This is a genomic window from Kitasatospora sp. NPDC004745 (assembly GCF_042873275.1).
Taxonomy (GTDB): Bacteria; Actinomycetota; Actinomycetes; order Streptomycetales; family Streptomycetaceae; genus Kitasatospora.
In genome coordinates this window covers 167,193-222,301 of the sequence record NZ_JBIALK010000005.1, presented here as the reverse complement: position 1 = coordinate 222,301, position 55,109 = coordinate 167,193, and the positions used below count along the sequence as shown (strand labels likewise).

The 55,109-nt window shown below is 74.1% G+C and carries 55 protein-coding genes (1 of these 55 only partly in view); 26 read left to right on the top strand and 29 right to left on the bottom strand.

Features of this window, described 5'->3' with window-relative positions; genetic code table 11:
* Positions 1-313 carry the beginning of a class I SAM-dependent methyltransferase gene (locus ACFYUY_RS12285; protein WP_387900279.1) on the bottom strand. Its footprint begins 491 nt before the window's first position, so the window shows 313 of its 804 coding nt (coding positions 1-313); it begins with the start codon at positions 311-313; its stop codon lies off the left edge, out of view.
* 127 nt (positions 314-440) lie between these two features.
* On the opposite strand from ACFYUY_RS12285, the gene ACFYUY_RS12280 reads away from it, so the two are divergent.
* Positions 441-1,241: a HEAT repeat domain-containing protein gene (locus ACFYUY_RS12280; RefSeq protein WP_387900277.1), complete on the top strand. Its 801-nt coding sequence runs from the start codon at positions 441-443 to the stop codon at positions 1,239-1,241.
* A gap of 64 nt (positions 1,242-1,305) precedes the next feature.
* On the opposite strand, the gene ACFYUY_RS12275 is transcribed toward ACFYUY_RS12280, so the two are convergent.
* Positions 1,306-1,671, bottom strand: a complete 366-nt coding sequence (locus tag ACFYUY_RS12275) for a hypothetical protein (protein ID WP_360206173.1) — start codon at positions 1,669-1,671, stop codon at positions 1,306-1,308.
* A 276-nt stretch (positions 1,672-1,947) separates the two neighbouring features.
* Between ACFYUY_RS12275 and ACFYUY_RS12270 the strand changes: the two genes are divergently transcribed.
* Complete coding sequence (locus ACFYUY_RS12270) at positions 1,948-2,217, top strand: GlsB/YeaQ/YmgE family stress response membrane protein (RefSeq protein WP_387900275.1); 270 nt, start codon at positions 1,948-1,950, stop codon at positions 2,215-2,217.
* Positions 2,218-2,280: 63 nt separating this feature from the next.
* Here ACFYUY_RS12270 and ACFYUY_RS12265 read toward each other — a convergent pair whose 3' ends face one another.
* On the bottom strand, positions 2,281-4,161 hold the full coding sequence (locus tag ACFYUY_RS12265; RefSeq protein ID WP_387900274.1) for an amino acid transporter: 1,881 nt from the start codon (positions 4,159-4,161) through the stop codon (positions 2,281-2,283).
* A gap of 526 nt (positions 4,162-4,687) precedes the next feature.
* Here ACFYUY_RS12265 and ACFYUY_RS12260 point away from each other — a divergent pair.
* The 3 genes from ACFYUY_RS12260 (at position 4,688) to ACFYUY_RS12250 (ending at position 8,762) form a co-directional block, all read left to right on the top strand.
* The gene (locus ACFYUY_RS12260) at positions 4,688-6,241 is read left to right on the top strand and encodes a N,N-dimethylformamidase beta subunit family domain-containing protein (protein ID WP_387900273.1); all 1,554 of its coding nucleotides are present in this window, start codon (positions 4,688-4,690) and stop codon (positions 6,239-6,241) included.
* Between the two features lie 297 nt (positions 6,242-6,538).
* The gene (locus ACFYUY_RS12255) at positions 6,539-7,267 is read left to right on the top strand and encodes a polyprenol monophosphomannose synthase (protein ID WP_360206184.1); all 729 of its coding nucleotides are present in this window, start codon (positions 6,539-6,541) and stop codon (positions 7,265-7,267) included.
* A 196-nt stretch (positions 7,268-7,463) separates the two neighbouring features.
* Entirely contained in the window at positions 7,464-8,762 is a 1,299-nt protein-coding gene (locus tag ACFYUY_RS12250; protein WP_387900271.1) for an aromatic acid exporter family protein, read from the top strand.
* A gap of 44 nt (positions 8,763-8,806) precedes the next feature.
* Here ACFYUY_RS12250 and ACFYUY_RS12245 read toward each other — a convergent pair whose 3' ends face one another.
* The 3 genes from ACFYUY_RS12245 to ACFYUY_RS12235 form a co-directional block, all read right to left on the bottom strand.
* Positions 8,807-9,280: a VOC family protein gene (locus ACFYUY_RS12245; RefSeq protein ID WP_360206190.1), complete on the bottom strand. Its 474-nt coding sequence runs from the start codon at positions 9,278-9,280 to the stop codon at positions 8,807-8,809.
* Between the two features lie 230 nt (positions 9,281-9,510).
* Complete coding sequence (locus tag ACFYUY_RS12240; RefSeq protein ID WP_360206193.1) at positions 9,511-11,496, bottom strand: phosphocholine-specific phospholipase C; 1,986 nt, start codon at positions 11,494-11,496, stop codon at positions 9,511-9,513.
* A 14-nt stretch (positions 11,497-11,510) separates the two neighbouring features.
* Positions 11,511-12,977, bottom strand: a complete 1,467-nt coding sequence (locus ACFYUY_RS12235; RefSeq protein ID WP_387900269.1) for an endonuclease/exonuclease/phosphatase family protein — start codon at positions 12,975-12,977, stop codon at positions 11,511-11,513.
* Positions 12,978-13,257: 280 nt separating this feature from the next.
* Here ACFYUY_RS12235 and ACFYUY_RS12230 point away from each other — a divergent pair, with 280 nt between their 5' ends.
* Positions 13,258-13,752, top strand: a complete 495-nt coding sequence (locus tag ACFYUY_RS12230) for an NUDIX hydrolase (RefSeq protein ID WP_387900478.1) — start codon at positions 13,258-13,260, stop codon at positions 13,750-13,752.
* Positions 13,753-13,812: 60 nt separating this feature from the next.
* Here the strand turns inward: ACFYUY_RS12230 and ACFYUY_RS12225 are convergent, their stop codons facing one another.
* From ACFYUY_RS12225 to ACFYUY_RS12215, 3 genes are all read right to left on the bottom strand, one after another.
* Entirely contained in the window at positions 13,813-14,316 is a 504-nt protein-coding gene (locus ACFYUY_RS12225) for a GNAT family N-acetyltransferase (RefSeq protein WP_387900267.1), read from the bottom strand.
* 272 nt (positions 14,317-14,588) lie between these two features.
* Positions 14,589-14,855 (bottom strand): metal-sensitive transcriptional regulator, encoded by a 267-nt coding sequence (locus ACFYUY_RS12220; protein ID WP_387900266.1) that lies wholly within the window; start codon positions 14,853-14,855, stop codon positions 14,589-14,591.
* Positions 14,856-15,034: 179 nt separating this feature from the next.
* Entirely contained in the window at positions 15,035-15,382 is a 348-nt protein-coding gene (locus ACFYUY_RS12215) for a PRC-barrel domain-containing protein (RefSeq protein WP_360206573.1), read from the bottom strand.
* Positions 15,383-15,683: 301 nt separating this feature from the next.
* Between ACFYUY_RS12215 and ACFYUY_RS12210 the strand changes: the two genes are divergently transcribed.
* On the top strand, positions 15,684-16,499 hold the full coding sequence (locus ACFYUY_RS12210) for an SAM-dependent methyltransferase (RefSeq protein ID WP_387900476.1): 816 nt from the start codon (positions 15,684-15,686) through the stop codon (positions 16,497-16,499).
* 265 nt (positions 16,500-16,764) lie between these two features.
* On the opposite strand, the gene ACFYUY_RS12205 is transcribed toward ACFYUY_RS12210, so the two are convergent.
* Positions 16,765-17,256, bottom strand: a complete 492-nt coding sequence (locus tag ACFYUY_RS12205) for an FBP domain-containing protein (RefSeq protein WP_360206207.1) — start codon at positions 17,254-17,256, stop codon at positions 16,765-16,767.
* A gap of 631 nt (positions 17,257-17,887) precedes the next feature.
* Here ACFYUY_RS12205 and ACFYUY_RS12200 point away from each other — a divergent pair.
* From ACFYUY_RS12200 to ACFYUY_RS12190, 3 genes are all read left to right on the top strand, one after another.
* Positions 17,888-18,730 carry an ABC transporter ATP-binding protein gene (locus ACFYUY_RS12200; RefSeq protein ID WP_387900264.1) on the top strand — a complete coding sequence of 281 codons (843 nt, stop codon included), beginning with the start codon at positions 17,888-17,890 and terminating at the stop codon, positions 18,728-18,730.
* Positions 18,724-21,303, top strand: coding sequence for an FtsX-like permease family protein (locus ACFYUY_RS12195; protein WP_387900262.1), 2,580 nt, complete (start codon positions 18,724-18,726; stop codon positions 21,301-21,303). The genes ACFYUY_RS12200 and ACFYUY_RS12195 overlap by 7 nt, the downstream gene beginning before the upstream one ends.
* A gap of 190 nt (positions 21,304-21,493) precedes the next feature.
* Positions 21,494-22,225 (top strand): hypothetical protein, encoded by a 732-nt coding sequence (locus ACFYUY_RS12190; RefSeq protein WP_360206216.1) that lies wholly within the window; start codon positions 21,494-21,496, stop codon positions 22,223-22,225.
* 556 nt (positions 22,226-22,781) lie between these two features.
* Here the strand turns inward: ACFYUY_RS12190 and ACFYUY_RS12185 are convergent.
* Positions 22,782-23,492 (bottom strand): CHAP domain-containing protein, encoded by a 711-nt coding sequence (locus ACFYUY_RS12185; protein WP_387900260.1) that lies wholly within the window; start codon positions 23,490-23,492, stop codon positions 22,782-22,784.
* Between the two features lie 251 nt (positions 23,493-23,743).
* On the opposite strand from ACFYUY_RS12185, the gene ACFYUY_RS12180 reads away from it, so the two are divergent.
* Both ACFYUY_RS12180 and ACFYUY_RS12175 read left to right on the top strand, forming a co-directional pair.
* Complete coding sequence (locus tag ACFYUY_RS12180) at positions 23,744-24,937, top strand: hypothetical protein (RefSeq protein ID WP_387900258.1); 1,194 nt, start codon at positions 23,744-23,746, stop codon at positions 24,935-24,937.
* A gap of 287 nt (positions 24,938-25,224) precedes the next feature.
* A complete protein-coding gene (locus tag ACFYUY_RS12175) occupies positions 25,225-25,629 on the top strand; it encodes a hypothetical protein (protein WP_387900256.1) in 405 nt (134 codons plus the stop codon).
* 43 nt (positions 25,630-25,672) lie between these two features.
* Here the strand turns inward: ACFYUY_RS12175 and ACFYUY_RS12170 are convergent, their stop codons facing one another.
* Both ACFYUY_RS12170 and ACFYUY_RS12165 read right to left on the bottom strand, forming a co-directional pair.
* Entirely contained in the window at positions 25,673-26,029 is a 357-nt protein-coding gene (locus ACFYUY_RS12170) for a hypothetical protein (protein ID WP_387900254.1), read from the bottom strand.
* Between the two features lie 64 nt (positions 26,030-26,093).
* Positions 26,094-26,819, bottom strand: coding sequence for a TetR/AcrR family transcriptional regulator C-terminal domain-containing protein (locus tag ACFYUY_RS12165; RefSeq protein WP_360206230.1), 726 nt, complete (start codon positions 26,817-26,819; stop codon positions 26,094-26,096).
* A 193-nt stretch (positions 26,820-27,012) separates the two neighbouring features.
* Between ACFYUY_RS12165 and ACFYUY_RS12160 the strand changes: the two genes are divergently transcribed.
* The 3 genes from ACFYUY_RS12160 to ACFYUY_RS12150 all read left to right on the top strand — a co-directional run bounded on the left by ACFYUY_RS12160 (position 27,013) and on the right by ACFYUY_RS12150 (position 30,879).
* Positions 27,013-28,596, top strand: coding sequence for an FAD-dependent oxidoreductase (locus tag ACFYUY_RS12160; protein ID WP_387900252.1), 1,584 nt, complete (start codon positions 27,013-27,015; stop codon positions 28,594-28,596).
* A 207-nt stretch (positions 28,597-28,803) separates the two neighbouring features.
* Positions 28,804-29,514 carry a DUF6368 family protein gene (locus ACFYUY_RS12155; protein WP_387900250.1) on the top strand — a complete coding sequence of 237 codons (711 nt, stop codon included), beginning with the start codon at positions 28,804-28,806 and terminating at the stop codon, positions 29,512-29,514.
* 483 nt (positions 29,515-29,997) lie between these two features.
* The gene (locus ACFYUY_RS12150) at positions 29,998-30,879 is read left to right on the top strand and encodes a DUF1906 domain-containing protein (protein WP_387900248.1); all 882 of its coding nucleotides are present in this window, start codon (positions 29,998-30,000) and stop codon (positions 30,877-30,879) included.
* Positions 30,880-31,062: 183 nt separating this feature from the next.
* Here ACFYUY_RS12150 and ACFYUY_RS12145 read toward each other — a convergent pair whose 3' ends face one another.
* Positions 31,063-31,734, bottom strand: a complete 672-nt coding sequence (locus ACFYUY_RS12145; RefSeq protein ID WP_387900247.1) for a DUF4097 family beta strand repeat-containing protein — start codon at positions 31,732-31,734, stop codon at positions 31,063-31,065.
* A 348-nt stretch (positions 31,735-32,082) separates the two neighbouring features.
* Between ACFYUY_RS12145 and ACFYUY_RS12140 the strand changes: the two genes are divergently transcribed.
* From ACFYUY_RS12140 to ACFYUY_RS12130, 3 genes are all read left to right on the top strand, one after another.
* A complete protein-coding gene (locus ACFYUY_RS12140; protein WP_360206247.1) occupies positions 32,083-32,640 on the top strand; it encodes a GNAT family N-acetyltransferase in 558 nt (185 codons plus the stop codon).
* 285 nt (positions 32,641-32,925) lie between these two features.
* Positions 32,926-33,531, top strand: coding sequence for a hypothetical protein (locus ACFYUY_RS12135; protein WP_387900245.1), 606 nt, complete (start codon positions 32,926-32,928; stop codon positions 33,529-33,531).
* 140 nt (positions 33,532-33,671) lie between these two features.
* Positions 33,672-34,244, top strand: a complete 573-nt coding sequence (locus tag ACFYUY_RS12130) for an SMI1/KNR4 family protein (RefSeq protein ID WP_387900243.1) — start codon at positions 33,672-33,674, stop codon at positions 34,242-34,244.
* 98 nt (positions 34,245-34,342) lie between these two features.
* On the opposite strand, the gene ACFYUY_RS12125 is transcribed toward ACFYUY_RS12130, so the two are convergent.
* Complete coding sequence (locus ACFYUY_RS12125) at positions 34,343-34,657, bottom strand: hypothetical protein (protein ID WP_387900241.1); 315 nt, start codon at positions 34,655-34,657, stop codon at positions 34,343-34,345.
* A complete protein-coding gene (locus ACFYUY_RS12120) occupies positions 34,654-34,971 on the bottom strand; it encodes a hypothetical protein (protein WP_387900239.1) in 318 nt (105 codons plus the stop codon). Before ACFYUY_RS12120 ends, ACFYUY_RS12125 begins: the two co-directional genes overlap by 4 nt.
* Positions 34,972-35,112: 141 nt before the next feature.
* Between ACFYUY_RS12120 and ACFYUY_RS12115 the strand changes: the two genes are divergently transcribed.
* Positions 35,113-35,406 (top strand): hypothetical protein, encoded by a 294-nt coding sequence (locus ACFYUY_RS12115; protein ID WP_360206259.1) that lies wholly within the window; start codon positions 35,113-35,115, stop codon positions 35,404-35,406.
* A 66-nt stretch (positions 35,407-35,472) separates the two neighbouring features.
* On the opposite strand, the gene ACFYUY_RS12110 is transcribed toward ACFYUY_RS12115, so the two are convergent.
* The 3 genes from ACFYUY_RS12110 to ACFYUY_RS12100 all read right to left on the bottom strand — a co-directional run bounded on the left by ACFYUY_RS12110 (position 35,473) and on the right by ACFYUY_RS12100 (position 36,814).
* Positions 35,473-35,820: a DoxX family protein gene (locus tag ACFYUY_RS12110; protein ID WP_360206262.1), complete on the bottom strand. Its 348-nt coding sequence runs from the start codon at positions 35,818-35,820 to the stop codon at positions 35,473-35,475.
* A gap of 149 nt (positions 35,821-35,969) precedes the next feature.
* Complete coding sequence (locus tag ACFYUY_RS12105; RefSeq protein WP_387900474.1) at positions 35,970-36,221, bottom strand: UBP-type zinc finger domain-containing protein; 252 nt, start codon at positions 36,219-36,221, stop codon at positions 35,970-35,972.
* A 197-nt stretch (positions 36,222-36,418) separates the two neighbouring features.
* On the bottom strand, positions 36,419-36,814 hold the full coding sequence (locus ACFYUY_RS12100; protein ID WP_387900236.1) for a hypothetical protein: 396 nt from the start codon (positions 36,812-36,814) through the stop codon (positions 36,419-36,421).
* Between the two features lie 141 nt (positions 36,815-36,955).
* Between ACFYUY_RS12100 and ACFYUY_RS12095 the strand changes: the two genes are divergently transcribed.
* Positions 36,956-37,333 (top strand): hypothetical protein, encoded by a 378-nt coding sequence (locus ACFYUY_RS12095; protein WP_387900234.1) that lies wholly within the window; start codon positions 36,956-36,958, stop codon positions 37,331-37,333.
* Positions 37,334-37,353: 20 nt separating this feature from the next.
* Here ACFYUY_RS12095 and ACFYUY_RS12090 read toward each other — a convergent pair whose 3' ends face one another.
* A complete protein-coding gene (locus ACFYUY_RS12090; protein ID WP_387900233.1) occupies positions 37,354-37,767 on the bottom strand; it encodes a hypothetical protein in 414 nt (137 codons plus the stop codon).
* A 296-nt stretch (positions 37,768-38,063) separates the two neighbouring features.
* Here ACFYUY_RS12090 and ACFYUY_RS12085 point away from each other — a divergent pair, with 296 nt between their 5' ends.
* Together ACFYUY_RS12085 and ACFYUY_RS12080 are read left to right on the top strand one after the other, a co-directional pair.
* Entirely contained in the window at positions 38,064-39,602 is a 1,539-nt protein-coding gene (locus ACFYUY_RS12085; protein WP_360206273.1) for a PTS transporter subunit EIIC, read from the top strand.
* A gap of 258 nt (positions 39,603-39,860) precedes the next feature.
* Positions 39,861-40,115, top strand: a complete 255-nt coding sequence (locus ACFYUY_RS12080; RefSeq protein ID WP_387900231.1) for a hypothetical protein — start codon at positions 39,861-39,863, stop codon at positions 40,113-40,115.
* Positions 40,116-40,641: 526 nt separating this feature from the next.
* On the opposite strand, the gene ACFYUY_RS12075 is transcribed toward ACFYUY_RS12080, so the two are convergent.
* Both ACFYUY_RS12075 and ACFYUY_RS12070 read right to left on the bottom strand, forming a co-directional pair.
* Positions 40,642-40,989 carry a hypothetical protein gene (locus ACFYUY_RS12075; protein ID WP_387900229.1) on the bottom strand — a complete coding sequence of 116 codons (348 nt, stop codon included), beginning with the start codon at positions 40,987-40,989 and terminating at the stop codon, positions 40,642-40,644.
* Positions 40,990-41,015: 26 nt separating this feature from the next.
* Positions 41,016-42,737: a high frequency lysogenization protein HflD gene (locus tag ACFYUY_RS12070; RefSeq protein ID WP_387900227.1), complete on the bottom strand. Its 1,722-nt coding sequence runs from the start codon at positions 42,735-42,737 to the stop codon at positions 41,016-41,018.
* 551 nt (positions 42,738-43,288) lie between these two features.
* On the opposite strand from ACFYUY_RS12070, the gene ACFYUY_RS12065 reads away from it, so the two are divergent.
* Together ACFYUY_RS12065 and ACFYUY_RS12060 are read left to right on the top strand one after the other, a co-directional pair.
* Positions 43,289-44,737 (top strand): DUF4331 domain-containing protein, encoded by a 1,449-nt coding sequence (locus ACFYUY_RS12065; RefSeq protein ID WP_387900225.1) that lies wholly within the window; start codon positions 43,289-43,291, stop codon positions 44,735-44,737.
* An 85-nt stretch (positions 44,738-44,822) separates the two neighbouring features.
* Positions 44,823-46,139, top strand: coding sequence for a tetratricopeptide repeat protein (locus ACFYUY_RS12060; protein ID WP_387900223.1), 1,317 nt, complete (start codon positions 44,823-44,825; stop codon positions 46,137-46,139).
* A gap of 313 nt (positions 46,140-46,452) precedes the next feature.
* Here the strand turns inward: ACFYUY_RS12060 and ACFYUY_RS12055 are convergent, their stop codons facing one another.
* Entirely contained in the window at positions 46,453-48,186 is a 1,734-nt protein-coding gene (locus ACFYUY_RS12055; RefSeq protein WP_387900221.1) for a hypothetical protein, read from the bottom strand.
* Positions 48,187-48,449: 263 nt separating this feature from the next.
* Here ACFYUY_RS12055 and ACFYUY_RS12050 point away from each other — a divergent pair, with 263 nt between their 5' ends.
* Entirely contained in the window at positions 48,450-48,662 is a 213-nt protein-coding gene (locus ACFYUY_RS12050) for a hypothetical protein (RefSeq protein ID WP_360206292.1), read from the top strand.
* A gap of 70 nt (positions 48,663-48,732) precedes the next feature.
* Positions 48,733-49,578, top strand: a complete 846-nt coding sequence (locus ACFYUY_RS12045) for a hypothetical protein (RefSeq protein WP_360206295.1) — start codon at positions 48,733-48,735, stop codon at positions 49,576-49,578.
* A 26-nt stretch (positions 49,579-49,604) separates the two neighbouring features.
* Here the strand turns inward: ACFYUY_RS12045 and ACFYUY_RS12040 are convergent, their stop codons facing one another.
* The 6 genes from ACFYUY_RS12040 to ACFYUY_RS12015 all read right to left on the bottom strand — a co-directional run bounded on the left by ACFYUY_RS12040 (position 49,605) and on the right by ACFYUY_RS12015 (position 55,021).
* Positions 49,605-50,180 carry a hypothetical protein gene (locus ACFYUY_RS12040; protein WP_387900219.1) on the bottom strand — a complete coding sequence of 192 codons (576 nt, stop codon included), beginning with the start codon at positions 50,178-50,180 and terminating at the stop codon, positions 49,605-49,607.
* On the bottom strand, positions 50,177-51,568 hold the full coding sequence (locus ACFYUY_RS12035) for a hypothetical protein (RefSeq protein ID WP_387900218.1): 1,392 nt from the start codon (positions 51,566-51,568) through the stop codon (positions 50,177-50,179). Before ACFYUY_RS12035 ends, ACFYUY_RS12040 begins: the two co-directional genes overlap by 4 nt.
* Positions 51,565-52,374 carry an ABC transporter ATP-binding protein gene (locus ACFYUY_RS12030; protein WP_387900216.1) on the bottom strand — a complete coding sequence of 270 codons (810 nt, stop codon included), beginning with the start codon at positions 52,372-52,374 and terminating at the stop codon, positions 51,565-51,567. Before ACFYUY_RS12030 ends, ACFYUY_RS12035 begins: the two co-directional genes overlap by 4 nt.
* Positions 52,375-52,406: 32 nt before the next feature.
* Positions 52,407-53,258 (bottom strand): zf-HC2 domain-containing protein, encoded by an 852-nt coding sequence (locus ACFYUY_RS12025; RefSeq protein WP_387900214.1) that lies wholly within the window; start codon positions 53,256-53,258, stop codon positions 52,407-52,409.
* Positions 53,255-53,815 carry an RNA polymerase sigma factor gene (locus ACFYUY_RS12020; protein WP_360206308.1) on the bottom strand — a complete coding sequence of 187 codons (561 nt, stop codon included), beginning with the start codon at positions 53,813-53,815 and terminating at the stop codon, positions 53,255-53,257. Before ACFYUY_RS12020 ends, ACFYUY_RS12025 begins: the two co-directional genes overlap by 4 nt.
* 138 nt (positions 53,816-53,953) lie before the next feature.
* Positions 53,954-55,021: a helix-turn-helix transcriptional regulator gene (locus tag ACFYUY_RS12015; protein WP_387900212.1), complete on the bottom strand. Its 1,068-nt coding sequence runs from the start codon at positions 55,019-55,021 to the stop codon at positions 53,954-53,956.
* Positions 55,022-55,109: the final 88 nt, after the last annotated feature.

Below are 55,109 nucleotides of genomic sequence, written 5' to 3'. Positions count from 1 at the left end.
GCGGCGGCGGGTCGGCCGCCACGTCGTGGGCCAGCACCCGGATCACGCCGCCGGCCGCACCGGCGGTCCAGGACACGTCGATGTCGGTCGCGACGACCTCACCGGTGGGGCCGACGCGCTCGGCGAGTCCGAGCGGGACGGAGGGGCCGCCGGCACCGACCTCCCAGCAGCGCATGCCGGGGCCGATCCCGAGCCGGTCGACGTGCCGGAAGGTCACCGGGTCGAACAGCTCGGCGAGGGCGCCGAAGCGGGCGCCGGCCTCCGACTGCCGGTTGTCCAGCAGGTAGCCGTCCTCGCCGCGATGCTCAGCCATGCGGCGATTCTGGCAGACGGCCACGGCCCGGGCCCGGCCCGCCCGTACCGGAAGGCACCTGGCGATACCGGGAGGTATCCGAAATCCCCTCGCGCCCCGCCCGGGCGAGGCCCTAACGTCCCCCTCCATGGCGATGTTCGTGCACCTGACCGCCGCGGCGAACGCGCCGCGGATCCGCCGCGCCGGGATCCGGGCCGACAGCCGCGGGCAGGGCGGCGCACGCGGGCTGTACTGCTTCCCCGTGCTGCCGTCCTACCCGCTGACCCACCAGTGGCTGCGCGAGCTGGCCCGGTTCGGCGCCCGGGGCCCGCTGGTCGCCGTGCACCTCCGGCTGGACGACGCGCAGCCGGTACTGGCCGGGCACTACCGGGACCGCGCGCAGGCCGCCCAGCAGCGGCTGCCGGCCGCCGAGGCGGTGCGCCGGATCGGTGCACTGGCCGATCCGCGCGGCTGGGAGGTGTTCGTGCCGCGGGCGGCGGGCCCCCGCGAGGTGCACCGGATCCGCCCGGTGCCCCAGGTCGCCGGCTGGCGCTACCGGCCGGACGCCCACGGCACCCGGCCCTGCACCTGCTACGGCTGCCGGATCCGCGGCGAGTACGGCGGCCGCCGGCTGCGCGAGCGCCTTCCGCACCCGCTGGACGGCCCGCCGCCGCCCGTGCCGGTGCTGCTGGCACGGCTGGACGCCGCCGGCGAGCCGGGGGACGCCGCCGAACTGCGGGCCGCCCTGCACTGGTTCGGGATGCGCCGCCGCGGGCCGGTGGACCGGCTCGCCCGGCTCGCCGCCCATCCGGACCCGGGGGTGCGCACCGAGCTGGTGTGGGCCGTCGGCGGCTGGTCCACCCCCGGGGTCGCGGCGCTGCTGGCCGGCCTCGCCGGGGACCCGCATCCGGACGTCCGCGAGGCCGTCGAGGCGGTGCTGGACCGCTGAGACCTGCGGGTGTCCGGGCCTGCAGCGGTCGGGCCGGCGGGAGCCCGCCGCCTCCCGACGGGCGTCAGGAGACGCGCTTGAGCTGCCAGGAGTTGTCGTTCAGGCTCGGCACCGCGGAGTACTTGCAGCCGGCGCTGTAGAAGCTGCTGACGATGGTCCAGCCGGCCGGCGGCCAGGTGGAGCCGCAGGCGTTGACGACGGTGCCGACGGGGTAGCCGGTGAGCTGCATGATCTTCTTGGTGTTCGGGTTGAAGCCGGAGCCGCAGCCGCCGCTGTTCCACCACTGGACGTCCACGAAGCCGCTGGGGGTCAGCGAGGATCCGCACATGGTGGTGGTGTCGCCGGGCGCGGCCTGTGCGGTGCCCATGGTCAGGGTGAGGGCGGCGGCGGTACAGCCGAGGGTCATGACGGCAGCGCGGAGTCGACTCACGGGGGGCTCCTCTCGGTGACGCGGCGGGTCCGCGCCAGGCACATTCCTATCGGCGCCCGCCCCTGACGGACAGTGGGTTTCCGGCCCGCTCATCGGCGCGTTTTCGCTCCCCACACGTCACCGCCACATGATGTTTACCGTGGCACACCTCGCTGACCTGCGGGTCTTCGCGCCGACATGCCCGGCGGGCGGAACCGGGCGATCATGGGACGAACCGTGTCTTCGGCGATGCGGCGCACCGGTACCCCTCCGGCCGCGCCCGGAAGGTGGACCGCGATGTTCCAGCTCCTGTGGATCCTGATGATCGGCTTCGTGCTGGGCCTGCTCGCCAAGCTGCTGCTGCGCGGCCCGCAGTCGATCCCCTGGTGGCTGACCATGCTGCTCGGCGCGGCCGGAGCCTGGCTCGGCAACGCCGTCTCCGGCTGGATCGGCGTGCGCCACACCTCGGGCATCGACTGGATCCGCCACCTGCTCCAACTCGGCTTCGCCGTCGCCCTGGTGGCCTTCGTCGCACCGGCCTGGAGCCGGTCCCACCCGAGGCGCTGACCACCGGGCCGCACCGGCTGCCCCGCCGCGGGCCCCCGGGGACACCGGGCCGTGGCGACGCCGTCAGCCGACGTGCACCGCCGGCCGCCGCCCGCGCTCCGGTTCGGCCTCCCGCAGCACCTCCCGGGTCACGGGCGCGATCTCGCCCTGCCCGAACAGGAGGAACCGCAGGAACTGGGCGAAGGGGTTGCCCTCCGTCCACTCGAAGTAGATGTGCGGCTGCTGCCCGGTGAGGTCGCGCACCCGCAGCAGCAGCGCGGCCAGCGCGTTCGGCACGCTGGAGCTCTCCAGCGAGAGCACCCGGTAGCGCTCGTGCAGGACCTCCCCGCGCACCGTGAGCTCGGCCTCGAAGTCGGACGGGTCCAGCACGGTGACCTCGACGAAGACCAGGTCGTCCTCGGCCGGGATGTCGTTGTCGCGCCGGATCTGGTGGATCTTGTCCCGGTACTCGGCGAGGTCCCTGCTGTTCGGCTCGTTGGCGATCAGCCGCAGCGGGCGGTGCATGTAGTCGCGGACGAAGCGCTCCGCCACGTCGTCCAGCACCACGTCGGTGACGCGCAGTTCGAAGGCCCGCTTGAGCCGGGACAGGAAGGAGACCAGCATGATCCCGGCGATGAAGCAGGCGCCGATCTTGACGCCGTCCGGCCGCTCGGCGATGTTCACGGCAGTGGTGTAGAGGAAGACCGCGGCGATCACCGCGAAGCCGGCCGTCCAGCGGCGCTGGGCGGCCTTGTGGGCGGCGATGGTGACGGCGATGGCGGCCGAGCTGATCAGCACCAGGACACCGGTGGCGTAGGCGCCGCCCTGGGCGTCGACGTTGGCGTCGAAGAGCCAGGTGACCAGGAAGGCGATCAGGGTCAGCACGATCACCGTGGGGCGCACGGCCCGGGCCCAGTGCGGGGCCATGCCGTAGCGGGGCAGGTAGCGGGGCATCAGGTTGAGCAGTCCGGCCATCGCGGAGGCGCCGGCGAACCAGAGGATGGCGATGGTGGACAGGTCGTAGACGCTGCCGAAGGCGCTGCCCAGGTTCTCGTGCGCGAGGTAGGCGAGCGCCCGACCGTTGGCCGGGCCCCCGGTCTTGAAGTCGTCCGGGGGGATCAGCAGGGTGGTGATGAAGCTGGTGGTGATCAGGAAGCAGCTCATGATCACGGCCGCGGTGGTGAGCAGCTTGCGGGCGCCGCGGATCCGGCCGGTCGGCTTCTCCTCGGTGTCCTCCGGATCGCCCTCGATGTGCGGCATCACGGCGACGCCGGTCTCGAATCCGGACAGGCCGAGCGCGAGCTTCGGGAAGACGATCAGGGCGACGCCGATCACGGCGATCGCGTTGCCGTGCTCGGCGATGAGCGCGTCCGTCCAGTCGGCGAAGAGGTGCGGGGCCTTGAGCACGTGCCAGAGACCGTTGACCACCACCACGACGTTGAGCGCCAGGTAGATCCCGACCAGGACGACGGCCAGGCCGATCGCCTCGCCGAAACCCTTCAGGAAGACCCCGCCGAGCAGCGCGATCAGGATCAGCGTGATCAGCACCTGCTTGCCGTCCAGCGCCGTGTGCAGGTGCGGGTTCTCCACCAGGTGCGCGGTCGCGTCGGCGGCCGACAGGGTGATGGTGATCATGAAGTCGGTGCCCGCGAAGCCCAGCAGCGTCAGGACGAAGAGCTTGCCCTGCCAGAACGAGAGCAGCCGCTCCAGCATCGCGATGGAGCCCTCGCCGTGCGGGCTCTCCTGCGCCACCCGGCGGTAGACCGGCAGGGCGCCGAGCAGGGTGACGACCACCAGCACGAGGGTCGCGATCGGCGAGACCAGGCCGGCCGCGAGCGCGGCGATGCCGGGCTGGTAGCCGAGCGTGGAGAAGTAGTCCAGACCGGTCAGGCACATCACCCGCCACCAGCGCTGGCCCTTCACGTGCGGGGCCTGCGCGTGCGGGCCGGGGTGCTGCTTGGCCATGTCGGACAGGCCTTCCAGCAACCACGCCCGGAACCGCGAGCCGCGGTTCACGGGCGCCGACCCAGCTCCGACCGAACCCGACGAGACCACGCGCACCCCTGTCCACGGTCGGCCGGGCACACGGCGCCGGACCCCCTGACCGCCGGACGGCGGGCCTGGTCAGGCTAGGTGACACGGCGCCACGGCCGGGCGGCCGCGGGCCCGGACACGCCGGGGTACCCCCGGACGGCCCCGGGCGCGGTGCACGGCGAGGCGGGGCCGCCCCGCCGGCGGACGGCCACCCGGCGCGGCGGCCCGTAGACCTCACCCCCGAGGGGTAAGGATGACCGCGCGCGTTGACCCGCCGTCTTGACCACCGTCTTGACCCGCCGTCGGTACCCACCCGCCCTGACGCGGCGTCGTGACCCACCCGTCGTGACCCACCGTCTCGGCCCGCCGTCCCGGTCCGGCGTCCGGACGCGGCGCGGCGGCGCAGCGAGCCGTCGCACCCCGGCGACGGACCCGATCGGACACCAGGGAGGCCACGATGGCGGAACCGAGCCGGCGCGGCGTACTGGGCCTGGGCCTGATGGCCGCGGCCCTCTCCTCCTGCGGCACCGGACCGCCCCACCCCGCCCCCGCACCGCACCCCTCCCCCGACGCGGGCGGCCCGGGCACCGCCGAACACGTCGGCCTGCGCACCGAGCAGTCCCTCCCCGGCGACCCGGACTGGGAGATCACCGACCCCGGCCCCGCCGACGCCATCGAGGGCTTCGCCGACCGCGTCAGCGTGCTGCCCGGCGAGCAGTTCGGGCTGCACGTCTCCACCCCGGCCACCGCCTTCGCCGTCTCCGCCTACCGCGCCGGCTGGTACGGCGGCGCCCGCGCCCGCCTGGTCTGGCGCCGCGAGCACGTCCCCGGCGGCAGACAGCCGGCGCCGCACGTGGACCCGGCCACCCGCACCGTGCTCACCGGCTGGCGGCGCACCCTCGCCGTGGACACCACCGGCTGGCCCGAGGGCGCCTACCTGCTGCGGCTGGACGCCGAGGACGGCACCGGCCGGCGCTACGTCCCGCTCACCGTCCGCTCCGCCACCACCGCCGGCCGGACGGTGGTGATGAGCGCCCCGGCCACCTGGCAGGCCTACAACGAGTGGGGCGGGCACAGCCTCTACAACGGCCCCACCGGCGGGCTCGCCACCCGCTCGCTGCGGGTCGTCTTCGACCGGCCGTACGACTACGACCACGGCGCCGGGCTGTTCCTGGTCTACGAGGCCCCGCTGGTGGCGCTCGCCGAGCGGCTCGGGCTGCCACTCGCCTACACCACCGGCATCGACGTCGCCCGCGAACCCGGGCTGCTGCACGGCGCGAGCACCGTCGTGTCCCTCGGCCACGACGAGTACTGGTCCCCCGAGCAGCGCGCCCACGTCACCGCGGCCCGCGACGCCGGGACCAACCTGGCCGTCCTCGGCGCCAACTGCTGCTACCGCCGGATCCGCCTCGAACCCTCCGAGCTCGGCCCGGACCGCACGGTGGTCTGCTACAAGGGCGCCTGGGCGCAGGACCCGGGCCACCTGGCCGGCGCACCCGCCACCACCGACTTCCGGGCCGACCCCGGCGCCGACCCCGAGAGCTCCCTGCTCGGCGTCCTCTACGACGGCTACCCGGTGGACGCCCCGTACGTGGTCCGCGCGGCGGACCACTGGGCCTTCGAGGGCACCGGCGTCGCCGCCGGGGCGTCCTTCCCGCACCTCGTCGGCGTCGAGTACGACCGGGTGGACACCGCCTTCCCCACCCCGCGCCCGATCCAGGTGCTCGCCCACTCCCCGGTGGTCTGCGAGGGCCGGCCCTCGCACGCCGACACCGCCTACCACACCCTCCCCGGCGGCGCCGGGGTGTTCGCCACCGGGACGATGCGCTGGGTCGAGGCCCTGGACGCGCACGGCCCCGGCGGCACCGGCGCCGACCACGGCATCGACGCCCGCGCCGGCGCCCTCGTCCGCAAGGTCACCGAGAACGTCCTGCGCACCTTCGCCGCCGGCCCCGCCGCCCGCACCCACCCGGCCACCGACGACCTGGCCACCGTCTACGGCCCGGCGTAGGGCCCGGTCAGGTGGTCGCTCCCGGGGCCGGGGCGGCGGCGAGGAGCCGGGGGGCGACGGATCTTCACAAGAGGTCTCCATGCCGGTCGGTCGGACGGCAGCGGCAGCCTGGCATGGACACGCATCGAGGTCGAACGGTCTTCCGACGGGCCGTCAGCCGGGTCGGCCGGGACGCCCGGGGCGGGGGGAGCCCCGTGGCACGGATACACTCACACGGTCCAATCCAGCGCAGGTCGTCCAGACAGACCGACCGGTGCGGCACGGGTGCCGGCCGGCGAGGGCACGAGGGAACAGAACATGGTCGAGGCCTCCCCGAAGGTCGTTGTCGTCGTCCCCACGTACAACGAGCGGGAGAACCTCCCGGTCCTCGCGGGGCTCCTCGCGGACCTCCCGGTTCCCGACCTGCACCTGCTGGTCGTCGACGACAACTCCCCGGACGGCACCGGCGAACTGGCCGACAAGCTCGCCGCGGACTCCGGCGGCACCGTCGGCGTGCTGCACCGCACCGAGAAGAACGGCCTCGGCCGCGCCTACCTGGCCGGCATGGCCCGGGCGCTGGACGAGGGCGCGGACGTCGTGGTCCAGATGGACGCCGACCTCTCGCACCCCGCCTCGGCGATACCCGCCATGGTGGAGGCCCTGCTCGCCGACGAGACCGCCGTGGTGCTCGGCTCCCGCTACGTCCCCGGCGGCTCCACCGCCGCGGAGTGGCCCTGGCACCGCAAGGCCCTGTCCGCCTGGGCCAACCTGTACGTCAACACCATCCTCGGCCTGGGCGTCCGGGACGCCACCGCGGGCTTCAAGGCCTGGCGGGCCGCCACCCTGCGGGCGATCGACCTGCCGAGCGTGCAGAGCAGCGGGTACTCGTTCCAGGTCGAGATGAACTACCGGGTCGTCCAGCGCGGCATGACGATCCGCGAGGTGCCGATCCGCTTCGAGGAGCGGATCGAGGGCGCCTCGAAGATGAGCATCGGGGTACAGGTCGAGTCCGCGCTGGCGCCCTGGAAGCTGCGGCTGAACCGCTGAACCGCCGGGCCGCTGGGCCGCTGGGCCGCCGAACCGTCGGCCCCGACGAGTCGTCGGCCCGGCTGGAGCACGGGGACGCGCCGCGGGGTGGCTCCGGGTGGCTCCGTAGGGCGCCGGACGGCTCCGGAACGGGCATACGGGTGCCCGTCGGGCCGCCCGGCGGTGTGGACGGCGGCTGCGGGGAAAGAAGGGCCACATGTCCCTTCTCCCGGAGTCCCTGACGGCCCTCGTCCGCCGCGGCGCCCGAGAACCCTTCGTCGTGCAGACCGTGCGGGCCACGGTGGCCGCCACCCTCGCCTACGCGGTGGCGACCAGGCTCAGCAGTGAGCCGGCCCCGCTGACGGCCCCGCTCACCGCCCTGCTGGTGGTGCAGGTCACCGTCTACTCGACGCTCAAGACCAGCATCCGCCGGGTCAACTCGGTGGTGGTCGGGGTCCTGATCGCGATCGGCTTCAGCGCCGTGGTCGGGCTCTCCTGGTGGAGCCTCGGGCTGATCATCCTCGCCTCGCTGGTCGTCGGCCGGTTCGTCCGGGTCGAGGAGTTCGTCCAGGAGGTCGCGATCAGCGCGATGCTGATCCTGGGCGTCACCAAACTCGCCTCGCAGGCCTGGGACCGGGTGCTGGAGACGCTCATCGGCGCCGCCGTCGGCCTGCTGTTCAACCTGCTGTTCGCCCCTCCGGTGTGGGTGGACACCGCCGGCGAGTCGATCGAGGACCTCGCCCGGCGCGCCCGCCACCTGCTGCTGGACATCTCCGAGGAGCTGGGCCGCCCGACCCCGGTCGCCCGGGCCGCCGAGCGGCTGCACGAGGCCCGGCGGCTCGACCAGGCGATCGCCGACGTGGACGCGGCGCTGCGCCAGGCCGAGGACAGCCTGCGGCTCAACCCGCGGATCAGCGAGGGGCTGCTCTCCCGGCTGGTGCTGCGCACCGGGCTGGACACCCTGGAGATCTGCGTGGTGGTGATCCGGGTGCTGGCCCGCTCGCTGACGGACCTGGCCAAACGCCGGGCACCCGGCGAACGGCTGCTCCCCCCGGACGTGGCGGTCGGCCTGGAGGAGCTGCTCGGGCACGTCGGCGGGGCCATGGTGAGCTTCGCGGTGCTGGTGACCACGCAGGTCAGCCGCAACGCCGAGGAGGCGGAGCAGCGGCTGGCCGCCGAGCTGGCCGCGGCCTGGAGCTGCCGGGAGAACGTCGCCCAGGTGCTGCTGCGCAGGGTGCAGGAGCACCCCGAGGCGTGGCAGCTGCACGGGTCGATCCTGGCCGAGGTGGACCGGATCCTGGACGAGCTGGACCCGGAGCACCGCGGCCGGCGGCTGATGGAGGAGCTGGACCGGGCCTCGGTGGCCAACCGGGAGCGGTTCTCCCGGTTCGCCGGGCTGCGCCGCTTCCTGCGGGGCGAGCGCTGGCGGGCCCGGCGGCGGGGCCGGCCGGCCGGCTCGGGCGACGGGCCGGAGCAGGGCGGACGGGAGCGCCCGACGGTGGGGGCCGGGCGCTGACCCTGCGTCTCCCCCGGAGTCCCCGGGACCTCGGTCGCGCGCCGTCAGCCCCGGGCCGCGTCGAGCAGCGGCTGCACCTCGATCTTGCGCATCTGCAGCATCACCGCCATGACCCGGTCGGCCGCGGCCCGGTCCAGCCCGCTGATCAGCTCGTTGAGGACCCGCGGCACGATCTGCCAGGACAGTCCCCAGCGGTCCTTGAGCCAGCCGCAGGGGCCCTCCTGCCCGCCGTCGGCGGTGAGCCTGGACCAGAGGTCGTCGACCTCCTGCTGGTCCTCGCAGTCGACCTGGAGCGAGATCGCCTCGGTGAAGCGGAACTCGGGGCCCCCGTTGAGCGCCACGTACTGCTGGCCGGCGAGCTCGAAGACCACGGTCATCACCGAGCCGGGGGCGCCGGGGCCGGCCTCGCCGTAGCGGTTGACCTGGGTGATCCGGGAGTCGGGGAAGAGCGAGGTGTAGAAGGTCGCGGCCTGTTCGGCCTGGTCGTCGAACCAGAGGAAGGTGGTGATCTTCTGCATGCGCCCGACCGTAGACCCGGGCCGCGGCCGGGTGGCCGAGCCACGGCCGGGGGTCACCGGTTCGGCGCCCCGCGCGCACGGGAGCGGCCGGGAGCGCCCGGGCGAGGCGCCGCGGGGGCGGGAGGGTGTGCGGTCCCCGGGGTGCGCGGCCCCCGGGGTGTGCGGCTGGTGGTGACACCCGGCGCGCGGGGCGGGCCCGCGCGCCGGGGCCGGTCCGTGGACCCGACCGGTCAGTGCACCCAGCCCGCGTAGCGCTGGGCGAAGCGCCGCCCGCTGTGGGCGGTGACCACCACGTCGTAGCGGCCCTGCCCGTCCAGCGGCCAGGCCACGTCGACCTGCTTGCCGGGCCGCACCCACACCGTCCGCGCCGTCCCCGCGAAGTCGTTGGGCTCGGCCGTGAAGGCGAGGTCCGTCAGACCGTCGTTGACGAGCTGCAGGGTGAGCCGACGGCCGCGCAGGTCCGCGGTGACGATCGGTACGGCGACGTCGTTCTGTCCGTCCCGGCCGTCACGGACCACCGTGCCGGCGAACCGGCGCACGAAGCCGTCCGGGCCGTGGACGGTGAAGTCGTAGCGCCCGTTGGTGGCGGCCGCGTCCCAGGTGTACGTGGCGGTGGCGCCGGGCGCGACGGTGTACGGGGTGCCCGCGAACGGGAACACGATGTTGGGGTAGACGGTGTAGGGGAAGGCGACCGAGCCGTCGTTGCTCAGGGTGCAGACGACCTTGCCGCTCGTCCGGTCCACCTCCACGTCGGCCCACGGCTGGTACGGCAGCGCGCGGTGCGGCCGCTCGCCGCGCTCCTGGACCGGCATCGACTGGGCGCCGACCGCGGGCAGGACGACGCCGGGCAGCTTGGTCCCGGCGTCGGCCCTGGCCATCAGCGCGGTGGTGTCCGGCAGCTCGGGGATCGAGTGGTCCGGCGCGGCGAAGTCCAGGCAGCTGGTGAGGTCGCCGCAGACGGCCCGGCGCCAGGCGGAGATGTTCGGCTCGGCGACCCCGGTCACCAGCTCCATGAAGCGCAGCACGGACGTGTGGTCGAAGACCTGGGAGTCGACCCACCCACCGCGCGACCACGGCGAGACGACCCAGAGCGGGACGCGGTTGCCCAGACCGATCGCACGCCCGTGGGTGAACTCCTCGGGGGTGCCCGGCTCCGGGGTGGGCGGGACCATGTGGTCGAAGTAGCCGTCGTTCTCGTCGTACATCACGAGGAACACGGTGTGCCGCCAGACGTCCGGGTTGGACATCAGCGACTGCAGGGCCTGGTCGACCCAGTGCGCGCCGTACGCCGGGCCGGCCTCCGGGTGCTCGGAGAACAGGTAGGGCGCGACCAGCCAGGAGATCGTCGGCAGGGTGCCGTCCTTGCAGTGCCGGTCGAAGTCCGCCGGGTCGAACTTGGTCATCGCGTTGACGTACCGCGGGTCCGTGGGCGGGAACGCGTGGAACTGTTTGAAGTAGGAGAGCGCGTTGTCGTCGTAGTCGCCGGTGCGGTCGTCCTTGCTGGGGTTGTGGTAGACCCGCCAGCTGACGCCGGCCTGCTCCAGGCGCTCGGCGTAGGTGGTCCAGTCGGCGACGGGGTTGTCGGTGACCGGGGTGTTGTCGATCCAGGGCCCGGTGGTGCCGTCGCGGCCGGGCCCGGCCGTACCGGTCCACAGGTAGAGGCGGTTGGGGTCGGTCGGGCCGGCGAGCGAGGTGAAGTAGGCGTCGCAGAGGGTGAAGGCGTCGGCCAGCGCGTACTGGTAGGGGATGTCGTCCCGGGTGAAGTACCCCATGGTCCGCTCGCCCTTGGCCGCGATCCACTTGTTCATGGCGCCGTTGTTGATGGCCTGGTGGCCCGTCGCCCAGTCGTGCGCCAGACCGCCCGCGTTCTGCGCGTTGTACCTGGAGGTGTCCATCCGGTACGGCAGCATCGCCCCGCCGTCGCTGCGCCCGGCATCGGGCTGGCGGAACACGTCGGTGCCGTCCGGGAAGCGCAGGGCCTGGCGGTCGCCGAAGCCGCGCACGCCGGAGAGCGTGCCGAAGTAGTGGTCGAAGCTGCGGTTCTCCTGCATCAGCACCACGACGTGCTTGACGTCCTTGATGGTGCCGGTGAGCCGGTCCGGGGAGGGGGCGGGAGCAGGAGCGGCCTCGGCGGGGGCGGCCGCCAGGCCGGTCAGGGCGGTCGCGCCGACGGCCGCGGTGGCGCCGACGAAGGTGCGGCGGGAGAGCTCGGACATCACGAACTGGCCTCTCAGAGCTGGAAGGTGGCGACGGCGGCGGCGGTGTCGGAGGGCCACTCGTTGGCGGCGGTGTTCGGCTCGGGCTGCGGCCAGTCGGCGACCAGCGTGTGCGCCTCGACCAGCTTCAGCGGGCCCGCGTAGTGGACGTGGTCGGTGCGGTCCTGCGGCTCCGGCCGGTCACCGCGCTGCTTGCGGGTGGGCGACCAGGTGGCACCCGGGAAGGCCACCGGGTCGCGGTGCTCCTCCCGGAAGGCGTCGGTCAGCCCCGCGCCCTGCAGCGCCTTGCTGACCGGCCAGTCGAGCGCGCCGACCCCGTTGTGGGCGGCGGCGGTGGCGGCCGTCCAGTCCAGGTGGGACGGCGAGGACATGGCCCCGGCGAGCACCACCGGGACGTTCCGGGCCGCGTCGGCGCGCACCGCGGCGGCCAGCGCCGTCGCCTGTCGGCCGCGGAGCGAGGCGGCCTCGGCGGCGGTCACGTCGGCGGCGCTGCGCCCGTCCTGGATCGCGTACGGGCCGTAACCGGCCTCGTCCAGGTGCGCGGCCCAGAAGCGGACGGTGCGCCCGCCCGGCAGCTGGACGGTGGCCGCGGTCGCGGGGAGGTCCGCGGTCACCGGGGTGACGTCGGTGAGCGGGTGACGGCTGAGGATGCCGACACTGCCGGGGCTCTGGTAGGCGTACCAGCCGAGCGCGTCGGCGAGGGTCTTCGCGCGCTCGCCGGCGGTCTCCTGGAGGGCGAGCACGTCCAGGCCCTGGGTGAGCACGACGCGCAGCTGCTTCTCCAGCGCGTCGGTGTGACCGCGGCCCGCGTCGTGCAGGTTCCAGCTGGCGGCCTTGAGGCGCGGCGGCGCGGCCGGGTCGGCGACGGGGACGAGCACGGTGACGGTGTCGGTGGCGCCCGTGCCGTCCTTGACCGCGCTGTCCTTGACGGCGATGACCACCACCTCCGGGGTCTTGCCGGCCGCACCCGCCGCGCCGGCCGCGGGGGCGGTGCCGGTGAGCGTGCCGTCGGTGCTGACGTTCAGCCAGGACGGGCCGCTCACCTTGCGGAACGCGGCGGTGCCGGCCGCGTTGCCCGCCGGGCGGGACCAGAGGCCGCCGAGCCTGACGGTCAGCGCGGCACCGGGGGCGACCGGGGTGGCGGTGAGTGCGTCCACGGCGGCGTGCGGGCGCACGACGGCCGGCTTCGGGCGGAAGCTGAACGGCTCGGTCCGGGCGAGCACGCCGTAGCCGTCCTTGGCCAGCAGGTAGGCGGTGTACGGGCCGCCGGTGAGCGCGGAGGTGTCCAGCTGGACGTCACCGGAGGCGGCCGGGGTGTACTTCCACAGCAGGGAGGAGCCGGTGCCGGGCTGGCGGGTGCCGTCGTAGACACCGACCCAGTTCTTGGCGTCGGGGGCGTCGGTGGTCCAGTGGAAGGTGAGCCGGTCGCCTTCGGTGGGGTTGGCGGAGGAGGTGAGGGTCAGGGCGCTGCCTGCGGCCACGGTTGTCCTGTCCGCCGCCCGGGGCCGGTCCGCCGGGGGACGGCCGGGTCCGCGCGCGGCTGGTCACGGAGGTTGGGAGGGAGGCCTCGCAGTTGGCTGTACAACTGCGGGCGGCCCTCATTCATCCGAAGGCCAGCGACCGGGACGTGAACGACGCATGACGGAACATCGGGCGGTTCGGGAACTCCGGGGCGCAGGCGCCGCCGGGGTGGGGTGGGCTTGGCTGGTTCCGGCGCCGCGCGGCCGCCGGCGGGCCGGTAGGGTCGACCTCGTGGTGCCGATGAGGTGGACCTCCCGCGTCCTGCTGGTCGACGAGCGCGACCGGCTCCTCCTGCTCTGCGCGCGGGACCCCCGCAGACCGGGCGCCCGCTGGTGGTTCACCGTCGGCGGCGGGGTGGAGGACGGCGAGGACCACCGGCAGGCCGCCCTGCGCGAACTGCGCGAGGAGACGGCGCTGAGCCTGCCCGCCGAGCGGCTCGGCCCCCTCCTCTGGACGCGGCGGACCCACCTCAGCGTCGACGGCCGGGCCTTCGACCAGCACGAGGAGTACCGCCTCGTCCGCCTCAGCGCCGCGGAGGCCGCGGCCACCAGGGTCGACCCCGCGGAGGCCTCGCACGGGCACCACTGGTGGACCGTGCAGGAACTCGCCACCACCTCGGAGACGGTGCGCCCCAAACGGCTGGCCCCGCTCCTCGCCGAGGTGCTGACGGCCGGCGGGCCGGCCCGGACACCGCTGCACCTGCGGGACTTCGACGAGGACGCCGACCCGGAGTAGGCGGCTGTGCCGGGGGGTGGCGATCGGTCAGGACGGCCGACCGGTACGGGCGACGACCACTTACGCGTCGGGATGCTCCGGCAGGGCGAGCCAGTCCGACCAGGAGATCCCGCGGCCGAGGAAGCGCGGCTGCTCGAACGGCCAGTCGGTGGCGATCCACTGCGGCACCAGGGCGTCGAAGGCCTGCTCGACCTCGCTGCCCACCAGCTCGTCCACCACCCACCAGGAGATCTCGCCGTCCGCGCCGGCCCGCTCCGGCGGGTCGATGTAGACGCAGCCGAGCAGAGCCGTCTCCGCCGCGTCGAACAGCGCGTAGTTGAAGGACTGGTGTGCGGCGATCTCCTTCTCGTGCCGCAACAGGTCGGCCTGGTCGGCCTCGTAGGTCATGGTGGCCGCGGGCCAGCCCCAGGCCGGACCGAACATGGCCCACAGCCGCTCGCGCGAACCCATCACGGCCGGATAGTCGAGCGGGGCGTCCGCCTCCCGGATCGGCCGCAGGTGATGGCCACCGCCCGGCAGCGGTACCAGGACGGGGTGGACGAAGTCATCGGGAAGCCAGCTCATGGCGCCCGACCGTATCAGCGCGCGGCCGCCCGCTCCCCTGGATTTTCCCCGCCTACCGCCAGGCCCTGCCCCCATGCCGGGCAGGGCCCGCGATCACCCGGTCGAGACTCCCGTTCGACCGACGGACTCCATGATCGGTACGGCAACGGCTGCTCGGCCGAGCTCGGAGCCGGCCAGTCATTGCGGGCAGGGCCCGGCCAGGTCATTGCGGGCAGGGTCAGGCCGAGTCATTGCGGGCAAGGTGAGGCAGGGTCAGGTCAGGCAAGGGCAGGTCAGGCAAGCGCGAGGAACAGCTTCTCCAGCTCGGCCTCGCTCATCGGCGGGGTGTCGTCGTCGGCGGTGGCCATGCACTGGCGCATGCCGCTGGCCACGATCTTGAAGCCGGCCCGGTCGAGGGCGCGCGAGACCGCGGCGAGCTGGGTGACGACGTCCTTGCAGTCGCGCCCCGCCTCGATCATCGCGATGACTCCGGCCAACTGGCCCTGGGCGCGGCGCAGCCGGTTCAGCACCGCGCCGACCGACTCCTCGTCCACCTGCATGTCCGGGCCGCCTTTCACATCGACTGTCGACTGACAAGTGTACCCCGTGGGGTATCGATTCCCCGGGGGTGCGATGTGGGCCGACCGGCGGCGCGACCCCGGCCCGACCTGAGCGCGACGACCTGCCCGGGTCGGGCTCGGGGCTCAGGGCTCGGGGCTCAGGGCTCAGGGCTCAGGGCTCAGCGGCGGGCGAGGCGCCGTTCGCCGCCGGCACCCGTGGCGTAAGGGAGCTCGTAGTGCGCGAACACGGCGGGCTCGTCCTCGGCGGGCAGGACGTCGTCGGTGCCGATCGACGGGGCCTGCTTGACCTGGCCCTTCGAGAACGGGACGCGGACGTACTTCGGCCCGACCACCGCGCCGTCCAGGGGAACGAACACCAGCCGGCGCCGGGTCGCCAGGCCGATCGCGACCGTGGCGAAGAAGGGCTGGTCGGAGGCCGTCTCCACGTAGACGGCCTCCAGCGAGCCGATGCGGTGGCTCTTCTCGTCGACCACCGCGTGGCCGCGCCACTCCCGGATGTCTGCCATGTCGATCGCCACGACCCTGACCTCCCGTCTCCCGGCGCCCTCGTGTCGCAGCGCTCCGGCGCTACGGTGCCGGGACCTCCCATCCTGCGCCGGGACGGCGGACGGCGCGCGGCGAGGCGCCGGGGTCGCGCGGGGCCCACCTGCGGGCGAAACGGGCATAGAAGGGGTATTCCGGGGCGACCCGACCATCCGCCTCCACCGCCTTGACCAGGGCTTTAAGCTGTCCGCCAAGAACGCTGCAAGTAGATCGTCAGATCTTCGACAGATGGGGGCGACGGTCATGCCCGTGGGCTACGAGAGCATGTGGGATCCCGGCCGACCCGGAGTCCCCGCCGACCTGAGACCCGACATCCCGCACCCGGCCCGGATGTACGACTACTACCTCGGCGGGAAGGACAACTTCCCCGCCGACCGCGCCGCGGCCGAGAAGGCCCTCGCGGCCAACCCGGAGTTCCGCTCCACCGCGCGCGCCAACCGCGGCTTCCTCACCCGGGCCGTACGCTGCGTCGCCGACCTCGGCATCGACCAGTTCCTCGACATCGGCACCGGCATCCCCACCGCCGGCAACACCCACGAGATCGCCCAGGCCGTCAACCCGGCCGTGCGCGTCGTCTACGTCGACAACGATCCCATCGTGCTCAGCCACGCCCGCGCACTGATGTCCGGAACGGGCTCGGGACGCACCACCGTACTCCAGGCCGACCTGCGCGAACCGGCCGCGGCACTCGCCGCCGTCGAGAGCGAGGAACTCCTCGACTTCTCCCGCCCGATCGGCCTCGTCCTGGCCGCGGTGCTGCACTTCCTGCGCGACGAGGACAAGCCCTACCAGGTGGTGACCACCCTCCTGGACGCCCTGCCGTCCGGCAGCCACCTGATCCTCTCCCACGGCACGGCCGACTTCATCCCCGCCGCGGTCCGCGACCGCGTCACCGGCGTCTACGACAAGGCCACCGCACCCCTCGTCGGCCGCACCCGCGACGAGGTCCGCGCCTTCCTCGACGGCCTCGACGTCCTCACCCCGGGCGTCACCACCGTCCCCCTCTGGCGCCCCGAGACCACCCCCTCCCCCGACGCCGACCGCGTCAGCATGTACGGCGCCGTAGCCCGCAAACCCTGACCGGCTCGCACCAGCCGTCGGGAAAATATGCCGACCGGTCTACCGATTTACGCAGCAGCGCTGACCGGTGCCCGTCCACCCGCGCAGGAAGTCGACCACATCGACTTCCTGCGCACTCAGCAAGGTCAGCATCCGCCTCTCCCGGTCCGGCCCCGCAGAAAATCTGCAGACCGGTCTACAGATTCAGTGCCGGCCCTCCCCTTGCCGCACACGGGAAGTCGACCGGATCGACTTCCCGTGCAGGACCTGTCGTCGACGCTCGCCGTCAGGCCGCGACCTTGGCGACGAACGCCGCGAGGTTCACGACGGACCGCTGAATCCGCTCCTCCAGGGTGAGCGACTCGTGGAAACCCGACCCCGGGCCCGCGTCCTTCTTGCCCCGGACGTACAGCGAACAGGCGAGGTCGCTGCAGATGTAGGCACCCACGGAGTTGCCCTGCTTCCCCGCCTTGCCCGCCCTCGCGGCGACCATCAACGACACACCACCGGTGTGCACGGTCACGCAGATCGAACACATGCTGCGCCGCCCCTGCCACGCGGCGGCACCGGGACTGCGCAGCGCGACGGCCACGACGCGCCCGTCCGACTCGGCGGCGAGATAGGCCCGATCGGGAGCCTGCGGATCCCGCCAACCGAGGAAGTCCAGCTCCCCCCAGGGCCGCTCGACCAGGTCCCGGGGGACGAACAGCCGCTTGGCCTCGCCCTTGCTGCAGTTCAGGAAGGCGGCTCGGATCTCTGGTTCGGTCAGCTGCTTCATAATCGGCAGGCTAATTTACCTAAACCAATTAGGCAAATACATAACGCCCATCGCCCACGAGGCCCGCGAGGGGGCAGGCGGGTGAGTCCACCGGGGTGCGGTGTCACCCCGCTGGTGAACTCCTACTGCTCTCCCGTGCTCGGGAACCTATGACAGGAGCCACGGTTGCCGGCCGGCCGGGGGCGCGCGGCGGATCCTGTCCGAGTACCCCGCACCTGCCGAGCCTGGCCGGCGCGGCGGGCCGAAGGCGGGAAGCCCGGCGTGGCCGCAGGAGGGAGCGGGCCTGCGCTGACGTGCAGTTGGGATTCGTCCGGCCCTTCCGACCGGGGCGACGGCGCCAACACCCCTACAGGCATTCGCAGTTGCGGCACGGGCGGGAGAGCCCAGGTTCGGGGCGCACCCTGCTGCCCGTCGGCGTACGGGTCAGGGGTTCCTCAGGGTCGAGATCAGGGGCAGTCCGGAGGTGCGGGCGCCGCTGGCGGGCCTAGCGTCGGGTGCGGCGGGTGATCGTTGCCGCCCGGCCGGTCCAACCGGCCGTCGGATCCAGGGAGATGGCGAGCGAGTGTTCCGGAACAGGGCTCTACCGACGCGGGCTGCGCGTCCCGTACCCGGCACCGCGGCGGACGCGGGCGTGGCCGACACCGTCCGCCTGATCGGTGTGCACAAGGCGTACCGGCGCGGCGACAGCTCGGTGCGGGCGCTCGACGGGGTGGACGTCGCCTTCGCGGCGGGCACCTTCACCGCCATCATGGGCCCGTCGGGATCCGGCAAGTCGACGCTGCTGCAGTGCGCGGCGGGCCTCGACCGGGTCGACGCGGGCCGGGTCCTGCTGGACGGCGCGCCGTTGAACAGGCTCTCCGAGCGCGCCCTGACCGAGCTGCGTCGCGCGCACATGGGCTTCGTGTTCCAGTCCTTCAACCTCGTAACCGCTTTGACGGCTCGCCAGAACGTCGAGCTTCCCCTGCGCCTGGCGGGCCGAGCGATCGATCCGGCGGCGATCGAGCGGGGCCTGGCCGAGGTCGGTCTCACCGAGCGCGGCGAGCACCGGCCCGCCGAGCTGTCGGGTGGCCAGCAGCAGCGGGTCGCCATCGCGCGTGCGCTGGCCGCCAGGCCCAAGGTGATCTTCGCGGACGAGCCCACCGGCGCCCTGGACTCGCGCACCGCGCGCGAGGTCCTGGCCCTGCTGCGCGGGGTCGTCGAACAGCACGGCCAGACGGTGATCATGGTGACGCACGACCCGGTGGCCGCCTCCTACTCGCAGCGGGTGGTGCTGCTCGCCGACGGCCGGGTGACCGGCGAGCTGTTGGAGCCGACGGCCGAGGGCGTGGCGCTGCGCATGGCGGCCCTGGAGCCGGGCGGCGGGCCGGGATCGGGCGCCCGGGACGGAATGGACGGGCCGTCGGAAAGCGAACGGCTAAACAGCGAACGGCGAAACGAGGCAGGCCTCGGTGGGAATCGGGCGAAGCCGTGCTGAGCCTCGCCCTGGCCACGCTGCGCCACCGCCTCACGGGCTTCCTCGGCGCCTTCGTCGCCCTCGCGCTCGGCACCACGATGATCGGCATGATGGCGCTGACCCTGGCCGCCACCTTCGGCACGCCGCACCCGGGGCCGCAGCGGTTCAGGGCGGCCGCGACGGTGGTCGCCCCGCTGGGCTTCGATGGGCAGCCGATGAAGGCCCCGGCGGTGCTGTCGGCCGAGGTCGTCGCACAGGTGACCGCGGCGGGGACGACGACCGCCGACCGTAGTTTCCCGGTCCGGCTGGACGCGGGCTCCTCGGGAGCGACCAGCCAGGTGGGCCGGACCGGCCACCCCTGGTCCTCGGCCGCCTTCGCGGGCTACCGCCTGCTCGCCGGGCGTGCCCCGCAGGCGGCGGGCGAGATCGCCGTCACCGGTGGCGCGGAGTCGCTGGTCGGCCGGACGGTGGAGGTGGGCACTGCGGCCACCGGCACCGGCACCGGCACCAGCACCAGCACCAGCACCAGCACCAGCACCAGCACCAGCAAAACGTCCCACGGCGCCGCCTCCGACGGCGCCCCCGCGCCCGGCGGGCCCCGCCGCTACACGGTGGTCGGCGTCACCGACGCGCTCTGGTTCGAGAGCGCGGTCTTCTTCGGCGACGCCGAGGCGCAGCGCCTCTCCCCCGGCGTCAACGCGCTGGTCACCGACCAGGACCCGGGGCGGCTCGCGGCCGCCGTCGCCGGACGGGCCGTGGTCCTCGGGGGCGCGGACCTGACCCGGCTCGACCCCGACTCCACCGGCGGCGCGCAGGCGCTGGCCGACGCCCAGGCGATGGCCGGCAGTACGACCGGACTCGCGGTGTGCGTCGCGGTGTTCGTGGTCACCGCGACCTTCGCGTTCGCCGCCGAGCAGCGCCGCCGTGAGCTGGCGCTGCTGCGGCTGGTGGGTGCCTCGCCCCGGCAGGTGCGGCGCATGGTGCTCGGCGAGGCGCTGCTGATCGGGGTGGCGGCCGCGGCCGTCGGCTGCGTCCTGGCCCCGCTGGGGACCGTGCCGCTGCGGTCGTGGATGCTCGGCCACGGCGTGGCCCCGGACTGGTTCACCATCCCGATCGGCCTGCCGGCCCTGCTGGTCGCCTTCCTCCTCGGCGTGGCCGCGGCGCTGGCCGGCTCGGCCTCGACCCTGGTCCGGGTCTCGCTGGTCCGGCCGGTGGAGGTGCTGCGCGAGAGCGTGGTGGAGCGGCGTGCGATGACGCCGGTCCGCTGGCTGCTGGGTGCCGGGATGCTGGTCGGCGCGGTCGCCGCGGGGGTCGTCATCGCGCGCACCGAGCCGTACCTCGCGGCGAGCGCGCGCAAGTACGAGGCCGTCCCGGTGCTCTACGTCGGGGCGTTCACCCTGCTGGCACCGGTTCTTGTGCGTCCGGTCACCCGGCTGGTGGTCGGCCCGTTGCGCGGCTCCGCCAAGGCCGGCCCGCTGCTGGTGCGCGAGAACGTCCTCACCGCCCGGCGGCGGACGGCGGCCACGGTGGCGCCCATCGTGGTGGCCGTCGGGCTGGTCGGCACGCTGCTGACGATGCAGCGGTCCGGTGACGCGGCGGTGCTCGCCCGCCAGCAGCAGGAGGTCCACGCGGCGGGCGTGGTCGTGCCGGGCGGTTCCGGGATCGACGCCGGGACGCTGGAACGGCTGGCGGCGGTCCCGGGGGTCCGGGTCACCCCGGTGACCTCGATGAACGTCCGGATCGGCACCGCCGCCGGCGACCAGATCGACTCGCTGAGCACCCTCGCGGTGCCCGCCGCGGCGCTGGGCACCACCATCACCCCGCCCGTGCGCTCCGGTTCACTCGCCTCACCGCCGGCGAACTTCCTGGTCATCGACGAGCACGCGGCCGAGTCGGACGGCCTCGCGGTCGGCGACCAGGTGGTGGCCCTGCTGCCGACCGGAGTGCGGGTGCCGACCGTCATCGCGGCGGTCGTGGCCCGCGGCCTGCACGGCGACGACACCTACCTGTCCGCCGCCGTGACCGGCACACCGGCGCCGACCCAGGCCTACCTCGACTCCGAGACGGGCCGGGGGCGTCCGCTCGACGAGGGGCAGACCGCCGCGGTTCGCCGGGCGCTGACCGGCTCCAGGGCGCACCTCACGACCTACGACGCCTACCTGGAGGCGCGCCGCACGCAGGCCGCCGAGCAGACCGACACCGCGGCGGTGGTCATCCTGGGGATCGCGCTGGCCTACGCGCTGATCGCGGTCGCCAACACGCTGGTCATGGCGATGGCCGGTCGGCGGCGGGAGTTCGCGCTGCTCGGCCTGGCCGGCGCGGTGCGCGTCCAGATCGTCAGGGTGGTCGCGGCCGAGTCCGCCGTCGCCGTCCTCGTCGGCACCGCCCTCGCGGCGGCGGCGACCGTCGCCGCGGCCGCGACCCAGCACGCCTCGCTGAGCCGACTCGTGCCCGACGCACCGACCGTCGTCCCGTGGTGGCAGATCGGCGCGACCGTCGCGCTCTGCGCCGTGGTCACCGTGGCCGCCGCCTCGTCGGCGACCGTCCGCGCGACCCGCGGGCGCGCGGCCGAGGCGGCGGGCGGGCGCGAATAGCGAAGCGGAGCGCTGATCTGACGGGCCCATCGGACGAGCCGACCGGACGGGACCGATCGGTTCCGCAGGTCGGTTCGGCTGACCCGGTCGGGCGACTGAGGAGGGGCGACCGGTAGGGAACACGTGGTGAATCAGTAGGGATCAGAAATCGGGTATCGCCGATCAGTTCGATACTGATAGCTTCCTCGACGTGGCAAAGCTGAACCAGATCATCGCCGTCGAAAAAGGCGTCAAGTCGAAGTCCTTCCAGGAGCTGACGCAGGCCCATCAGGATCTGCAGAAGCCCGCTCTGCTGGCCGGGATCTCCCGTGCGTACCAGCCCAAGGACGAGGAGGGCGAGCAGCTGCCTCCCGAGTCGACCCGGGTGCAGCTGAAGGCCGAGGACGTCCTGCGCTCCACCGCGGTGACCCTCACCCGGCTGTTCGACGTGACGGCCACCAAGGACTGGGCCAACGTCGGCGCGAGTGCGGACGTGGTCGTGGACGGCCAGGTGCTGCTCGCCCGCGTCCCGGTGCCGTACCTGCTCTTCCTCGAGAAGCAGCTCACGGACCTCTTCACCTTCGTGAAGAAGCTCCCGGTGCTGGACGCCTCCGAGTCGTGGAACCTGGACGCGTCCACCGACTCCTGGAAGACCGAGCCGGTGCGCACCATCCGGACCAAGAAGGTCCCGCGCAACCACGTCAAGGCCGAGGCGACCGACAAGCACCCGGCCCAGGTCGAGGTGTACTACGAGGACATCGCCGTCGGCTACTGGACCACCGTCAAGTTCTCCGGCGCGCTGCCGGCCCGTCGGGTGAACGAGCTCGCCGAGCGGGTGGAGAAGCTCCAGCAGGCCGTCAAGTTCGCCCGCGAGGAGGCCAACGCGGTGGAGGTCACCGACCAGCGGGTGGGTGACGCCGTCTTCGGCTACCTGTTCAGGTAGCCCCATGATCGCCCGCCCGGGGAGCCGGGCGGGTGCGCCGAGCACGTCACCTCGCCCGCCGAGCCGGGCGGGTGCGTTGCACGGCGCGAAAAGCTGACACTGATGTTGAAGCTGACCAAGGGGTCACAGTGGAGGTTCGAATCCTCCCCCCGGCACCACGGGCCGGGGTAGCCCAAGCCAGGCAGAGGCAGGCCCCCTCAAACTCAGATTCTCGCTCCAGTCTCAGCATTCGCCGCCGAACGCCGGATCGACCGGGTGCGGACGAATATCGACGAATGCAGGTTCAAGTCCTGTCTGTGCCGCTCCGTGGCACGGTAGTTCAAAGGTAGAACGCGTCGGTTTCAATCTGATCCGCGACCCTTAAACGTGCCGGTGTGCGCAATTGGGCGGCAAAAAGGGGCCCGGGAGCTGGCTACGCTCCCGGGTCCTCTCGCGTTTCGTGCGGCCGTCGGGCGGCTCCTGCCGTCAGGCCCGACGAGCTGCCGTTAGGCGTTGCGTACCGTCAGGCCCTACGTGCTGCCGTCAGGCGTTGCGTACCGTCAGGCGCCTCGTGCCGTCATGCGCCGGGCGGGGTGACGTAGCCGGTGACGGGCAGGCCCTTCGCACCGCCGGTCGCGTGCTCGGGGTCGAGGTGGCTGCGCAACGTGACCTTGTCACCGTAGTTGCCGTCGACGGTGTCGATCGTCCCGTCGCCGTGCACCGCGACCACGACGGCGACGTGACCGCCGGTCTCCCGCGGGGCCGGCTTGCCGTACACCACCAGGTCGCCGGGCTCGGGCCGGGCCGCGCCGCGGTCGTGCCACAGGTGGTGCTTCTGGCCCCAGGCGCCGACTCCACGACCGGTCAGGTCGGTCGGGACCTCCTTGACCCCGGCCTTGCGCCAGGTCCACTCGGCGAAGGCCGCGCACCAGGAGGTCCTGCAGGTGTGGCTCCCGCCCGGGAAGTACTTGTCGCACTCCGCGCTGCCCTCCCGCACCCCGACCTCGCCCCGGGCGACGGAGACGATCCGGTCGCGGAGCGCGGAGCCCACCCGCGTGGCGGGGGCACTGGTGACGGCACTCGCGTCCGTGCCGCCGCCGGTGGCCGCGGCGTCCGCCGCGCCGGCACTCACGCCGAGGACGCCGCTGACGACGAGCGCAGCGACGAGCGTGCCGACGACGCGCCCCGTCCGGGCGAGGGGCACCGCGTGGGGCAGAGCACGGGACGAGGCGCGGTCCGTGCCGCGCTCCGTGGTGCGGTCCGTGGCGCGGCGGTGGTCCTGGTTCACGGGGATCACTCCTTCGGGTTCACTCCCCGCCCGGGCACGGCGAAGGAAGTCCCGGGCCGGGACGGGGATTTGGGAGGCGTCGGCGAGCGCCGACGGCAATCACCATGCCACCGGGCGGGGCGCCGTCGGTAGCCTGGGCCGGTCCCAGGTGTCCCAGAGCCCGCCCGTCCGTCCCACACGCCTGTGACCTGCACCGACGTGGTGGACTTGGGACGGCGGCGGGTCGCCGGGAAGGCGCGAGGAGGAGGCAGATGAGCGGCAGTCGGCCCACCCGGGGGCGTGCGATCCCCCTTCCGCACCCGCCGGACGTCCAGGAGTGGACCGGCCTGATCGCCACGCTGACGGCTCAGCTGGACCTGCAGGGGCGGTCACTGGAGAACCGGTCCACCAAGGCCGGCCGCCCGGTGGGCAAGAGCACCTGGCACCGCGTCCTGACCGGCCACACCCTGCCCTCGGCTCAGGTGCTCGACGTGATGCTCGGCAGCGGCCGGTTCACCGACGCGCAGCGCCGCTCGCTGCGCACCGCCTGGGAGAAGGCCGCCGACTGCCTCGACCGGACCGACAGCACCCGCCGCGCCGCCTCACCGCCCGAACCGGTCGAACCGGTCGAACCGGTCGAACCTGCCGCCGCTCCGGCCACCGATTCACTGCCCATCACAGCCCTTCCTCGCCGCCAGGCCCGCGCCCGCCGGACCGCAGGCCGACTCACCGGCGCACTCACGGCCGCGGCCGCCTGCGCCCTCTTCGGCCTCCTCTGCCTCCTCGGCCTCCACCTCCTCGGCGGCTCCGCCCCCACGCCCGTCGAGGACTCCGCCGACGCCGTCGCCCCGACCGTCGCCCCCACATCCCCCGCGTCTCCCACGTCCCCCGCGTCCCCGACGACGACCTCGGTTCCCCTGACACCCCCGGTGCCCCAGGCACCCCCCGCCACCCGCCCCGCCCCGGCCGGACGAGCCGCCCCGAGCACCCCCGCCACCGAACGGCCGCCCCTCGTCCAACCCGCGCCGGCCACCGAGCGCCCCGGCGTCGAGAAGGGCACGCTGGGCGAGGACAGCCGCTGCAGCCGCCCCTTCCAGGGCCCCGACGTCGTCACCTGGCGGGTCTGCGTCCTGGTGGAGGCCGACCGGGTCTCCTTCGCCCTCAAGGTGACGAACCGGGCCAGCGCCCCCACCCGGGCCAAGGTCCACCTCGAGTTCGCCCGCGCCGGGACCATCCACCCCTGCCCGGGCGCCGCCACCGCCCACGTCATCGACCTCGACGCCGGCACCACCGTCCTCACCCCGCCCGCCGACTGCACCTCCGAACGCCAGCCCACCGCCCTCTCCTACCAGGCCCTCGGCCGGGTCGTCGCCGCCGACGCCACCGACGCCGCCTACAACGTCTCCCCCACCGCCAGCGTCTACCCCACCAGCCCCACCATCTGGCGCCCCGACCTCCTCGACTAGCGCACGGCCAAGGGGTGTCGGCCCGTCGCGCGACGGCGTGCCCGGAGCATTCGCTGGCGAGGCCCGGCCCGCCGGGCGGCACCGCCGCGCCATCCGCGCCGAGGCCCTGCGGGTCGGCGTGCCGTCGGTGCAGCGATGAGGGCAGGACCGGCGCGAACGCGGGGAGGACCGTCACGGCGTCAGGTTCCGTTCGGTTCGGTCCCGCGGATCGTCAGCCTCTGATCGTCAGCCTCTGACGGACTTCACCTCAGTGACCCGAGGGGTTCCAGCGTGAGAGCCTCACGCTCATGGCCACTGAAACCGAGGTAGGCGAGCTGTTGCACCGACGTGGCTGGCGGACGGCGTTCACGGTCGCTGACAGGGTGAACGCGTGGGCCGCCCTGGTGAGTGCCGTCGAGCGCGGCTACGACGACGACATCTACGAGTACACCAACGACCTCTATTGCCGGAACTGGCTCCACGAGGCATGGCTCCTGCTGGACGACCACGTCGTCCAGCTCTGGACTCCTCGGATCAGAGCCCTGGACGGGCGGTACCGGGCCGCGACCGTCGATGACGACGGCCAGGCGCTCGAGCAGTTCCACCGACTGCCCGGCCCCGACCTGTGGTGGTGGCGACGGCACCCCCGCGCCCTCACCGGGGACCTGGGGCGATCACTTCGCTCGGCCGGCGCCATCGACGGCGTCCCGTGACCGGCATGGCCCTCCGGCACCTCCGGCGACGGCCTGCCGCCGGTCAGGGCCGGGGGCGTGCTGCTTCCAGGGCGTCGGCCCGGGCCTGGAGGTCTGCCGCGATGGCGTCCCAGTCCGGGCCGTGCAGGTAGAGGCTGTGGGCCGCCTCGCGCAGCAGCTCCGGGTCGTCGGGGCGCTGGAGGAGGAGCAGGCGGTAGGCGAGGTTCCGGACCCAGACCGGCAGCTCGCCGTCGACGATGTGCGGGCAGAGTTCGCGGAGCATGGCGAGGACGGAGTCCGCGTCGGCGAAGGTCAGCCGCTCGACGAAGAGGAACTCCTCGTGGTTGCCGGCGCACTCGGGCGCGGGGCGGTACTCGTCGCCGAAGACGCACCGGGCGTGTTCCGTCAGGGTGGTGTGCATGCCTCGGAGCGTACGGCGCCGTGACCGACCCGGGCGGAACCATCGGATCCGACGGACGGAGCGTTCAGCGCGGCGCGAGGCCGTTGATCATCAGGGTGAGGGTGAAGTCGAACCGGTCGTGGCCCTCTCCGGCGGTGAGTTCGGCGGCGTGGCGGGTGGTATGGGGGAAGGTCGCGGCGGGCAGGGCGGCGAAGCGGCGGAGCAGTTCGTCGCGGTCGAGGACCCAGGCGTCGTCCTCGTGCGCCGAGCGCTCGCGCACGATCGACAGTTCGAGGCAGTACGCGGCCACGTAGAGCAGGAGGGCGTCGACGGCCCAGGCGGCGGCCTGCGGGGCGATTCCCCCGGCGAGCAGGATGCCCAGCAGGCCTTCGTTGACGCGGATGGTCTCGAGGTCGGTGGGCGCCATGGCGAGGGCGGCCCGGGAGATCCCCGGGTACTTCAGGTACTGGTCGCGGATGCGGGTGCAGACGTCGCGGATCTGTTCCTGCCAGGCCGCGGGGTCGGGCCGGGGCAGGTCGAGCTCGGCGCAGAGCCGTCCGATGAGCAGGTCGTCGAGGTCGGCCTTGTTGACCACGTGGGCGTAGAGCGAGGCGGGCCCGGTGTCGAGTGCGCCGGCCAGTCGGCGCATGGTCAGCGCCTCGTAGCCCTCCGTGGCGATGACTCCGAGCGCGGTGTCGATGACCTGCTCGACGGTGATCGGGGCGGTGCGGCGCCGCCGCCTGGTGTCAGCGGGTTCGGCCTCGGGGTTGGGCGGCTGCTGTCGCGCCGCGCGTCGCTCTCTCGGGTTCACCCGACCATCATAGCTTGACACGAACGCTGTTCGTTAATAGAACGGTGTTCGTAACGAGAGACAGGAGCACGCCGTGAATCCGACCAAGGGCATCCAGCAGGACCCGAAGCACGATGCGAGCCCGGAGCCCGGCCCGGATCGGGCCGCCGCTCGGGCTACTGCGCAGGGCACGGGCCCAGGTGGCGCCGAGACCGTGGACGTGACCGTCGTCGGCGCCGGGCCGGTGGGCCTCGTCCTCGCCGCCGAGCTGGCGCTCGCCGGGGCGGCCGTGCAGGTGCTCGAGCGGCGGACCGAGCCGGACGAGTCGATGAAGGCCGGTGGGATCAACATCCCGACGGCCGAGGCGCTCGACCGCCGCGGCCTGCTGCCCGCCGCCGAACAGGTGCAGCGGGAGCTGCTCGCGCGGATGGGGCCGCCCACCCGCCCCACCGACGCTCGGCAATGGCCCGCCGACGGTCGGCACCAGCCGGCTGCCGAACGGAAGGCGGGCGAGACGCGGTTCACCGGGCACTTCGCAGGCATGGTCCTCGACCCCGACCTCGTGGACTGGTCCGACCCCGACCTCGCCGACCACACCGCCGCCGCGGGCGCCCGCCTGGTGCCGCAGCGCGAACTCGAGGCGCTCCTGGCCGACCACCTCGCGCGGCTCGGCGTACCGGTGCGACGCGGAGTCGAGGTCACCGCGTTCGAGGACACCGGCGACGGCGTCCTCGTCGACACCAACGTCGGCCCCCTGCGCACCGGCTGGCTGGTCGGATGCGACGGCGGGCGCAGCACCGTACGCCGCCTCGCGGACATCGGCTTCCCCGGCACCGACCCCGAACTCACCGGCCACCTGGCCGTCGTCGACATCGCCGACCCGGATAAGCTCGCGGACGGCTGGGCGTGGTCCGCCCAGGGCGCGTACCGCTACGGGCCCCAGCCCGGACGGGTCGTCACCGTCGAGTTCGACGGCGCCCACCACGACCGCACCGCCCCCGTCACCCTCGACGACGTCCAGGCCAGCCTCCGCCGGGTCTCGGGCACCGACGTCACACTCACCGCACTGCGCGGAGCCGCCACCCGCTGGACCGACAACGCCCGCCAGGCCGCCTCCTACCGGTCGGGCCGGGTGCTCCTCGCCGGCGACGCCGCGCACGTGCACTCGCCGTTCGGCGGCCAGGGGCTCAACCTCGGGGTCGGCGACGCCATGAACCTCGGCTGGAAGCTCGCCGCAGTGGCCACCGGACGGGCCCCCGAGGACCTCCTCGACACCTACGACGCCGAACGACGGCCCCTCGGCGCCTGGGTACTCGACTGGACCCGCGCCCAGATCGGCGTGCTGCGCGGCGACGCCAAGTCCGCGGCACTCCGCGAGGTCGTGGCCGACCTCCTCGGCACCCCGTCCGGCGCCACCCACGCGGTCAAGAAGATCTCCGGGGTCACCCAGCACATCGACCTGCCCGGCGACCACCCGCTGATCGGACGGTACGCCCCCGACCTCCGGCTGAACGACGGCACCCGCCTCGCCGACCACGGCCACACCGGCGGATTCCTGCTGCTCGACCGCACTCCGGACGGCACCTTCGCCCGCCACGCCGCCCCCTGGGCCGGACGCGTGCGCCGCGTGGCGGACGACGGCCCTGCGACGCCTGCGGGCGTGCTGGTACGCCCGGACGGCGTAGTCGCCTGGGCCTGCGACACGGCCGACCCCGACACCGTCACCCACCTCGACGCCGCCCTCCGCCGATGGGCCGGCGCACCGCACGGGGTCGCGTACGAGCCGGCGTGGGGGTGAGCAACCGAAGCGTGGGCCGGGCGGGGCCGCGCTTGGCAGGAAGGGCTGGCTCCTTGACGCCACTTCAGTCGACCGAAGCCGGCATCGGGCCCGCGACGATCGGTCAAGAAGCAGCGATGCCCCGACCACACCGCGGATCGCAGAGCCTCCTCCCCGCCCACCCGCGGGGGTCAGCCTTTGCCACCGCCCGCCCCACCGGGCCGGGCGGTGGTCACGGGCTCCGCTGCACCGCCCGGAGTTGCGCCGCCCCCGCTACCGGAAACGACCACGCGCGTACGTCCAGGACCTGGTAGAACCGGGGTGGCTCGGGGCACCGGGCCGCACGTTTCGGGAGGCATCGTGTCGGGACCGGCAGTCGGGCTGTGGCTCCACCGACCTCGCGCGTTCGAGGACGTTCTGGCCGACATGGTCCCGTGGTTGGAGACCTTCTGCGAGCCGGTGGAGATCGAGGCCGGTGGCGGTCTGGCCCTACGGGTGCGCGACGCTTCGCCCTTGGGGCTGAGGGACTTCGATCCGGGAAACGCCGGCGGGTTCTTCCTGTCAGAGGACGAGTGCCTGCCGGCGGAGGACGAGGACTACTCGGCCTTCTCGACGCCGCCGGTGAAGGGACTGATCCTCTCCGCCGGCTGCTCGGGACGGGAGAACCATCTGCTGCTCGGGCACCTCGCCCTCGCCATGGCCCGGCGCCTCGGCTCGCCGGTCGACTTCGACGGCGTTCTCGGATACCCCGTCCCGCGCGATGACACTGGCGACGGGACGGACCTGGCCAGGGCGAGGGCGCTGGTTGCCTCCCTGCCGGGGAAGGTCGCCGAGGTCTCCTACGACACGGGCGGCGCCGGCCGCTGGTTCCGGCATGTCGGTGACGTGGAGTTCCTGGCAGCTTGGCTTCGGCATCCCGACTTCCACCTGGTCACGTAGCCGACCTCCGGGGCTCTCAGCCGTCGGCCCGGGCGACGGTGTCCGCGCAGCCTCAGCATCGGTGCCGCGATCAGCACGCCGGCCCGCTGGCGGGCGGGCCACCCGCAGTCCTGGGCGGCCATCCCGAGATCGTCGCCGAGGCCCGGATGGTCGCACCATCCGCGCTCGACACCGAAGGCCTCTGGGCGGAGTCCACCGAGGACATGCAACTCCACTTCCTGATAGCCGATTTGGTGCTCACCGCCGACTGACGTCGACGGAGGCGCAGGCGCCAGGGGGGACCGCCCGTCCCGCGCCACGCCCCGGACGTGACGGTGACCACGGAGACGACCGGCACCACGAGGGCCAGACCCACCATCAGCGCGGCCCGGCGCGGGACCGGCCCGGTGCCCGGGCCCGGCGTGTGGTGATTCCGGGTGAGCGGGACGCGGCGCGTCGGCACGTTGGCGGGGCGGGCCCGCGGTCGGCGGCTAGGACGGAGGGATGCGACTTCCCTCACCGACCGCGCTCCTGGCGCTTCCGCTCGTCCTGCTCGCCGGCGCCGTCCACGGTGCCGCGCCCGTCTCGGCGGCGGCGCCCCCGACCGCCCGCCCCGCACCCTTCGCCCCGCCCGTTGCCGCACCGCCTCCCGTGGTCGCGGAACCGCTGCCGGAGTACCGGTTCACCGGCGCGGGCTTCGACGCCTGCTCGGCCCCGTCCGCGGCGGCGATGTCCGCCTGGCGCACCGCCTCACCGTACGGTGCGGTGAACATCTACAGCAGCGGTAGTCAACGTCACTGTGAGCAGAAGCAGTTGACGCCGCAGTGGGTCGCCACCGTCCGGGCGATGGGGTGGAAGCTGGTGCCCACGCACGTCGGGCTCCAGGCGCCCTGCGCCGAGCGGGACGACAAACCGCTGCGGATCGACCCGGACCGGGCCGAGGAGCAGGGCGGTGAGGAGGCGGGCGAGGCGGCGGCGGCGCTGCAGGCGCTGGGCCTGGGGCCGGGCAGCCCGGTGTACCTCGACATGGAGGCCTATCCGACGGGCGACGAGGTGTGCAGCCGGGCGGTGGTCGACTTCACCGTCGGCTGGACCGAGGCCCTGCACGCGGCCGGGTACCGCTCCGGCTTCTACTCCAGCGTGAACTCCGGCATCGCGGACGTCGTCGCGGCCGCCCGGGACGGACGTGCGCCGATGCCCGACGCGATCTGGTACGCCCGCTGGGACGGCCGCCCCACGACCACCGGGCAGGCCGGGCTGCCCGACGATCTGTGGACCCACCACCGCATCCACCAGTACCGGGGCGGCGCCGACGAGACGTACGGCGGCGTGACCCTCAACGTCGACCGCGACGCGCTGGACGGGCTGGTGGCCGGCGGCAGCTGAGCCGTACCGGGCGGGGGGCGGGACCGGCCGCCCGCGAGTGCCCCCGCCCGGTGGCCGTGATAGCCACTGCCGGACCATGATCCGCCCCCTTCGTCGGTGGGTCACGGCGTGGCATGCGCGCCCCTCGGCCGGTGGGGCCGAGGGGTTGCGCGTCGGCGTGGGCCGTCGGAAGCTCCGCCCCGCTCAGAGGCTGCGGGCGGTGACGTTGCCGTAGGTGGTGGTCGCGATGATCGTCAGACGGGCGGCGGCCCCGTCGGTGTTGTGCAGCGCGTTGTGGATGCGGCCGTAGGAGGTGCCGGCGTCCAGGGTGGCGGACACGCCGCGGGCGGCGCCGACCGAGATGTCGCCGTGCTCGGTGTGCAGCGAGACGGCGCCGCCGGCAGCCTCGGTGACGGTGAGGTCGCCCTTCTGGGTGCCGAGTCGGGCGGGCCCGCCCAGGCGGCCGAGGTGGATGTCGCCGGACTGGAGGGTGAGGCGGGCGCTCGCCGTCTCGTCGAGGTCGACCGTGGCCTGTGCGCCCTCGAAGACGACGTCGCCGAGGCGTCCGGTGCCGCGCAGCTCGGCGAGGGCGGCCTTCGCCTCGATGTGGGAGCCGGCCGGCAGCTGGACGCTCACCTCGACCTGTCCGCCGTCGCCGAGGATCCGGTTCTGCGCCGGCGCGGCCTCGATGCGCAGGACTCCGTCGGCGTAGGCGATCCGGATCCGCTCGGCCGCCTTCACGTCGCGGTTCTTCGAGGCGTCCGCCGGGCGGACCTCGACCACGGTGTCGCTGCGGTCGGCAGCGGTGAGCCGGATGAGTCCCGCCGGGATGTCCAGGACGGCGGTGACGGGGGCGGGGGTGTCGAACTTCTGCATGATGTCTCTCCTGTGCTTGCGCTCGTCGTTTCTGACGATGGAAAAGCTACGTTGCTTTCCATATTCGGGCAACACTCTCGTTGCGACCGATCAGCATTTGCGCAGGTGAAAGCGCTTAAATCGTTGCAACACTCCTGGATCTAACGCAACGACAGGCAGCTGCCCGTTGCAGTCGACTGCCGATGAACGCTACGGGGCGACGGCTGTGGCACGCGGGTGGCGGCCCTCTCCGAGCGCAGGCAACCGCCCCTCGCCGGAACGCGTCTCGATCTGCGGCGGCGTCAGAGGCCTTTGTGCGCCGCCGCCGTGCGGGCCGCACCGTGCGGCCGCGAGGATCAGGAGCCCTTCATGCCGGACCAGGACGACGTGACCGCCTCCGCCTGGCCGCCCGCCCCGATCAGGACCGAACGGCTCGTGCTCCGCGGGTCCGAGGCCCGGGACCGCGCCGCCTTCATCGAGCTGTTCGCCTCGCCGGAGGTGGGCACCCACGTCGGTGGCGCCCGGCCGCGGGACGAGCTCGAGCGCGCGATGCCCCGGGTGCCCGGGCGGCGCTTCGGCTTCTTCGCGGTCGAGCTCGGCGGCGCGATGATCGGCATGATCACGCTCGACCCGCGCGACCCGGGGCGTCCGGGTCACGTCCGGCCGGAGGGCGGGGAGACCGAGCTCGGCTACATGTTCCTGCCGCAGACCTGGGGGTACGGGTACGCCTCCGAGGCGTGCACGGCGGCGCTCGACTGGTTCACCGGCGTGTTTCCGCGCGAGCCGGTGGTGGTCTGCACCCGGACCGCCAACCGCGCCTCGATGCGCGTCGCGGCGAAGCTGGGGTTCACCGAGGTGGCACGGTTCGAGGAGTACGGCGCCGGGCAGTGGTTCGGCGTACGGTCCCCGGTCACGCCGTCGACATGACCTCACGCACACGAGGACACGGACCTCTCCCGGGCGGAGCGACCCGGCCGCCGCCCGGCTGCCGAACCGGCAGCGACCGGACGGCCCGGCCCGGTCCGCCATGACTGACGCGCCGTGGGCCGCCGCGCGACGCGCACCTCGCAGTCAGACGCGCACCTCGCAGTCAAATGACTGATGTGCGCCCGATGCGGTTCGGCGAGAGTCGGGGTCGCCGGGTGTTCCCCGGCGGCGGGCACGGGGGCGTGCCCGCGCGTTCGTCGACGTACGAGATCGAGGAGTACCAGGATGGCAACCAGTCAGCGGCCGGTCGGAACGTGGAGGACGGCCGTGGTCGCCGGGGCCGCGGCCCTCGCCGTCACCGGAGGCATCGCCGCACCGGCCGGCGCGGCGCCCGCCTCGAGCTCGGCGGCGGACCGCCTGGACATCGCGAACGAGGCCCGGTTCGGCGACGTGCAGCTGGGCGAGCCGGCGCACCCCCGGGACCACCCGGGCGGGCGCCCGCTGATCAAGCACTACTGGGTCGCCAAGCTCGGGTACGCCGCCGTGTCCGCCCTGAACCAGCGGACCAACTTCGGCTGGCAGCGCAACTACAAGGACTGGACGGTCGCCATCGTCGGCAACGACATCCAGGGCAAGCGGGTCACCGTCTACACCAAGATCACCAACCTCTACTACGGCGAGGGCGGCGTCATCGGCGCCCAGACGGCACCGACGCAGCAGGTACTGATCGCCCAGAACACCATCAAGGCCCAGAGCGTCGACGTCGTCACCGAGATCGTCAACGTCCACGTCATCAGCCCCAAGTGGGAGGACGTCTTCAGCGCCGACTGCCGCGCCCAGGAGGACCTCCGGAACGCGGTGAAGGCGCAGCTCGCCTGCACGATGGGCTGAGTCGCAGCCGAACTGCCGGGGTGGCGTGGCTCCACAGCGGGGCCACGCCACCCGGGCCGACGCGGGAGGAAGCGGCTGCCCGGTCCGGCGTCAGTGGCGGGTGCTACGTTCCGTCCGTCGTGACGACGGAGGGATTCCCGATGCAGGAGATCTGGGCGCGGATCGAGGCCGCGCTCGGGCGGATCGCCCCGGAGGTGGTGGCCGCGATGCCGCCCGGTGCCACCGAGGAGGAGATCGCGGCCGTGGAGGCCGTGATCGGGGTGGAGCTCCCGGAGGACGTCAGGGAGTCCTACCGCTGCCACGACGGCCTGCCGGGGGTCCTGATCGGCTGGCACGACGCGCTCCACTCGCTCGCCGCGATGGCGGACGACTGGCGTGAGCGGGTCGTCGACGCCGGGGACCCGCCGTGGGACGAGCGGGAGGAGGACGGCGTGATCCGCCGCGACGTCGCCTGGTCCGCCGGGTGGATCCCCGTCATCGGGATCGGCAACGGTGACGTGATCTGCATCGACCTGGATCCGCCCACGCCGGAGCGTCGCGGTCAGATCATCGACTGGTCGCACGAGGGCTGGCGGGCCCGCTACGAGAGCGCCGGCCTGCGGGAGTTCCTGGAGCGCTTCGCCGCGGACCTGGAGGCCGACCGCTACCAGGTCGACGGGACGGGCGGCGCACGGCGCGGCGGTGGCCTGCCACTGGTGATGCTCAAGGGCTGAGGACGGTCCGGCGGCCGGAGGTGGTCGGGGCTGGCCTCACGCCCTCCGACTGCGCGGGATCGGGGCGGTGGCGACCGGGCCTCGGCTCCCGGGGCGGGTCAGGGGAAGCGCAGGTTCTGGTAGGAGCAGGGTCCGCTGGTGCCGCTGCCGGTGACCGTCCAGCCGCCGGGCACGGCGTAGCCGTAGACCCGGCCGCCGGGCATCGCGCAGGCCACGTCGGCGGTGGCCGTCGCACCGTGGGGCGCGCCCTGGAGGTAGACGACCTGGGAGGTCTGGGCGTCGCCGGACACCGCCACCAGCACCCAGCCGGCCGGGACCGCGGTGTTCGCCAGGACCGCCACCCTGGCCAGGTACGGTGCGCCGCCGAGGTACTCGATGGTCTTCTGGCCGGTCGACTGGCTCTGCCCGATCACCGCCCAGCCCGCCGGGACGGGGTCGTACAGGCCGATCCGGGTCTGCGGGTCCGGGCGGCGCGCAGGGCGTACCCGCGGACCACCGGGTCGGGGTCGGTCAGCCGCTCGGCGAGGAAGCCGGTGGCGCGGCCGGCCGAGGCGGCGAGCGCGGCCAGCCGACGGCCGTACACGCCGTGGCGCTCCAGGCCGGACAGGAGGCCCGTGAGGTCGCCGAGGGCGGCACGCTCCCGGGCCGTGCGGACGACGAGCCGCTGACGCTCCGGGTGGGAGAGCGGGTCGAGGTCGGCGAGCAACTGATCGGCTTGGTGCGGCACGCGGCCATTCTGGACGGGCGCAGCGGGTGCGTCCCACCGGTTTTCCGTCGCCCCCGGCTTTCCCGCCGCATGTCGATCTCCTCCCGTGGGGATACCGCGGGTGCCTCGCCTCCTCGGTTCCCTCTGGGGAAAGGGATTTCCATGCCGCTCGGAAATGCGATCAACAAGGCGCTCTGCAATGGACACGACTGGAAGTCCTGGGAGCGGTACGACGGCAGTTTCGCGCTCTACGGGATCTTCCTGAACTACCGGGGCACCCCTCAGGCGGAGCACTGCCTCTGGTTCAGGCAATGCCGGAAATGCCGGGGCCGCGATACCGAACTGCGCCACACCTGGGGCCCCTTGGAGTTCATCGACGAGTACCTCAGCGTCGACTCCCACAACCGGTTCGACGGCTATCGCTGCGTCTGGTGCACGGCCAGCAAGTCGGCGTAGCGGCGGTCGCGCCACGACGCGCGGGCGCCGGGCGGCGGGTCGCCCCGCCGCCCGGCGCCGGGACGGTCAGGCCGCGAGGCCCAGGCCCAGGGTGACCGCCACCGGGGCCAGGTAGAGGAGCGGGAAGGGCATGGTCCTGTAGGAGCGGACCCGCAGGGTGGTGAGCACGGCGCCGAGGAAGTAGAGGATCAGGGCGACCGCCGCGGCCACGCCGACGGCCGGCACCGCGAGACCGACCAGCAGGCCCGCCGCCCCGGCGAGCTTGGCCAGCGCCAGCCAGGCCCACCACGAACGCGGCACCCCGTACTCGACCAGCGGCTGGGTCACGAACTCGGCGCGCCGCGCCAGCGAGACACCGGAGAACCCGACCCAGAGGGCGCTGACGACGGCAAGGACGACATGGGCGACAGACATGGTTGGTACCTCGGTCCCGTGCGGAGGAGGAGCCGGCGGACGGATCCCGCCGCGCTTCGTTGCGCTTGCTCGAACACTCCACTGACCCGCCGCCCCCGCCGGATGTGACAGCCCGGCCGAAGAATTTTTCGCCGACGTCCCGGGGCCGGTCAGGCGGGGCGCAGGAAGAGCTCGTCGGTGTAGCACCAGGCCCAGTCCTCGCCCGGTTGGAGCGAGCGGGCGATGTGGTGGCCGTGGTGGGCCCGGGCGTGGTGGTAGGCGTGCTGCCCGGGCGAACTGTCGCAGCAGCCGACGTGCCCGCAGCTCAGGCAGGCCCGCAGGTGGACCCAGGCGGTGCCGGCCCGCAGGCAGTCCTCGCAGCCGGCGGTCGTGTGCGCGGGGACCTCCCGGAGCCCGTCCAGGTGCCCGCAGGTCGGCTGGACGACGAGGCCCGGGTCCACCGCTACACGCCACTCATGCCGGTCGTTCACGGCAGACACCTTACGGGCCGGCCACGCGCGGCACGGCGACGGCAGGGCCGGTACGCCGGCAGACGTCCCCGGCCCGGAGCGTCGGCGGGCCGTTCGACCCGGTGACGCCGGCGGGCCGCCCGACCCGGTCACGGCCCGTCGTCGCGCCGTCCGGTGTCGTCCCGCAGCGCGGCGTCGATGGTCTTCAGGGCCCCTCTCAGCAGTTCCTGGTTGCTGCCGACCGCGTCCGCGAAATCCGGTACGAGGTTCTCGCGTCGCAGCTCGCGCGCGTCCACCCACCAGTAGAGGTCCGCCTGCGCCGGGGCCAGCGCGAGGGTCGCACGGGCTCGCAGCCGCGCCGCGACCCGGACGACGGGGTCCGGCTCCTCGGGAACGGCCTGGTCGCGGGCGCCGTCCTGTGGCTCATCAGGTACTGCTTCTCGTAGGAGGGCCGGGGCGGGGCGGCCGATTTCCCCGGACCGCCCCGCCCGTTCGGTTCCGCGGACCCGGTATTCGGAGGCGTCCGGAGGCCCGCCCTCCGCCAACGGCCCTTCCCTCACGCAGCGTTGCCCGACACCGCGCAGCGGGCGGGGCGGCCGCCCCGCCGGCCCGGGGACGAACCGGGGCCGGCCCACCGGGGTCGGGCAGGGGCCCTGCAGGCGGCAGCGGTCCAAGCCCGCGGTGACATGGACAACCTCGTCCTCGTCCTCGAACACGAACGCGGCCTGAGCCGCCGCGGTGCACTCACCGGGGGCCGCGCCGAAGTGGACCGTCGCATCGCCGACTTCCAGCGACTGGCGGCCGAGCTGCCGGACCTGTGCCGTCGGCTCGGTCTCGACCCGACGCAAGTTGGCGCCGTCGAGACGTACGTCCGCGTCATGGGCGCCTGGATCGGCGGCTACCACGCCTGGCAGACCCGGAACGGGCGATTCCGCCGCGGTCGCGGTCCTCGTGCGGTCCGCGCGAACCTTGCCCGTCCGTGGCGCGGACCGGACTGCTGCACCGCGCACGGACAGCCCGTCACCGTCCGGGACGGCGGCGGGCTGCCGGGTCGCCCGCCGTGACGGCGGGCCCGGGCCGTGGGTCAGCGCACGGTGACGGCGAAGACGGGCGAGGCGACGCTCCCGCTGACGATGCGCAGCTCGTTCTGGCCCTTGATGCCGAGCTTGACGCCGAGGGAGTAGGAGCCGTTGCGGGCGGTGTGCACGGAGGCGGGCAGGGTGACCCACGCACCGTGCTGCCTCTGCTGCAGGGTCACCGTGCTGCCGGCCGTGAGGCCGGTGGTGGTGCCGGTGACGCGGAACAGCTGCCAGGCCTGGACGGTGGTGACCGACGGCTTGGCGCTGATGGTGGCGGCGGCGGTCGGGGTGGCGGCGGTCGGGGTGGCGGCGGGGGCGGTCGGGGCGGCCGCCATGGCGGTGCCCGCCGTTCCGACGAGCAGCGCGCCGAGGGTGGCGACGGCGGCCAGGCGCATGGAGTTCCGCTGGGAGACGATCACGGGTGCACCCCTTTCAGGGGAGGTGGTCGTTCGACCCGATGGCACGGTCGGTGCGGTTCGGGTGCTGTCTGTTCGGAGGACGACTCACCCGGCGTCACCGGTTGTGTGCGAAACGTCACTGTCATGTAACAGTCGAACGATCTTCCGTCGTCGACGCACCGTCACGGCGCCGTCATCGAAACGAGGTTCGTCGTCGACGTCGGAGGCCGTCCCGGGGACGCGCCGCCCGCCGCCGCGTAACGCGCCCGTCCCCCGGGAAGCGTTCCGACACACCCCTGCGATGCAAGGCCAGGACCATGTCTGACGACAAGAACCACGTCACCGCCGCCGCGGTACTCCCTCTCGTCGGAGGCGCGGACAACATCACCTCCATCGCCCACTGCATGACCCGGCTGCGGCTCGGTCTGCGCGACCGGTCCCTCGTCGACCGCACGGCCCTGCAGGCCGTGCCGGCGGTGCTGGGCGTGGTCGAGGACGACACCTACCAGATCGTGCTCGGCCCCGGGGCGGTCGCCCGGATCACCCAGGCCTTCGAGCGACTCGTCGCCGAGCAGCGCAGCGCCACCCCGGCAGGCGCCGCCACGACCGACACGACCGCTATGACCGCCGCCACGACCGCCGAGGAGCTGGCCGTGCAGGGCGCGGCACTGCGGGCGGCACGGAAGCGGAAGAACGCCACCCCGGTGAAGCTGCTGCTGCGCCGGATCGCCGATGTCTTCGTCCCCCTGATCCCGGCCCTGATCGGGGCGGGCATCATCGCCGGCGTCAACGGACTGCTGGTCAACCTGGGCTGGCTGCCCGGGATCAGCCCGGCGCTGACGGCGATCGCCTCCGGCTTCATGTCGCTGATCGCGGTCTTCGTCGGCTACAACACCGCCAAGGAGTTCGGCGGCACGCCGGTCCTCGGCGGTGCGGCCGCCGCCGTGATCGTCTACGCGGGCGTCGCCCACGTCTCCGTCCTCGGCCAGACGCTCTCCCCCGGACAGGGCGGGGTGCTGGGCGCCCTGGCGGCGGCCGCCCTCGCCGTCCGGGTCGAGAAGCAGTGCCGCAGGTTCGTACCCGAGTCCCTGGACGTCCTGCTCACGCCGACCCTGACGCTGCTGGTCACCGGTCTGGTCACGCTGTTCGGGCTGATGTTCGTGGCCGGCGAGGTCTCCACCGGCATCGGTACCGGCGCGACCTGGCTGCTGGCCCACGGCGGCGCCTTCGCCGGGCTGCTCCTGGGCGGGCTGTTCCTGCCGCTGGTCATGCTGGGGCTGCACCAGGCGCTGATCCCGATCCACACCACGCTGATCGAGCAGCAGGGCTACACCGTGCTGCTGCCCATCCTGGCCATGGCCGGGGCCGGCCAGGTCGGCTGCGCGATCGCGGTCCTCCTCCGGCTCAGGAGGAACTCCTCGATCCGCGCCACCATCAGGTCCGCGCTGCCCGCCGGGCTCCTGGGCGTGGGCGAACCGCTGATCTACGGCGTCTCGCTGCCACTGGGACGCCCGTTCGTGACCGCCTGCGTCGGCGGCGCCGCCGGCGGCTCGTTCGTCGGCTTCTTCAACATGCTCGGCGCCACGGTCGGCGCCACCGCGATCGGCCCCTCCGGCTGGGCCCTGTTCCCCCTGCTCAAGGGCAACGAGAACCCGGGCACCACCGTCCTGATCTACGCGGGCGGCCTGGCGGTCGGCTACGCCGCGGGCTTCCTGGCCACGTACTTCTTCGGCTTCACCCGGGAGATGCTCACCGGGCTCGACACCGACCCGGCAACGCCCCCCACCGCCACGCCCACCGCCACCGCCCCGGCCGAGCCCGCCACCACTCCCGCGACCGCCCCGCCGACGGGCTGACCGACGGTCTCGAACTCCAGGGCCTCGACCGGGACGCCGTCCTGTGGCACCCGGGGCCCCGGCCCTCCTGCGCGGGAGCGGCGCGGGAGGGCCGGGGCCGAAACGACGGCGCGGGTGCGGCGCGAACCCGTGCGGGCGGGACGGATGCCCGGGACCGGCCGGCGCGTCGACCAGGCGGGGGGCGGGTCTCCGGGGCACGGTGGCGGTGGCGCCTGTCAGTCCGGGTCGGCGTCGCCCGGGAGCGACAGCGGATCCTCGGTGGTCGATCCGCGCGTCGGCCTCGGCGGCTTGGGAGGCTTCGGCGGCTTCGAGGGCACCGGGGCCGAGGTGGGCGTCGGCTTCGGGGGCTTCGGGGGCTTCGAGGGTTCCGGTGTCGCGGTGGGCTTGGGCGGCTTCGGGGGCTTCCCCGTCGAGGTGGGCTTCGGCTTCGACGGTCCCCGGGTCGAGGTGGGCGTCGGCCTCACGGCCGACAGCTCCGAGGAGTCGTCCTCGGAGCTGTCCGGGTCCGCCTGATCCAGGGAGGCCGGTGCGGCAACGGCGTTGCCGCGCGCGTCCTGCGGTGAGGAGGCGCTGGCGACGCTGACGGCCACGCATCCGGTGGCCAGGATTCCGGCTGCCGCTGCTATGGCGATTCCTGCTTTCATCATTCCCTTTCCGGGGATGGGCTGTTGGGCCATGGGACGGGTGGGCCTGGGCCCGGGGAATCCGGCCGCACCGCCGTTCTCGGAAGTGCGCACCGGTCCACGCCGCCACCTCCGGCCGCCCGGGGACGGAGGTGTTCCTCGTCCGGCCCGGCCAGTGCGGTCCTGCGTGATCTTCCCTCAGTCGGACGTCCGGCCCGGCGATCAGGTTCAGTGCCCACCACGATCTGCCTCACGGCGCCGACGCCACGCACGAACGTCCGTGCCCCGCCCCCGGCGCGCCCGGACACCGTCGAGACCGGGGCCGGTGGCCTGCTCCTCCTGGTCGACTCCCCTGCCCGATGCCTCTCACGACGTTCGCGACGCCGCCTCGCCGAGTCCGGTGACGGCACCTACGGCTACGGCCGGGGCTGCGGTACGTGGACCGGGTCACCGCCGAGCGCGGTGTACAGGTCGGTCCAGCGGCGGTCGGTGTCCGTCGGCGGCTTGCCGTCGCAGAAGGCCTTCGTCCCGTTGGCCGTGTAGAAGCGCATCATCTCCAGGACCGCCCGCGGATCGGACGCCTGGCCGCCGGTGTACCGGGTGCCCGGCGTCCGGCTCTGGTGCTGGACGCAGGTCGGGGACGGTGTCCCGGGCTGGGCGTCGAAGCTCCCGTCGGGTTCGCTCCCGCAGCCCGTGAGCAGCGGGGCCGCGGCGAGGGCGAGGCAGACCAGGAGGGACGATCGGCGTACCGGACGTGCTGTCATGGGGGCGCTCTCCGGGGGAATGCGGTTCACAGGGTGGCGGGCAGGCCGCGCAGGACCAGTCCCAGCCCCACGGCCAGGACGAGCAGCGCCGTCAGCAGGGCGCTGTACGGGGCGATGCGCCGCAGCCGGCCGACGACGGGGCCGTCGGCCGCGACGGTCAGGCGGTCGCCGAGGCGGACCAGGAGCAGGCCGACGGCGGTCAGGGTGGCGGCCATGCCGAGGCCGTAGGCGACCACGAGGGCCGCGCCGAAGAGTGTGCGGCCGAGGGCGACGGCGCCCAGCAGGACCACCAGGGCGGACGGGCTGGGGACGAGGCCGCCGGCGATGCCGAGGCCGATCAGGCTGCGGCGGCCGGGTGCGGTGTGGTCATGGTGGTGGTGATGGTGGCCGTGTCCGAACAGGCCGTGCCCATGACCGCGCGAGCGGCCGGACTTGTGGTGCATGTGATCGTGCGTGTGATCGTGCCCGTGGTCGTGCCCGTGCCCATGCCCGTGGTCGTGCCCGTGCCCATGCCCATGCCCGTGCCCGTAGTCGTGCCCGTGCCCATGCCCGTGGTCGCTGTGCACGTGCTGGTGATGGGCCACGGGGTGCGGGTGCGAATGCGGGTGCTGGTGGTCGTGGTGGCCGGTGCCTGCCGCCGAGGCGTGCGCCAGTTCCCTGGCCGGTTCGCCGTCGGTGCCCGACGTGGGTCGCGGGACGTGTCCGTGGGGTCGGAGGTCGTGGCGCCGGAGGGCGTCGCGCAGCAGGCCGGCGCCGACGGCGGCGACCAGGGCACCGCTGACGACGCCCAGCCAGCCGAGCACCGCGTCGCCGGCCAGTGAGGAGAACACCGTCAGGCCCAGGCCGATGACCAGGACGCCGGCGGTGTGGGTCACCGTGACGGTGGCTCCGACGGTGACCGCGTCGCGGATGCTGCCGCGGCGGCCCGCGAGGTAGGCCGCCATCACGGTCTTGCCGTGGCCGGGCAGCAGCGCGTGCCCGGCACCCAGCACGACCGAGAGCAGGACGGCGAGCAGGCCGAGCGGGACGGTGAGCCGCCGGGCGGCGCCGAGTTCGGCGAGGCGGGCGTCCAGTCCGGCGAGCCAGGCCGTGGGCCCGGAGCGGTCGGCCCTGGCGGCCGTTCCCGGTGCCGCGCCCGCGCCGTCGCCGGGCTGCGCGCGGAACTGCGCGTGGGTGGCGCCGCTGGGGCTGTCGAGGAGGTCGCGGGGGTAGTCGCGCAGTTCTGCGGAGACCGACCGGGCCGGGACGTCGGAGTGGTCGAGGGTGGTGCCGTCGCCGCGGGCGGTGATCTCGTTCCACCCGACCCGGCCGGGGTCGATGCCGCTGGCGACGGTGAGGGTGGTGCCGGCGGCGGGAACGTGCAGCCCGGTTCGCAGGACGCATTCGAGGCGGCTGGTGCGCAGTCCGGCCGCGCCGTCCTCGTAGCGGAACTGCGCCGATTCGGTGCTCCAGGGCAGGGGCGCGGCGGGCGCCCGGTCGGTCGTCACCCGGAGGCGCTGCGCGGTCTGCGCGCACTGTTCCCGGGCCCAGGCGGCGCGTTCGGTCTCGTCGACGGTGCCGTCACCGTCGCGGTCCAGCTTCGGCTGCTCCTGGAGGGTGGGGATCTCTGCGGCGTCGGTGACGGCGAGGACCTCGAGGGCGTCCGGGTGGACGGTGAAGCCGTAGTAGTGGTTCAGGGAGAAGTTCCCCAGGGGATGGGCGCCGGCGAGGGGTGCGGCGAGACCGAGCAGGAGCAGGGCGCCTGCCACCGCCGTGCCTGTCCGGACGAGGGATCGTGGGACCGCCACGCTGGGCCTCCGGGGACGGGGCCGCCGCCACGGCGGCGACGCCCGGACCGGCGGAAGTGGGATGCGGGCCGGTCGGCCCGACGCACACCATCCGGTTCCGGGGGCGACTCCGGATTGGCACCACTCCGTCGCGGTCGACGGCACCACCCGGCTGGGGCAACACCTTCGGACGCCCGTTCCCGCCCCCCGAACACCTGACGGATGATCGACCGCTCGGACCGGCAAGCACCGGCGACCTCTCCGAGAGCCCCGGCGCCTCGACCGGCGACCGGCCCCCAGTTGCAGTATTACTGCAACTACGAAGGCAGCGCGCCCGGTTGTGCCGCGACCGGCCGGGTGACATCGCTGGTCCGTGCGGGTGAGACGACCAGGCCGCACGCGCCCCGCTCGCGAAGGGGTGACGGGATCCGGTCCACAGTGCCCCATGCGGCCCCTCCGGCCGATCCCCCGCTCCGGCCCGACCCGGGCCCGGTGCGGTCGACGCCCGTCATGGAAGCGAGCACAGCACCTACATGAACGTCACCCGCCGCCCTGCCCGCAGAAGGTCCACCGCCCGCGCCGCGGCGCTCCTCACCACCATGAGCCTGGCGCTGGCCAGCAGCGCGCTGCTCGGCTCCGGGGCGGGCGTCAGCTCCGCCTCCAGCCACCGCGAGGCCCCGCTGATCGCCGCCGACCCCCAGGTCGACAACACCGACGTCTACGCCTTCACCAGCCCCGACGACCAGGACACCGTCACCCTCGTCGCCAACTGGCTCCCGTTCCAGGAGCCCAACGGCGGGCCGAACTTCTACCCCTGGGCCGACGGCGCGCACTACGACATCAACATCGACTCCCAGGGCACCGGCAGGCCCGACCTCACCTACCGGTGGACCTTCCACACCGAGGACCAGCGCGGCACCAACACCTTCCTCTACAACAACGGCGTCGTGAACAACCTCACCGACCCCACCCTGCTGTTCCGCCAGTACTACACGCTCCAGGAGCTGCGCCCGGGCTGCGAGCCGGTCACCCTGGTCGAGCACGGCACGGCCGCGCCGTCCGACACCGGCCGCGCGTCGATGCCCGACTACGGCCGGCTGCGCAACCAGGCCACCGTCCAACTCCCGGGCGGCGGACAGACCGTGGCGACCCAGGCCGCCGACCCGTTCTTCCTCGACCTGCGGGTCTTCGACCTGCTCTACGGCGGCAACCTCTCCGAGGTCGGCCAGAACACCCTCGCCGGGTACAACGTCAACTCCCTCTCCATCCAGGTGCCCAAGAGCCGCCTCGCGTACAAGGGCGACCCGACCCGCAACCCCGTCATCGGGGTCTGGTCCAGCACCGAGAAGCAGACCCTCAAGCTCAGCCCCGGCAAGGCCGAGCCGGCCGGCAAGTTCGTCCAGGTCTCGCGACTGGGCAACCCGGTGGTCAACGAGGTCGTCCTGCCCGCCGGACTGAAGGACGCCTTCAACTCCCTTCCGCCGTCAGAGGACCACAACCAGCCCGCCGTGGTCGCCAAGGTCCTCAACCCTGAGGTGCCGCAGCTGATCCAGTCGATCTACGGCCTCCCGGCGCCGGCCACCCCGCGCACCGACCTCCAGGAGATCTTCCTCACCGGCATCGCCAAGGCCACCGGCGGCCCCTTCCAGGTCGACCTGAACTCGCAGCTGATGAACCAGGACGTCAACCCGAAGAAGTTCGTCCCCGCCGAGGAACTCCGCCTCAACATGTCCACCCCGGTCACCGCGCACCCGGACCGCCTCGGAGTGCTGAACGGGGACTTCCAGGGCTTCCCCAACGGCCGCCGCCTGACCGACGACGTCGTCGACATCGCCCTGCAGGTGATGGAGGGCGCCACCCCGGGCCACCTGATCGGCGCCCTCGCCGCCGGCGACAAGGTCAACACCGCCGACAAGCCGTTCGGCCCCGCGTTCCCCTACGTCGCGCTGCCCTACGACAAGGCCGTCAACCAGCCCAACTGACCCTTCCCGCCCTGCGGGTGGCCCGCGCACTGCCGCCGGCCACCCGCACGGCCCCCCTTCCCCCAGCACACCACCGAGGACACCCATGCGCCGCCTGCCGCTGCTGCTCACCACCATCGCGCTGTGCGGCGGCCTGGCCGCGTTCGGGGCGCTGGACCGCGGCCACGCCGGCGACGCCCGGCCCTCGCCCGGGGCCGGACGCCGGCCGGGCAGCGCGCCGGTCGCCGGCGGTTCGCTGGCCGGGGCGATCGCCGCGGACCAGCAGCGGCTGCGGCAGCTGCCCGGCGACGCGGCCGGCTGGGCCCGGCTGGGCGCCGAGTACGTCGAACAGGCCCGGCTGACCGCGGACCCCTCGTACTACCCCAAGGCCGACGAGGCGCTGCAGCGCTCGCTCACGCTGTCCCCCGAGGGCAACGCCGACGCCCTCACCGGACTCGGCGCCCTCGCCAACGCCCGTCATCTGTTCGACCGGGCACGCGACTTCGCCGACCGGGCCATCGCCGCCTCGCCCGCGCACTGGCCCGCCTACGCCGTCCTCGCCGACGCCCGCACCCAGCTCGGCGACGACGCCGGCGCCACCGAGGCCGTCCAGCAACTCCTCGACCGCCGACCCGGCACCGCCTCCCTCACCCGCGCCGCGTACGACCTCGAACAGCACGGCCGCGGCGAAGACGCCCGTGCCGCCCTCCGACAGGCCCTCGGCGGCGCCTACGACCCCGCCGACAAGGCCTACTGCCAGTACCAGCTCGCCGAACTCGACCGGAACTCGGGCCACTTCGCCGAGGCCCTCACGGGCTACCAGCAGGCCCTGGGCACCGACCCCGCCCACACCCCCGCCCTCGCCGGCCGGGCCCGCACCGAAGCCGCCCTCGGCCGCACCGACGACGCCGTCCGCGACTACACCACCGCCATCGCCGCCGTCCCCCTCCCCCAGTACCTGCTCGAACTCGGCGAACTCCACGAGTCCCTCGGCCACGACGACCGGGCCCGGGAGCAGTACCGGCTGCTCACCGCCGAGCAGCGACTCGCCGCCGCCAACGGCGTCGTCGACGACCTCACGCTCGGCCAGTTCCAGGCCGACCACGGAGACGCCACCGAGGCCGTCCGCCTGCTGCGCGCCGAATGGGACCGCCGGCACAGCGTCCTCGTCGCCGACGCGCTGGCCTGGGCCCTGCACCGCACCGGCGCGGACACCGAGGCGATCGGCCTCGCCGAGCAGGCGGCCGCCCACGGCTGGGACGACAACGCCCTGTTCCTCTACCACCGCGGCGAGATCGAACGCGCCCTCGGCCGCACCGGTGAGGCCCGCACCCACCTGGCGAAGGCGCTCGCCACCGACCCCTCGTTCAACCCCCTGCAGGCACCGGCGGCCCGCGCGGCCCTCACCACCGTCGGCGGCTGAAGCCCGCCCCCGGGGCAGCGGCGGGAGCAACGGCCGAAGCGGCGCCGGTCGTCGCGGCGGCGCACGCGGTCGTGCCGGCGGCGGGAACGAACGGGTGGGGCCTGCGAGCGGGCGGGCCGGCCAGGGCCGCGCTGCGTCGGCGGATCGGGGGGCGGTCGGCTCCCAGCGCCCGGCGGGCGGCGGCGGTGAGGGCGGCGAGGGGGTCCGGGGCCGCGAGGGCGGTGCGCAGGCGATCACGTGGTCGGGGCGGACCAGCAGCGCGCCGTCGTGGAGGCCGGTGCCGCAGCGGAGCGGACCCGGCCCCCGGACACGCCTAAGGGCCCATGTAGGGGCGGTAGGGGGGCTCGTCGTCCGGCGGGTCGCCGGCCGTCCGGCTGCCGGCCCGCTGGTGGACCGCCGATCGGGCGGCGACGACCTCGGCGTGCTGGCGGAGTCCGGCTGCGGCGAGGTCCTGGGCGAAGGCGGTCAGCAGGTCTGCCGCGGCGGCCGCGGCGCCGGCCCCCTCGTGCAGGGCCACCGCGCGGTCGACGGCTTCCGCGGCCTCCTCCCAGCGCCCTTCGGCCGCCAGGCCCCGGCCGAGCTCGGCGAACACCACGGCGCCCCCTGCCCAGTCTCCGGCGGCCTGGCGACGCGTCACGGCCTCTTCGACGGAGTCGGCGAACACCATCGTGCTCCCCTGCCAGTCCCCGATGCGGCGCTGACGGTCCGAGGCCTGGTCCGCGGAGCCGCCGAGCCCGCCGGCCCGCCCCACCGGCTCGGCCGTCCGGTACCCCTGGTGGAGCGCGAGCCGCGCCGCGGTCTGCCGGACGGCGGCGGCGCGTTCCGCCTCCTGGCGCTCCTTGCGCCGCGACCTCCGCGCTGCAGGCCCCGCCTGCTCCGACGGCCCCGGCTGCCCCTGCTGTGGCCGAGGGGTGGCGGGCGTCCGGGCCTTGTCGCCGACCAGGACGCGGTCGAGCCACCCCCGGAAGGCGCCGCTGCCGCCTGCTGCGTTCCGGCCCTCCGACGTGCCGTCGGCAGTCCCCGGCCCTCCCGTGCCGACGGCACCGGACGCGGCACCGCTCGCGGCGGCGGGTTCCGGGTCCTGCCCGGCGCCTCGGGGCGGGGACGCCTCGGCGCCGCCCCCGCCCTGGGCCCGGATGCGTGCGAGCTCGGCCGCGCTGCGCCGCGCCCGCTGTTCGGCGGCGGTCCGGTCCTGTCGTGCCCGGTCGAGGGCCCGTCGGAGCTCGTCGGCTTCGGCCTGGCGGCGGGCGTCCTCCTGACGGCGTGCGTCGGCCCCGGCCTCCGCCTCGTCCAGGCGTCGTTCGGCGTCCGTCTGGCGGTGTTCGGCCTCGGCGGCCCGGGTCCGGGCCGCGGCCAGGGCGTGCTCGAGCTGGTCGACGTAGCCGCGCAGCCGGTCGTGCTCGGCCCTCAGGTGCTCGTTGTCCTTGCGGGCCAGGTCGAGTTCGACGCTGTGACCGGCCGTCCGGGCGTTCAGGTCCGCGATGGCGCGGCGGGTCTCCAGGGACCAGCGTCGGGCCTGCTCGTGGGCCTCCTCGAGTGCGGCCTCCAGCATGCGGACGGTGCGCGCCGCCGCCTCCGCCCTCTGGTGGGCCGTGGTGACCTCGTCCCGGAGCCCCTGCAGTTCGGCGGTCCTGGGTGCCAGGTGGCGCTGCGCCGCACGGTGGGAAGCGCGGACGGCCTCCCGACCGCCCCGGGCCATCGGCGTGCCCGACTGCCGTTCCGCGTCGTCCATCAGACGCTCGACGAAGTCCGCGCCCGGTAGTTCGATCCCGCTGAAGTAGCGCGAGAGCGTCGAGGTGCTGCGGTTCAGGCTCGCCGCGTAGGCGGTCATCGACGTCTCCAGCTGCCCGGCGAGCAGCCGCAGGGCGACGGCCAGTTCCCGTACGGCCGGTGCGAGGTCGTCGGAGAGTTCGCTGGTGAAGACGATCCGCCGGCGCCGGCGCCGCTCCGGAGGGCCGGCCTGCGGGGCGCGCGGTCGGCCCTCCACACCGGGCAGGCTCCGCCCGGCCGACTCGTCCGTCCCCCGGTCCTGTTGCTCGTCGCTCATTGCGCTTTCCCTCCCGTGCTCATTGTTGCGCCTTCCTCGCAACGTGTTCGCGCGTACCGCAACGTGTTCGCCCTTACCGCAGCGGCTCGGGCGCGGCCACAGTGAGCGGCGCAGCAGCAAGCGGTACACGGAGTCACGGTCAGCGGGAAGGGTCGACGATGCGCCGACGGTCGGCAGGTACGGGTTTCAGCGATCGGGCAGGAGGAGCCGTCTCCGCGGCCCGCCTGTTCGCCGGGGTGGGCGTGACCGGGGGCGGCTCGGCCGTGGCCGCGTTGAGCGGTGCCCCGTGGTGGGCGGTGACGCTCGGGGTGATCGCCTCGTCCGGCCAGGTTCTCGCCGCCGTCGCGCTGGGGATCGTGCAGAGCATCGCCCCGCAGGACTCGGGTGACCGGCGCCGGGTGTGGGAACTGCTCCTCGGGGACCGGCGGCCCCGGGGCTCGTCCGACGATCCGTCACCGCAGGCACCCGGGAAGTAGCCCGGCGCCGCGCCCAGGCGGGCGGCGTTGCGCCCGCCGGACGGACCGGCGGGCGGTCTAGGCTCGGCCCGTGGGACAGCCCGACCAGCGCGCCGAGGGCGCGGGACCGTTCACCACCCGGCTCACCTGGCACCCGCCCGGCGGCGGCACCGCCGTCTGGGAATCACGGCTCGCCCGGCGCCGGGGGCTCATCGCCGTGCACCCCGCCGGGGCGGCCACCGCCCGGCACGCCAGGGCCGACGGCACCTCCGTCGCGCGCCTGCGCCGGCTCAACGCGATCGCCGCCACCGCCTTCGTCATCGGCGGGGCGCTGTTCGCGGCCGGCGCCGCCGTCGCCCAGTTCGGCTCCGGCGACGCCACCACCTGCGCCTGGATCTACTTCCTCGGCGGGCTGTTCTTCAACACCGGCGGCTACGTGTCGCTGCTCCAGGTCGTCAACGCCCCGCGCCACGTGCCCGGGGGCGCGGGCGCCCTGGTGACCCGGCGCTGGCGGTGGTGGAGCTACGAGCCGATGCGGGTGGACTGGCTGAGCGCCTTCGTGCTGTTCGCCGGCACCCTGGTGTTCGCCGTCAACCTGCTCGACTCCTTCCTGCAGGGGCTGAGCGTCCAGCAGGTCAACCGGCTGATCTGGACTCCGGACGTCATCGGCTGCGTGCTCTTCCTCGTCTCCGGCCACCTCGCCTTCGTCGAGATCTGCCACGTGCACCGGCCGTGCGTCCGACGGCGCGACCTGGGCTGGTGGATCGTCGCCGTCAACCAGCTCGGCTCCGTCCTGTTCATGGTGTCGGCGCTCGCCGCCTTCACCCGCCCGGCCACCGACGCCCTGATCAGCGCCGACGTCGCCAACTGGGGCACCCTCACCGGCGCGCTCTGCTTCTCGATCGGCGGCGTCCTCCAGCACCTCGAACGCCCCTGAACCGACCCCTGGCCGGCCCCGGACCGTTAGCGGCGCGGGCCCGCCACCGCGTACAGCAGCGTGCCAACCCCCAACAGGAGCCACGGCGTCCCGGTGGACAGCGCCGTTTCGGGCTGTAGGACCATCCAGGCGGCCACCTCCCCCACGGTGCCGCCCGGCGGCGGGACGAGGAGGGTGAACGTGAGCCAGCCGGTCGGCAGGATCCATGCGAACGGGGCCCCGCAGAGCACCGCCCCGAGCGCGGCCAGGCCGGCCAGGCCCGCGCCGTCCCGGACGACGAGCGCGGTCGGGACGGTCCCGTGCCCCGCCGCCTGAACCGCCGCCAGCGCCGCCGCCCCGGCGACCGCGCCGATCAGCAGCACGTGCACCACCCGGCGGGGCAGCCACCGGATCGCGGCCGTCCGGTCGAGCGCGGTGTCCTGCCCGCCGAGCCCGGCGGAAGCGGCCGCCACGCTCGCGGTCAGCAGCATGACCGCGATGTGGAGCTCCGCGCCCTTCACACCGCCCTGTTCCAAGGCCCACGCCGCCAGCGCGGCGAGCACGACCGCAGCGGCCGAGACGGGCATCCGTCGGGAACGCGCGTACAGCACCAGCCACCTCATCGGGTCGCCTCCCCCGTCAGCGCCGCGAGCCCGTCCTCGCAGGAGAGCGCGGCGGCGTGCGCCCGGGCGATCCGGGCGCGCTGCTCGGCCGGCGGCAGGGCCGACACCTTCGCCCAGGCGGCCTCGGCCTTCTCCCAGGTGGCCTGCGCGTAGCCGTCGGGGTCGGGCAGCCGCAGCGGTTCGAGCCGTTGGTCCCCGAGGGCCAGGCTCGTGGCGATGCTCTGCGCGGGCAGGTCGATCAGCCCGCCGCCCTCCCGGGTGGTGCGCGGACGGCAGTTCGGTGCCAGGCCCTGGCCGACCAGGAGGCGGGTCAGGTCGATCCGCGCCGACGGGGCGAGCAGCGGGTCGTCGAAGTCGATCAGCACCGTGTCTCCGGAGAGCGTGCGGTCGTCGCCGACCGCGCGCAACCCGGTCTCCTCGCGCACCGCGGTCGGTGCCTGGTCCCCCAGGGCGTCGTGCAGCACGCGCAAGGCCTCCTTGCCGTGCCGCGCGACATCGGGCAGCTGTGCGCCGTGCGCCCGCGTCACGCACACCGGCCCGTCGCAGACCAGGGCGGCGGCCGCCCGGTCGACGACGTACGAGTCGCGCTCGGAGGCCGGGAGGACCAGCAGCGCCAGCGCCGCACCGACCAGCACGGGGGCCAGCGCGATCAGCCGGGCCCGGCGGGTCGCGGCGCACAGCAGGGCGAAGCCGGTGCCGAGCAGTCCGAGCAGCCAGAGTGTCTGGCCGAGGTGGACGGCACCGGACAGGGTCAGCAGCATCTCCCGCGGCATGTCGGTCGCGGGGGACAGCAGGGCGAACCGGTTCGGCACCGTGCCCGAGGGCAGCTCGCCGTCCGTGAACTGCCGCAGCAGGACGTTCGCCATGAGGAAGACCAGCACCAGGAACGGCGGGGTGAGCACGGAGGGCAGCGCCCGGGCGACGCCCATGCCGAACACGGCTCCGGCGACCAGGGCCAGCACCGCCACCAGGGAGATCGGCAGCCAGCCGAGGGTCTGGTAGGCGGTGCCGCCGCGCGCCACCTGGACCGCGCCCCAGAGCACGAGCAGGCCGAAGGCCGCCGCCAGCGAGACCGCCGTCACGCCGGCCGGCACCGCCGCCCGCCGCCAGGCCGGCCGTGGTGTGGTCGCCAGCAGTTCGGTCATCCGCGAGCGGGAGTCGCGCAGCCCGTGCAACGCCCCGAGGCCCACGGCGATCGGCCATCCGAAGGCCAGCATGACCCGGGTGGTCAGCGCCATCGTCGTCCACTGGGCCGTCCAGGCCGCGGCGCCGTACCACCAGAGACCGTTGATCAGGTGGATGAACGCCAGGCTGCCGCCCAGGATCAGGAGGCCGGCCCACGGGGCGGCGGAGCGCTTCAGTTCGATCCCCAGCACACGCCCGCTCACCAGGCACCCACCCGCGCCTCGGAGGTGTGCAGCAGCGCCGAGTAGCCGCGCTCCAGGGGGCTGTCGCCCGGGTACTCGTCGCCGCCCGCCGCGGCGAGGTCCGCCGGCGTGCCCTGGAAGACGAGGCGGCCGTCGGCGAAGAGCACCACGTCGGAGCAGGCGGCCGCGACGTCCTCGACCAGGTGGGTGGAGACGATCACGCAGGTGTCCCGACCGAGTTCCTGCAGCAGCTCGCGGAAGCGCAGCCGCTGCGCCGGGTCCAGGCCCGCGGTCGGCTCGTCCAGCAGCAGCACCGCGGGGTCGTTGACGATGGCCTGGGCGATGCCGGCGCGCCGCACCATGCCCCCGGACAGGGTCTTCATCCGGTGGTCGGCGCGGTCCGCCAGGCCCACCCGTTCGACGGCCCGCTGGACGGCCCCGGGGACGTCCGCCTTGGGCACCTCCTTCAGCCAGGCCATGTACTCGACGAACTCCCGGACGGTGAAGCGCTTGTAGTAGCCGAACTCCTGCGGCAGGTAGCCGATGCGGCGGCGCAGCGCCCGGTGGTCGCCTCTCCCGTTCACGGATTCGCCGAGCAGCTCCAGCTCGCCCTCGGCGGGGCGCAGCACGGTGGCCAGGGCCCGGATCAGGGTGGTCTTTCCCGCGCCGTTGGGCCCCAGCAGGCCGTGGGCGCCGGTGCCGAGGGCGAGGTCGAGACCGTCGACGGCCATCTTCCGGCGTCCGGCCCGGACTTTCAGGCCGGTGGCCCGGATCTCCCAGGCGTAGGTCTTCGGCGCGGTGTCGGCCGCGCTCGGTACGGGTGTCATGCGGTGGTCCCTTTCGAGGGTCGAGCGTGGAGTCACAGCGCCGAGTAGGCGTGTCTGCGGGCGATCACGGTGCCGGTGCCGAGGACGAGGAGCGTCCCCCACAGGGGCAGTCGGTCCGCTGCCAGGACGACGGGGATCTCGTCGGTGCCCCAGGCGGGTGCCGCGACGACGACCGCCCAGGCGGCCACCAGCCCGGTGGCGGCGCGGGTCACGCCGATCACGCTGCCCAGCGCCAGGGCCGTGGAGGTGAAGGCGAGCGAGGGCAGCAGCCACTGGGCGGCCGTCGTGGTTCCGGTCAGCCGGCCCTCCACCAGGAGCGCGGGCAGGACCACGGCGAGCACCGCGATGGTGCGTCGGAGCATCAGGGGCAGGCCGGCGCGGGGGGTGGAGGCGGTGAGTTCGTGCGCCGGGTCCAGGGTGCGCGACCAGGCGGCGGCGACGGCGCACAACGGCAGCACGGGCGCGAGGAGCAGCGCGGGCGAGGTGGTCCCCAGGACCGCCGGCGCCCCGACCGCGGCCAGCAGCAGCGCCAGCAGGGTCACGGTGACGGTCATGGCCAGCCACGGCGCGACGACCGGGGTCGTCCAGGCGGGCAGCCACCTCGGGCGGTACCGCCGGGAGGGCGCCCGGACGGCCGCGTCCAGGTGCGGTTGCAGTCCGACGCGGACGGTCTCGACGAGCGCGGCGACGGCGGGTGCCTCGGTGGTGACGGAGGCCGCCAGGCGGCCGCGGCACGGCGTGCACGTCTCCAGGTGGGATTCCAGCGCCCACAGCGTGTCCGCGGGGATGCCGGTGTCACCGCGGGCGTAGTCGTCGATCAGCCGTATCGACGCGTGTGACGAGTGTGTCGGGTATGACGGGTGTGACGGGTGTTCGGCGGTCATGCCAGTGCCTCCCGCATCGCGATCCGGGCCCGCCGGGCGCGGGTCTTGACGGTTCCTTCGGGCAGTCGCAGCAGGACGGCGGTCTCCCGCACGGACAGGCCGTCGAGCACCATCGCCTGCAGGACCTGGCGCAGTTCCGGTGCCAGCCGCAGCAGGGCGTCGCCCACGTCGCCGCCGACGGTCGCGGCCAGCGCCTCCTCCTCCGCCGCGGGCACCACCACCCGCTCGGCGGCGGCGAGCGGCGGCTCGGCGTGGTGGGCCCGTCTGCGGAACGCGTCGACCAGGCGGCGCGCCGCGATGGTCCACAGCCATCCGACGGCGGTGCCGCCGACGGCGCTCCCGGCGAACGCCCCGGCCGCGCGCCACACCGCCAGGAAGGTCTCCTGCATGACCTCGGCGACGATCTGCTCGTCCGCGCAGCGACGGCGCAGCCGCACCGCCAGCCACGGCGACGTGCGCCGGTACAACTCCTCGAACGCCCCGCGGTCACCCCGGGCGACCAGCCGGAGGAGGCGTTCCTCGTCCAGCTCGTCCAGTGCTCTCCTGCGTGATCTCACACCAGCCAGACGCCCGCGACCGGGCTCAGGTTCTGTACCGGCTGTGACCTGCGTCACGGCTCCGGGCGCGGGATCGGTGGTCCCCCGACACCCGGCGCCCCGGCATCCGGCCTCCCGGTGTCCCGAGGTGCCGGCCCGTCACCCGTGGTCGCGGCGCCGCCCCGGCGCGTCCGGGTGCTCCTCGTCGGCCGCGACGCGGGCGGAGGAGGCCAGGCGGTCGGCGAGGGCGGCGACGAGGGTGCGCAGTTCGTCGGGGCGTTCGATGACGAACGGACGGTCGAGTGCGGCGAGCAGCGGCGGCAGCCAGTCGAGGCGCTCCGCCCGCAGCTCGACGCGCAGCCAGCGTTCGGCCGCCCGGCCCTCCTCCGTCACGGGTGCGCACTCCTCCAGGCGGGCGATGCCCGCGGGGAGGTGCGCGCGGAGGTGGTCGACCGTCGCGTGGATCCGCAGGGTGACCTCGTGCCGGTAGGCGGCCGTGGCGAATCCCGTCAGCAGGCGCTCCGCCGGGTCGGCGTCGTCGGGTGCTTCGAACGTGCCGGGCAGGGTCCGCGCGTCGGCGATGCGGTCGAGGCGGAAGGTCCGGTCCTCGCCGAGGCCGGCGTCCTGGCCGGTGACGTACCAGCGGCCGCCGTGGGCGACGAGGCCGGTGGCGTGCAGGGTGCGTTCGCCGGTGCGTCCGTCGCGGGCGGTGTAGCGGATGGAGACCGGCCGGCGGTGGCGCACCGCGTCGGCGACGGTGAGCAGGACCCCGGTGTCCGGGGCGGCGGCATCGGGGGCCCCGGGGCCCGGGGCGTCCCGATCCGCGGGCCGGTCCGTGAAGGCGAGGGCCTCCAGGAGGGTGTCGAGGCGGTGGGCGAGGTGCCCGGGCAGGACGCGCCGGATCTTCGCCGACGCCGTCTCGCTCGCGGTGCGCTGCGCCGGCGTCAGCCCCGCCCGCCGGCTGGCGACCAGGCCGAGCAGGACTGCGAGCGCCTCGTCGTCGCCGAGCATGAGCGGGGGCAGGCGGTACCCGGGGGCGAGCCGGTATCCGCCGTAGCGGCCGCGCACCGATTCCACGGGCACGTCCAGGTCGATCAGCTGATCGACGTACCGCCGCACGGTGCGCCCGTCGACGCCGAGCCGGTCGGCGAGTTCGGCCACCGTCCGGGTGCCGCCCGACTGCAGCAGTTCCAGGAGCGTCAGGACGCGGACGGTCGGTCGGGACATGTTCGCAGACTAGTACGAATACCGGACCGGTTCTGTCCGGTATTCCTCCTAGCCTGCGACGTGCACGCCTTCCGCACGACCAAGGAGA

Coding starts and splice junctions, on each gene's coding strand:
- ACFYUY_RS12280 (WP_387900277.1), top strand. CDS start 441: ATGGCGATGTTCGTGCACCTGACCGCCGCGGCGAACGCGCCGCGGATC.
- ACFYUY_RS12270 (WP_387900275.1), top strand. CDS start 1,948: ATGTTCCAGCTCCTGTGGATCCTGATGATCGGCTTCGTGCTGGGCCTG.
- ACFYUY_RS12265 (WP_387900274.1), bottom strand. CDS start 4,161: ATGGCCAAGCAGCACCCCGGCCCGCACGCGCAGGCCCCGCACGTGAAG.
- ACFYUY_RS12260 (WP_387900273.1), top strand. CDS start 4,688: ATGGCGGAACCGAGCCGGCGCGGCGTACTGGGCCTGGGCCTGATGGCC.
- ACFYUY_RS12255 (WP_360206184.1), top strand. CDS start 6,539: ATGGTCGAGGCCTCCCCGAAGGTCGTTGTCGTCGTCCCCACGTACAAC.
- ACFYUY_RS12250 (WP_387900271.1), top strand. CDS start 7,464: ATGTCCCTTCTCCCGGAGTCCCTGACGGCCCTCGTCCGCCGCGGCGCC.
- ACFYUY_RS12245 (WP_360206190.1), bottom strand. CDS start 9,280: ATGCAGAAGATCACCACCTTCCTCTGGTTCGACGACCAGGCCGAACAG.
- ACFYUY_RS12240 (WP_360206193.1), bottom strand. CDS start 11,496: ATGTCCGAGCTCTCCCGCCGCACCTTCGTCGGCGCCACCGCGGCCGTC.
- ACFYUY_RS12230 (WP_387900478.1), top strand. CDS start 13,258: ATGAGGTGGACCTCCCGCGTCCTGCTGGTCGACGAGCGCGACCGGCTC.
- ACFYUY_RS12225 (WP_387900267.1), bottom strand. CDS start 14,316: ATGAGCTGGCTTCCCGATGACTTCGTCCACCCCGTCCTGGTACCGCTG.
- ACFYUY_RS12220 (WP_387900266.1), bottom strand. CDS start 14,855: ATGCAGGTGGACGAGGAGTCGGTCGGCGCGGTGCTGAACCGGCTGCGC.
- ACFYUY_RS12215 (WP_360206573.1), bottom strand. CDS start 15,382: ATGGCAGACATCCGGGAGTGGCGCGGCCACGCGGTGGTCGACGAGAAG.
- ACFYUY_RS12210 (WP_387900476.1), top strand. CDS start 15,684: ATGTGGGATCCCGGCCGACCCGGAGTCCCCGCCGACCTGAGACCCGAC.
- ACFYUY_RS12205 (WP_360206207.1), bottom strand. CDS start 17,256: ATGAAGCAGCTGACCGAACCAGAGATCCGAGCCGCCTTCCTGAACTGC.
- ACFYUY_RS12180 (WP_387900258.1), top strand. CDS start 23,744: ATGAGCGGCAGTCGGCCCACCCGGGGGCGTGCGATCCCCCTTCCGCAC.
- ACFYUY_RS12175 (WP_387900256.1), top strand. CDS start 25,225: ATGGCCACTGAAACCGAGGTAGGCGAGCTGTTGCACCGACGTGGCTGG.
- ACFYUY_RS12170 (WP_387900254.1), bottom strand. CDS start 26,029: ATGCACACCACCCTGACGGAACACGCCCGGTGCGTCTTCGGCGACGAG.
- ACFYUY_RS12150 (WP_387900248.1), top strand. CDS start 29,998: ATGCGACTTCCCTCACCGACCGCGCTCCTGGCGCTTCCGCTCGTCCTG.
- ACFYUY_RS12145 (WP_387900247.1), bottom strand. CDS start 31,734: ATGCAGAAGTTCGACACCCCCGCCCCCGTCACCGCCGTCCTGGACATC.
- ACFYUY_RS12140 (WP_360206247.1), top strand. CDS start 32,083: ATGCCGGACCAGGACGACGTGACCGCCTCCGCCTGGCCGCCCGCCCCG.
- ACFYUY_RS12135 (WP_387900245.1), top strand. CDS start 32,926: ATGGCAACCAGTCAGCGGCCGGTCGGAACGTGGAGGACGGCCGTGGTC.
- ACFYUY_RS12130 (WP_387900243.1), top strand. CDS start 33,672: ATGCAGGAGATCTGGGCGCGGATCGAGGCCGCGCTCGGGCGGATCGCC.
- ACFYUY_RS12115 (WP_360206259.1), top strand. CDS start 35,113: ATGCCGCTCGGAAATGCGATCAACAAGGCGCTCTGCAATGGACACGAC.
- ACFYUY_RS12110 (WP_360206262.1), bottom strand. CDS start 35,820: ATGTCTGTCGCCCATGTCGTCCTTGCCGTCGTCAGCGCCCTCTGGGTC.
- ACFYUY_RS12095 (WP_387900234.1), top strand. CDS start 36,956: ATGGACAACCTCGTCCTCGTCCTCGAACACGAACGCGGCCTGAGCCGC.
- ACFYUY_RS12085 (WP_360206273.1), top strand. CDS start 38,064: ATGTCTGACGACAAGAACCACGTCACCGCCGCCGCGGTACTCCCTCTC.
- ACFYUY_RS12075 (WP_387900229.1), bottom strand. CDS start 40,989: ATGACAGCACGTCCGGTACGCCGATCGTCCCTCCTGGTCTGCCTCGCC.
- ACFYUY_RS12065 (WP_387900225.1), top strand. CDS start 43,289: ATGAACGTCACCCGCCGCCCTGCCCGCAGAAGGTCCACCGCCCGCGCC.
- ACFYUY_RS12060 (WP_387900223.1), top strand. CDS start 44,823: ATGCGCCGCCTGCCGCTGCTGCTCACCACCATCGCGCTGTGCGGCGGC.
- ACFYUY_RS12055 (WP_387900221.1), bottom strand. CDS start 48,186: ATGAGCGACGAGCAACAGGACCGGGGGACGGACGAGTCGGCCGGGCGG.
- ACFYUY_RS12040 (WP_387900219.1), bottom strand. CDS start 50,180: ATGAGGTGGCTGGTGCTGTACGCGCGTTCCCGACGGATGCCCGTCTCG.
- ACFYUY_RS12030 (WP_387900216.1), bottom strand. CDS start 52,374: ATGACACCCGTACCGAGCGCGGCCGACACCGCGCCGAAGACCTACGCC.
- ACFYUY_RS12025 (WP_387900214.1), bottom strand. CDS start 53,258: ATGACCGCCGAACACCCGTCACACCCGTCATACCCGACACACTCGTCA.
- ACFYUY_RS12015 (WP_387900212.1), bottom strand. CDS start 55,021: ATGTCCCGACCGACCGTCCGCGTCCTGACGCTCCTGGAACTGCTGCAG.